The following is a 56,596-nucleotide window of genomic DNA, read 5'->3' on the forward strand; positions in this document are numbered from 1 at the left end:
CCTCGGAGGGGGTAGCGCAAAATGCGGAAACTGCGGAAAATCCAATTCCGCTGACTGCAGTGCCTGCACTAGGCCCGCGCATCGGCGGCGATGTTGGCCGCCAGCGAGCGCAGCAGCGGGCCGAAGCGCGCGCCGGCCTGGGTCTCGGTCATCGTCGAGCGCGTGAAGCGCATGGTGACGCAGCCCAACACGCGCCCGCGCTTGCGGATCGGCACCGCGATGCCCTGAAGTTTTGCAGAAGGCGGCAGCACGGTGAAGGCGTGGCCATCACGGCGGATGCGGGCGAGGGCGGCGGCGAAGGCTGCGTCGTTGCGCACGCCGAGCTCGTGCAGCATTGCCCGGCGTTCCTCGTCCGAGCAGAAGGCGAGCCAGGCGCGGCCAAGCGCGCCGGTCAGGATCGGGCTGCGCCGCTGCAGGGCGATGCGCTCGAAGGACAAGGGACTCTCCGGCGCCGTGGAATAACGGATGGTGATGGCGCGCAGGCGGATCGCCCCGAGATAGAGCGGCCAGCCGTGCTGACGCGTGAAGCGCCGCATGTGCGGCGCTGCAGCGTCGACCAGGTGGTCGATGAAACGGATGCCTTGGGCCAGATCGAGCACGCGATCGGTCAGGCGATAGCCGATCTCGCGCGAGATGCGGGTCGCATAGCCCAGCTCGATCAGGGTCTGCAGCAGGCGTACGACGGTCGGCCGCGGCAGCCCCGTCTCGGCCGTCAGCTCGGAGAGCGTGCCGTGCGGGCGTCGGCTCAACGCCTCGAGGATGGTGAAACTGCGTCGGACAGGTTCGATGACCGTGGGCATGCCTGTAAGCATAGTCCGCATTACGGACTTCTGTGAGTTTCCGTGGGATAGTCGATGGCCATTAGGGCTAGCTTCGGTTCAATGATCAGAAGACGTCAGCTTCCCGCGTTGCTCGGCGCTGCCGCAGTATCGCGGAGCGCATTCGCTCAGCCAGCCAAATTCCCGTCGGGTCGGGTCACCATCGTTGTTCCGTTTCCGGCTGGTGCGGCGACCGACATCAGTGCGCGCATCTACGCCGAACGCCTGTCTGCGCTGTGGGGCCAGCCGGTGGTGGTCGACAACAAGGGCGGCGGCAATGGCATCCCTGCCGCCGAGTCGGTCGCGCGCGCCAAGCCCGACGGGCTCACCCTCTTCGCCACCTCGACGATGACCCAGGCGGTCAATCCGGCGATCTACGACAAGCTGCCGTACGATCCGATCCAGAGCTTCGAGGCGATCACGCGCATGGGCACCTCGCCGTTCGTGCTGCTGGTCGACAAGAACAGCCCGATCAACACGGCCGCGGAGCTGACGGCCAAGCTCAAGGCCGAGCCCGGCAAGCACAATTACGGCGCCGGTGCGCTGCCGGCGCGCGTCGCCTCCGAGCTCTACAAGCTCGCCGCCGGCGTCGATGTCACCTACGTCGGCTACAAGAGCAACCCGCAGGCGATCCCCGACGTGCAGAGCGGGCTCCTGACCTTCATGATGATCGACACGGTCAACGCCAAGGTCGCCATGGACCGCGGCGCACTGAAGGGCCTGTTCGTGACCGACGGCGAGCGCTATGCCGCCGTGCCCGACATGCCGACGGCGGCGGAGGCGGGCTATCCCGACGTGCTGCTCACGACCTGGACCGGCTACTACGCGCCCAAGGGGACGCCGCGGGAGATCGTCGACGGCATCAACGCCGACATCGCCAAGGTCGCCGCGATGCCCGAGGTCCTCGAGCGCCTGGCGGCCATCGGCGGGGTCCCCAAGCTGATGAGCCCCGCCGAGTTCGCCGCCTTCACCGCTTCCGAGAAAGAGCGCTGGGGCAAGATCATTCATCGTGCCAATATCAAAGTGGAGTAGGAGAGAGCCATGCAAGGATCGCTGCGAGGCAACGCCGGTCCCCGCTACCGGCACACGGCCGACGAAAGTGCGCCGTACGAGACCATCACCATCGACAAGCTGACGCCGATCATCGGTGCGGAGATCAGCGGCATCGACCTCAGCCAGCCGCTTTCGAATCGCCAGCACGACGAAGTGCACCGCGCGCTCGCCGAGAACCTGGTGATCTTCTTTCGCGACCAGCACATCACGCCCGACCAGCACCTGGCCTTCGGCCGGCTGTTCGGCGACCTGCACGTCCACCCCGCCGCGCCGCACGAGCCGGGCAAGCCCGACCTGATGATCATCCACGCCGACAAGGATTCTCCGCGCGCGAATGGTGAAGGTTGGCACACCGATGTGAGCTGCGACCTCGAGCCGCCGATGGGCAGCATCCTCTACATCAAGACCTGCCCGCCCAAGGGCGGCGACACGCTGTTCGCCTCGATGTACGCCGCCTACGAGGCGCTGTCGGACCGCATGAAGACGTACCTCGAGGGCATGACCGCCATCCATGACGGCGAGCAGGTCTATCGCGGCCTCTACAAGAACTTCGGCGTCGCCGACAAGCCGCAGTATCCGCGGGCCGAGCATCCCGTCATCCGCACCCATCCGGTGACGGGCAAGAAGGCGCTGTACGTCAATCGCGGCTTCACTCGCGCCCTGGTCGGCGTGCCGCGCGACGAGGGCGACGGCATCCTGCGCTATCTCTACGAGCACATGGAGAACCCGCTGTTCCAGTGCCGCTTCCGCTGGCGTGAGAACTCGATCGCCTTCTGGGACAACCGCTGCGTCCAGCACCGCGCCATGTGGGACTACTGGCCGCATACGCGCAGCGGAAACCGGGTTACAGTGGCGGGCGACAAACCCTACTGACGCCGGCTCCCTTCGGGGGCCGACCATCCGAGGCCGTTCTTGTTAGTGATCTTCGATTGCGACGGCGTGCTGGTCGACAGCGAGCCGCTCGCCAATGCGAGTTTTTCCCGGGCGCTCAAGGCGCAAGGCCTCGACTGGTCGGTCGAGGAGACGATGCGCCGCCTGATGGGACGGTCGCTGAAATCGTGCGTGGAGATCTGCGAGGTCGAGATCGGCCGCAAGCTGCCCGACGACTTCGTCGAGAAGATGCAGGCGGTGACCTATCAGAGCTTCCGCGACGCGCCGCTGCAGCCGGTCGCCGGCGTGAAGGATGCCGTCGAGGCGCTGCAGAAGGCGGGCTTCGACACCTGCGTCGCAAGCTCCGGCTCGCCCGACAAGATGCGCTTCACGCTCGGCCTCACCGGCCTGTGGGACCTGTTCGACGGCCGCATCTTCAGTTCCAGCCAGGTGCCGCGCGGAAAGCCGTTCCCCGATCTCTTCCTCCACGCCGCGATCAGCATGAACGTGCAGCCGTTCGACTGCGTCGTCGTCGAGGATTCGGTGCCCGGCATCCAGGCGGCGCGGTCCGCCGGCATGCGGCCGCTGGCCTATGCCGGCGCGCCCTACGCCGATCGTTCGGCCTTGATGGCGGCGGGCGGCGAGCCGTTCGACGACATGAAGCAGTTGCCGGCGCTGGTGCAGCCGTGACCGGCTCATGGTCCATGGGCAACGCCAGGCCGGAGCGCGTCGTCGTGGTCGGTGCCGGCATGTCGGGCCTGGTGGCGGCGCGGCTGCTGCATGACTCGGGCTTTGCCGTCACCGTGCTCGAGGCGCGCAAGCGCATCGGCGGACGGACCTGGACCGACGATTCGCTGGGCGCGCCGCTCGATCTCGGCGGCTCGTGGGTGCACGGCGTCGACGGCAATCCGCTGGCGCTGTGGTGCGGCAAGCTCGGCATCGCGCTCGTCGAATCGCAGGGCGATCGGTTGTTGATCGACGATCGCGCGACCGCGCCGACGCGCGAGGGCCAGCGCAGGCGGGCGATCGCGGGCCGCATGGCCTTCAAGGCCGCCATCGAATGGGCGAGCTGGCGCAGCAAGGCGATGGCGCGCGTGCGCGGGCCGCGGTCGATCTCGGTCAAGCAGGCGGTCGATCCGCTGCTGCACGCGTCGTGGCTGCCCGAGGTCGACAAGCTGGTGATCGGCACCTTCATCGAGATGTGCGAAGGCGTGCAGGGCGCGCCCTACGATGCCGTCTCGGCCGAGGAGTGGTTCCCGACCGAAGGGCTGGAGCGCAACGCCCAGCCGAAAGGCGGCTTTCGCACGCTGCTCGAGGACGCCGCCCAGAACATGGCAGTCCGCTTCGACGCCGCGGTGCAGCGCATCATCTGGAGCGACGCCGGCGTGACGGCGATCCTGGCAACCGGCGAGAAGATCGAAGCCGACCGGGCATTGATCACCGTGCCGCTGGGTCTGTTGCGCGCCGGCATGCCTGCCCTCGATCCGCTGCCGCCCGAGGAGCAGCAACGGGCGATCGGCCGCCTGGGCTACGGCGCCGGCATCCTGGGCAAGATCTACCTGCGATTCCCGAAACGCTTCTGGCCCGAGCACCCGAAATGGTTCGGCCGGCTGCCCGACTCGCCCGATCGGCGCGGCACCTTCAATACGTGGGTCAGCCATGAGCAGGAGACGGGGCAGCCGATCCTGCTCAGCTTCTGCAACGGCGCCACCGCCGCACGCCTTGACCGGACGGCAAGCGATGCCGAAGTGAAGGAGGTGGCGATGGCCTCGCTGCGCAAGATGTTCGGCGCGGCCGTTGTCGAGCCGGAGGCGATGGTCTATCCGCGCTGGCTGAGCGATCCCTGGTCGCGCGGCGGCTATTCCTACCCGGGCGTCGGCAGCGCGCCCGAGGATCGCGAGGCGCATGCAAGGCCGCTCGGCCGGCGGGTGTTCTTTGCCGGCGAGGCGACCGAGCCGGTCGAGTACGGCACGGTGCACGCGGCCCTGTGGTCGGGCGAGCAGGCGGCGGAAGCGATCTTCAGGGTCGCGACCGGGACGGATGCGAAGACAGATGCACGGCCGTGGTCGGGCGCACGCACAGGCGCCGGGCGGCACAACGAAGGACTTTGAACCATGACCCTCGCCAACATCCTGTTCGTCCTGGTGATCATCTCGGGCCTGGCTACGCTCGGCATGCTGTTCGTCGGCCTGTTCAGCATGGCGCGCAACACCGAGCAGACGGTCGAGGGCGGCAGGCGCAGCAACCGCTTCATGTGGTGGCGCGTGCGCCTGCAGTTCCTGACCATCGTCCTGATCGTTCTTTGGTATCTTGCCAGCCGGAGCTGAACCGATGGTGACGTTGACCCGCATCTACACGCGCGGCGGCGACAGCGGCGAGACCTCGCTGGGCCGCGGCGAGCGCGTCGCCAAGCACGATCCGCGCGTCGAAGCCTACGGCACCGTCGACGAGGCCAACTCCGTCATCGGCCTCGCCCGTCATGCCATTGCCGGCACGGCGCTGGGTGGCGAGCCCTATCATCAGGCCCACGCCATGCTGGGCCGCATCCAGAACGACCTGTTCGATCTCGGCGCCGATCTCTGTACGCCCGAGGGCGAGGCCAAGCGCGGCGAGCAGGCGCTGCGCATCGTGCCCTCGCAGGTCGAGCGTCTGGAGCGCGAGATCGACGCCATGAACGGCGAGCTCGAGCCGCTGAAGTCCTTCATCCTGCCCGGCGGCAGCGAGGCCGCGGCGTGGCTGCATCTCGCCCGCACCGTCGCCCGCCGCGCCGAGCGGCGCATGACCCAGCTCGCCGCCGAGCAGGCGGTCAATCCCGAGGCGATCAAGTACATCAACCGCCTGTCCGATCATCTCTTCGTGCTGGCTCGACGGCTGAACGACAACGGCGCCAACGACGTGCTGTGGGTGCCGGGCGGCGGCCGTTGACCGGTGCCGAGGTTCGCGACGTCGAGGCGGCTGATCATCCAGAATGGCATCGGATGTGGCTCGCCTATTGCGCTCTCTACGGTGTTTCGCAGCCGGCTGAGGATGACCGCGAACTGTGGCGCCGCATCATTGAGCCGGACTATCCGATGGGCACATTAGTATGCGGTGCACCGCTCGTCGGCTTTGCGAACTACGTGCTTCGCCCGCACACGTTCAGCAGCCGGATGGTCTGCTATCTCGAAGATCTCTGGGTCGAACCGTCCGCGCGCGGCGCCCGATGGGGCCAAAAGCTCATCGAGGCACTGGTCGCCCGCGGCCGCGACCGGGGGTGGCGCCGGATCTACTGGCACACGGAAGCCGACAACCCAGCGCGCCGGCTGTACGACCGCGCCGCCCGGCTGACCGACTATGTCCGCTACGACATCTCCCTGCCCTAGCACCGATCCGTTCGGTCCAATTTAGCGGCAATAATCGGGGAACCATCCAAATCGGATGGAATTGACCGTGACGGCTTGCGGCCTGCGGAATTACGACGGGCCGTGGGGTAGTGGTCATGAGTCCAAATCGTACGATCATCGTGGCGGCGCTCGTCGCGGCGCTGGCTGCGTCGGCTGGGCCGGGACACGCGCAGACGAGCGGCGGCGTGTTCAAAATCTATCATCGCGACAGCCCGCCCAGCGCGTCGATCCTGGAGGAGGCGACCAATTCGACGGTCGTTCCCTTTATGCCCGTGTTCAACAACCTGGTCGTCTTCGATCCGCAGGTGCCGCAGAACAGCGACCGCTCGATCGTCCCCGACCTCGCCACGTCGTGGCGCTGGAACAGCGAGCAGACGGAGCTCACCTTCAAGTTGCGGGAGGGCGTGACCTGGCACGACGGCGTGCCTTTCACCGCGAGGGACGTGGCCTGCACCTTCGACCTGCTGGCCGGCAAGGGCCGCGAGAAGCTGCGCCGCAACCCGCGCCGGGAATGGTATCGCAACATCGATTTCGTCGACGCTCGCGACACGCACGAGGTGACCCTCTACCTCACCCGGCCGCAGCCCTCGCTCCTCAGCATGCTGGCTTCGGGGTTCTCGCCGATCTATCCCTGCCACGTTTCGCCGTCGCAGATGCGCAGCCGCCCGATCGGTACCGGTCCGTTCAAGCTTGCGTCGTTCCGCGAATTCCAATCGATCAGCCTGGTCCGCAATCCCGACTACTGGAAGAAGGGCAGGCCCTATCTCGACGGCATCGAGTTCACGGTCAGCAACAGCCCGTCGACCGCCATCCTGAGCTTCGCCACCGGCCGTTTCGACATGACGTTTCCCTGGGAAGTGACGGCCGAGGAGCTGAAGATCATCCGCCAGCGCGCGCCCGCCGCGATGTGCGAGACGACGGCGATGAACCTCAATATCAACCTGCTGATCAATCGCACGACGCCGCCGTTCGACAATGCCGACCTGCGCCGGGCGCTGATGCTCGCGATCGATCGCGAGGCCTTCGTCGCCGCCCTCGGCCGCGAGGTCGCCGAGATCGGCGGCACGATGCAACCTCCCCGCGACGGGTTCTGGGGCCTGCCGGCCGCCGATCTCGCCGCGGCGCCGGGCTATGGCGGCGACGTCGCGCAAAACCGCGCCGAGGCGCGCGCTCTCATGGAAGGGCTGGGTTACGGGCCCGGCAAGCGGCTCGATCTCAAGGTCATCACCCGCGGTATCGGCACCTACACCGAGGCGGCGCCGACCTTGTTGAGCCAGCTGCGGGAGATCCAGATCGACGCCCAGCTCGAGATCGTCGAGACCTCGCGCTGGTTCGCCCGGCTTTCCCGCAAGGACTACGCCGTCGCGCTGAACGCAACCGGTAACGGCATCGACGATCCCTACCAGACGTTCTACGAGAACTTCGCCTGCGGCTCGTCCCGCAACTACACCGGCTACTGCAATCGCGAGCTCGAGGGCATGGTCGACGCGCAGTCGGCCGAGATCGATCCACACAAGCGCCAAGCCCTTGTTCACGACATCGACGCCCGGCTGCTGGCCGACGGCGCCCGCCCGCCGATCTACTGGAAGGGCGGCACGACCTGCCTGCAGCCGCAGGTGCGGGGCTACGTCAGCATGGTGAACAGCGTCTACAATGGCTTTCGCTTCGAGGACGTCTGGCTTGAGAGGGCGTCGCCGCGAAAAGGCCAGGGCGCGACGCGCAGCGGGTTCGCGGTGCGGGCGGAAGCTGCCCACCAGGCTGTCGCGGCTCCGTAACCTGTTGATTATCAGCCGGAATCCCGGTCAGGCGGCGATTTTGTGCAGTGCGCCATAGCCTTGACATGATCGGCTGAACACCCCTACACGAAAACCCCTTCGCCGGACGGAAGGTCTGGCGGCAACTCACCTATAGGCGCAACGCGATGAAAGTGCTGGTCGCGGTCAAGCGGGTCATCGACTACAACGTCAAGATCCGCGTCAAGGCCGACAACACGGGCGTCGAGACGGCGAACGTCAAGATGTCCATGAACCCCTTCGATGAGATCGCCGTGGAAGAGGCGATCCGGATGAAAGAGAAGGGCCAAGCGACCGAGATCATCGCCTTTTCCGCCGGTCCTGCGCAGTGCCAGGAGACGATCCGCACCGCCCTCGCCATGGGCGCCGACCGCGGCGTGCTGGTGCAGACCGATGCCGAGCTGCAGCCGCTCGCCGTCGCCAAGCTGATGAAGGCGGTGGTCGACAAGGAGCAGCCCGGCCTGGTGATCGTCGGCAAGCAGGCGATCGACGATGACTCCAACCAGACCGGCCAGATGCTGGCCGCGCTGCTGGGCTGGTCGCAGGGCACCTTCGCCAACAAGCTGAACGTCGCCGACGGCTCGGCCGAGCTGAAGCGCGAGGTCGACGGTGGCCTCGAGAACATCAAGATCAAGCTGCCGGCGGTGATCACCACCGACCTGCGCCTCAACGAGCCGCGCTACGCCTCGCTGCCCAACATCATGAAGGCCAAGAAGAAGCCGATCGAGGTCCTGGCGCCGGATACGCTGGGCGTCGACATCGCGCCGCGCCTCAAGGTGCTCAAGGTCGAGGAGCCGCCCAAGCGCAAGTCCGGCATCAAGGTGAAGACCGTCGCCGAACTGGTCGACAAGCTGAAGAACGAAGCGGGAGTGATCTGACATGGCCGTTCTGGTTGTCGCCGCCCATGACGGCAAGACCGTTCGCAGCAACGTCGCGAACGCCGTGACTGCGGCCTCTCAGATGGGTCCCGAGGTCCATGTGCTGGTCGCCGGCTCCAATGCCGGCGAGGCCGCCAAGTCGGCCGCCGCCATCCAGGGCGTGGCCAAGGTGCTCGACGCCGAGGACACGGCCTACGCCAACTGGCTCGCCGAGGATGTCGCCCCGCTGGTGGTCAAGCTCGCGCCGAACTACAGCCACATCGTGATGGCAGCCGATTCGGTCGGCAAGAACATCGCCCCGCGCGTCGCGGCTTTGCTCGACGTCGCCCAGGTCTCCGAGGCCATCCAGGTCGTATCGCCCGACACCTTCGTGCGCCCGATCTATGCCGGCAACGCCATGGCGACCGTGCAGACGGCCGACAAGATCAAGGTCGTCACCGTCCGCCCGACCAACTTCAAGGCGGCCGCCACCGGCGGCTCCGCCCCGATCGAGCAGATCGGCGGCACCGGCGCGGGCGGGCTCGCCTCTTACGTCGGCGCCGAGCTCTCCAAGAGCGAACGGCCCGAGCTCACCTCGGCCAAGATCGTGGTGTCGGGCGGCCGTGGCCTGGCCAGCGGCGAGAACTTCAAGATGCTCGAGGCATTGGCCGACAAACTTGGTGCCGGTCTCGGCGCCAGCCGTGCCGCGGTCGATGCAGGCTACGTGCCCAACGACTACCAGGTCGGCCAGACCGGCAAGGTGGTGGCGCCCGACCTCTACATCGCCATCGGCATCTCCGGCGCGATCCAGCATCTCGCCGGCATGAAGGACAGCAAGACCATCGTTGCGATCAACAAGGACGAGGAAGCCCCGATCTTCCAGGTTGCCGACTACGGCATCGTGGGCGATCTCTTCCAGATCGTGCCCGAGCTGACTGCCGCGGTGGAAAAGAAGTAACGCGGAGTATCGCGTCATGATCAAACGCATCGGCGTCATCGGTGCCGGCCAGATGGGCAGCGGCATCGCCCATGTTTGCGCGCTCAAGGGCTACGACATCCGCATCGCGGACGTCGACCAGGCGCATCTCGACAAGGGCATCGATGCGATCGGCCGCAACATGGACCGCCAGATCGGTCGCGGCATGATCCGGCCCGAGGACAAGGACTCGGCGCTGAAGCGCATTTCCACCAGCACCGACTTCAAGCAGTTCGCCGACTGTGACCTGATCGTCGAGGCGGCGACCGAGAACGAGGCGGTCAAGCGCGAGATCTTCAAGAAGGTTTGTGTCGACCTGCCGGCCAATGTGCTGCTGGCGACCAACACCTCGTCGATCTCCGTGACGCGTCTGGCTTCGGTGACCGACCGGCCAGGCAAGTTCATGGGCATGCACTTCATGAACCCCGTGCCGATGATGGGCCTGGTCGAGCTGATCCGCGGCATCGCCACGGAGGAAGAGACCTTCCGCACCGTGCGCGACGTCGTGGTCAAGCTCGACAAGAAGCCGGTCAACGCCGAGGACTTCCCGGCCTTTATCGTCAACCGCATCCTGCTACCGATGATCAACGAGGCGGTCTATGCCCTCTACGAGGGCGTCGGCAACGTCGAGGCGATCGACACCGGCATGAAGCTCGGCGCCAACCATCCGATGGGCCCGCTTGAGCTCGCCGACTTCATCGGCCTCGATACCTGCCTGTCGGTGATGCAGGTGCTGCACGAGGGCCTGGCCGATTCCAAGTACCGCCCGTGCCCCTTGCTGGTGAAGTACGTCGAGGCCGGCTGGGTCGGCCGCAAGGTCAAGCGCGGCTTCTACGACTACTCGGGCGAGCGCCCGGTCCCGACCCGGTAGGAATCTGAGCACGCGGGCATAGCCCAGCCTGCTCGCCCTGCGAGGAAAGCATTGTTCATCGGGCGTCGCGTTGCGACGCCGAATGCGAGCACGCGCCGCGGCGTGGTCGGGTACAATGGTCGCCCCAACCTCGAAGGCGAAAACAATGAACTCGAAGGCAACGCGTCTGTCTGTCCTCTCGGCTGTCGCAGTCGGTTTCGCCGCAACGCTCTTGCCGGCCGCGCCGGCCGATGCGCAATGGGTGTTCGTCGCCCGCAAAGCTCTCGGTCGCATCGAGCAGATGAGAGAGGGCCAGCAGAGCGGCGGCCGGCCGGGTTACGACTTCGCCACCGTCCTCCTCGACGTGCTGGCCGACAAGGTCTACGCGACGGCGCTGGAGCTCGCGCGCAAGAACACCGCGGTGCGCGTCGTGATGCAGGATCCCGCTCAGCGCCGTTTCTAGATCGCCGAAGGCGACCGCACGGCCACCTTCAATGTCGTCCACTTCAACGACGAAGTCTCGCAGATCATGATCGCCGGCCACGCCGGGCCGGGCGAGGGCTCGACCACGTCACGCGTCGTGCAGGCCGTGCTGCGCGTCTGCAAGGAGATGGGCAAGCACTGCCAGGTCGGCGGCTGACCCTCGCTGACATCGAGCAACTTGGCTGCCGTGACTCTTTAGCCGTTTGTTTCCTTCGCGTGCCCTGCGAGACTTCGGGCAATCGCAGTCGCGCAAGGAGTAGAGTCCGATGGCCCGCCGGCCGATCCGCATTGCCGTCCTGTATTTCGTTCATGAGACGGTAACGTTCCTCAGGAACGACACCACCTTCGACGACTTCGTCTACGAAGGCTCGCCAGCCAAGGGCGAGGCACTGCTGGCGCACGAGCCGAAGTCCTACATGGGCGGCTTCGTGAAGGTGGCGCGCGAGTTCGACGGCGTCGAGCTGGTCGGCATCGAATCGCCGCTGTTTCCCAAGACCGGCACGGGCTCGGGCTGGATAACGCGCGAGGCCTACGAGACCTTCGTTGGCCGCATGATCGACGAGATCGCGGCGAGCGGCCCCTATGACGGCGTCTATCTCAGCCTGCACGGCGCCATGGGCGTGCGCGGCATCCCGCGGCCCGAGGCCGACATCGCGCGGCGGGTGCGCGCGGTGGTCGGCCGCAAGGCCTTCATCGTCGGCACCTTCGATCCGCACGGCAACGAGGACGAGGAATTCCTGCAGCAGGCCGACATGGCCTTCACGGTGAAATACTTCCCGCACTACGACAGCCATCTGCAGGGCGAGCGCGCGGCGCGCATGCTGGTGCGCGCCATCCGCGGCGACTACAAGCCCGCCACCGTCACGCAGCGCGTGCCGATCATCTCGCCGACGGTGCTGCAATGGACCGGCGCCTCGCCGTGGATGGACCTGGTGCAGCGCGCACTGACCTGGGAGGCGCGCGAGCCCGACGTCTATGTGAACTTCTTCTTCGGCTTTCCCTTCGCCGACGTGCCGGATGTCGGCATGACCTTCCAGGTCATGACCAACGGCGATCCCGGCCTGGCGCGCCGCGTCGCCGACGACATGGCGTCGGCGGCCTGGCGCCAACGCAAGGCTCTGATCGGCTCGACCAGGGTCTACACGATCCCCGAAGGCGTGACGCTCGCCAAGGAGGCGATGGCGCGGGGCGCCACGCCGGTGGTGCTGGCCGACCACAGCGACCGCTCGGGCTCGGCCACCTGGATCCTGAAGGAGGTCATCGAGCAGGATCTGTCGGACGTGCTGATCGCGACCATAGCCGACGCCAAGGCGATCGATGTGCTCAAGGCCAGGGACGTGAAGGCCGGAGAGCCGTTCGACATGGAGGTGGGCGGGCTGGTCGACGAATCCGCCGGCGCGCCGGTGCGTGTCCGGGGCACCGTGCTGGCTGCCGTCGAGGGCCGCGGCCAGCTCTGGGTCATCGTGAAGTTCGGCCGCGGCAACGTGCTGGTGCTGAGCCGCTACCTCGTTCAGATCATGGAGCCCGGCTCGCTGGGCGCGCTCGGCCTCGACCTCGCGGCCTTCAAGGCCTTCGCCATCAAGTCACGTGTCCATTTCCGCCGCGGCTTCGACGACAGCGGCTTCGCCAAGACGATCCTGCTGGTTGAGCCGGTCGAGCCGTTCCTGGGCACTGTTAGGCTCGAAGGCCTGCCGTATCAGAATGTCGACCTGAAGAAGTTCTATCCCTACGGCGATCCGAAGTTTCCGTAACGGTCAAAAAAGACCGCTGAGCTCCCGGCGGCCGTCTATGACAGCGATGAGGTCTACTTCGTCCTTCCTCGAATCATACTCGTACAAAAGCAGGTAGTTGCCTTCGACCAGCATGCGCATGCCACGGCGGATGTCGTTGCGCAAGGCGCCGATCTGCGGGAATTGGCGCAAGATTTGTAGCTTTGCATCGATGCGCAGAAGAACGCGATCCGCGGCCGTCGAGTTGTCTGACGCGATGTATCGCCAGATCTCGCGGAGATCGGCCTCCGCTCGTCGGCTGACGAAAAGCTCAGCCACGCCGACGGGTGCGGCCTTTGAAAGTGGCTTGCTCTTCCGCGAGCACCCGTTTCACGTCCAGACGACCGGCTCGGCCGCTTGTCTTGCCTTCGTCCCAGCGATGGCGCAAGACAGCAACATCGCGTTCGCGTAGATGCCGGCGCGCTTCCCAAAGTCTCAGAGCATCGCGAATGACTTCGCTTGTAGAGGCGTATTCGCCGTTTTCGACAGCCTCGCGAACGGACTTAGCCATCGGTGCGGGCAACGCCACGCTCAGCCGTTCGATTTCCGCCATCTCTACGACCTCCTGCGCGAAGATAGCGTCGATGCGGATGCTGAAGAAGTATTAATTGTTATGAAAGCGGGCGCTCAGGTCATCGCCGCCCGCATCAGCGCGAGCCCTTCCGGCGTGTCCCAGTCGGCGTCGCCTTCCAGGCGTCCCAGCTCGCGGCCCTCCGGATCGACCAGGATCGAGGTCGGCAGCAGGGTCACGCCCAGCGTCGACATCGCCTTGCGGCCCTTGTCGTAATAGATGCGCAGGCTGAGCAGATTCTGCTCCTTGTAGAATGGCGCGACCTTGGGCTTGGACGGGCCGTCGAGCGAGATCGGGATCACCAGGAACCTGTCTCGTGGCATCTCGGCCTGCAGCCGGTCGAGGCTGGGCATTTCCTTCACGCACGGCGCACACCAGGTGGCCCACAGGTTGATCAATCGCGCCTGACCGTTGAGTTCGGACAAGCGTACCGGCTGGTCGTTGACGTCGAGGAATTCGAGATCCGGAACGGGCTTGGGCGGCCTGGTGAGCTTGAAGCGCTTCATCGCCCCCTTGATCAGGCTTGAGGAAATCTCGGCCCGGGCGGTTGCTGCGCTAATGAGTGTGGCCGCGCCGCCCATCACGACGGCCCTTCGACTGGGGAGGAAATCTTGAATGGGATATGCCATAAGCCGCGTTCCTAAAGCACCACTGGCTCATATTCATGGCACGGAAGAACACGACTGCGCGAGCGCCGAAGCGGCAATCCAACACGATGTGGGGCGGGCGCTACAAGCTCGGTCCGGCGGAAATCATGGAGAAGATCAACGCCTCCATCGGCTTCGACCGACGTCTCTACGCGCAGGACATCGCGGGCTCGATCGCCCACTGCGACATGTTGGTCGCCCAGGGCATCGTCTCGGCCAAGGACGGCCGCGCCATCAAGCGTGGGCTCGTGAAGATCCGTGAGGAGATCGAATCCGGTCGCTTCAAGTTCTCGACCAAGCTCGAGGACATCCATTTCAACGTCGAGGGCCGGCTGACCGAGCTCATCGGCCCGGCCGGCGGGCGGGTGCACACGGCGCGCTCGCGCAACGACCAGATCGCACTCGACGTGCGGCTGTGGGTGCGCGACACGATCGATCGCCTGGAGCCGATGCTGCGCGACCTGCAGGCGGCGCTGATCGATCGCGCCGACGAATATGCCGCGACCATCATGCCGGGCTTCACCCATCTGCAGACGGCCCAGCCCATCACCTTCGGCCATCATCTGATGGCCTATGTCGAGATGTTCGGCCGCGACCGCAGCCGCATGACCGACTGCCGCGCGCGCATGAACGAATCGCCGCTGGGCGCGGCGGCGCTCGCCGGCTCGCCGCATCCCATCGATCCGCGCAAGACCGCCAAGGCGCTGGGCTTCGACGGGCCGATGGCCAACTCGCTCGATGCCGTGTCCGACCGCGATTACGTCGTGGAGTTCATCGCCGCGGCCTCGCTCGCGGCGGTGCACCTGTCGCGCCTCTCGGAAGAGATCGTGCTCTGGTGCTCCGCACCGTTCCGCTTCATCGCGCTGTCCGACGCCTTCACGACCGGCAGCTCGATCATGCCGCAGAAGCGCAATCCTGACGCCGCCGAGCTGACGCGCGCCAAGGTCGGCCGCATCGTCGGCGCCTTCACCGCGCTCTGCATCATCCTGAAGGGCCTGCCGCTGACCTACGGCAAGGACATGCAGGAGGACAAGGAGCCGCTGTTCGACGCCGCCGATTCGCTGGAGCTCGGCATCGCGGCGATGACCGGCATGGTGCGCGATCTCAAGGCCAATCCCGAGCGCATGCGCGCGGTCGCCGCGGCCGACTACTCGGTGGCGACCGATCTCGCCGACTGGCTGGTGCGCAAGGTCGGCCTGCCGTTCCGCCAGGCCCATCACGTCACCGGCCGGCTGGTCGGCATCGCCGCCGACAAGGGCGTCGATCTCGACAAGCTCACCCTGGCCGAGATGCAGGCCGTCGAACCCAAGATCGATCGCAGCGTCTATCGTGTCCTGACCGTCGAGGCGTCAGTCAACGCCCGCAAGAACATTGGCGGCACCGCGCCTGCCAACGTCGTGCGCGCCGTGGCCGAGGCCCGGCGCCGCTTCCTGGGACGCGACAAGAGGGCAGGGCGATGACCTTCTTCTCCTACAAGAACGGCGAGATGCACGCCGAAGGCGTGGCGCTCGCCACCATCGCGGCCCAGGTCGGCACGCCGTTCTACTGCTACTCGGCCGGCGCCCTGCGCGCGGCCTGGAAGGAGTTCGCCGACCACCTCAAGGGCATGAACGCCGAGGTCTGCTACGCCATGAAGGCGAACAGCAGTCTCGCCGTGGTCCGCCTGTTCGGCGAGCTGGGCGCGGGATCCGACATCGTGTCGATCGGCGAGATGCGTCGCGCGCTCGCGGCCGGCATACCGGCCCGGCGCATCATCTATTCCGGCGTCGGCAAGAAGCCCTCGGAACTGATGGCGGCGCTGGAGGCCGGCGTCGGCCAGATCAACGTCGAGAGCTCGTACGAGCTCGAGACCCTGAATGCCGTGGCCGGCCAGCTCGGCGTCAAGGCCGACATCACCATCCGGGTGAATCCCGACGTCGACGCCAAGACCCACGCCAAGATCACGACCGGTCGCAAGGGCAACAAGTTCGGCGTCGACATCGACCTTGCCCGCGAGGCCTATGCGCTCGCCGGCAAGCTGCCGAACCTCAACGTGGTCGGCGTGGCCATGCATATCGGCTCGCAGCTCACCTCGCTCGATCCCTACCGCGACGCCATCGTGCGGGTGCGCGAGCTGGTCACCCAGCTGCGGGCCGACGGTCACAAGATCGACCGCTTCGACATCGGCGGCGGCCTGGGGATCGTTTACGCGCAGGAGAAGCCCCCGGCGATCGCCGACTTCCTGGCAATGGTCGCCCGCGAAACTGCAGGGCTGGGTTGCGCGTTGACCTTCGAGCCCGGGCGTCGGCTGGTCGGCGAGGCGGGTGTGCTCGTGAGCGAGGTGATCCTCGTGAAGCCCGGTGCTGCAAAGACTTTCGTCATCGTCGACGCGGCCATGAACGACCTGATCCGGCCCACTCTCTATGAGGCGTGGCACGATATCCTCCCGGTGCGTGAACGCCCCCAAGCCGCCACGATCCGCTGTGACATTGTCGGGCCGATCTGCGAATCCGGGGACTACCTGGCACAAGACCGTGATATGGCGCCGCTGGCTGCCGGAGACTTGATCATGATACGCTCGGCGGGCGCCTATGGGGCCGTCATGGCCTCGACCTACAATACCCGGCCCCTGGCGCCGGAGGTCATGGTCGATGGCACGCGATTTGCGGTCACCCGGCCGAGGCCTTCGATCGACGAGTTGCTCTCTGCCGAGCGGTTTGTGCCCTGGCAAGAGCCGGTAAAGTCTTAAGCGTAAGCGAAAGGACGGCGATGGACGCCAGCCAGACCACCACCTTCCAAGCCCCCGGCCTCAGCCGCAAGATCGGCTTGGCGTGGCTGGCACTGGCCTGGGAAGGGCTGTGGCCCCGGCTGGTGCCGGTCCTGTCGTTCGTGGCGCTGTTCATTGCCGCCGCCCATCTCGACCTGTTCGCCGGCCTCGACCCCTGGGTCCATACCGGCATCCTGGCTGCCCTGGCGCTGGCCCTGATCGGCCTCTGCTGGTGGCGCCTGCGCGATTTTTCGCTGCCCACGCAGGAAGCGGCCATCCGCCGCCTGGAACGCGACAGCGGCGTGCCGCACCGGCCGCTGGTGGCCGTGCAGGACCGCCTGGCAGCCGGCGAATCCGATCCGATGTCGGCCGCCCTGTGGGAGGCCCATCGCCGCCGCGAGGCCGAGCGTCTGGCTGGCCTCAGCAACAAGCCCGCTCACCCGGGCTTGGCCGTACTCGACACCTGGGCGCTGCGCTTCGTGCCGCTGCTGGCCTTGATCGTGGCCATCGCCGTCGCCGGCGGCTGGCGCAGCGATCGCATGGCTGCCGCCTTCACGCCGGCCTTCCCGCCGCCGCCGCCGGTCGTCGCCAACCTGTGGATCGCGCCGCCGGCCTATACCGGCAAGCCACCGATTTATCTGGACATGGCGGACAAGGACAAGGTGCTGCGCGTTCCCGTCGGCAGCAAGCTCGCGGGCTTCGTCGACGACGTGCGCGGCCGCAAACCGCCTCAGCTCAAGATCGACGGCAACGGCACCGAGTTCGCCACTGTCGGCAAGGGCAAGTACCAGGTTGAGCAGGTCATCACCGAGGGCAAGCAGATCACGCTCATGGCGCGCGGCGACGAGCAGGCGCGCTGGAAGCTGCATGTCATCCCCGACCTCGCGCCGACCATCGAGTTCGCCAAGCCGATTGGCGTCGACAAGTGGTCGACCAAGATCGAGTACATCGCCGGCGACGATTTCGGCGTGACCGGTGTCCAATTGCAGATCCGGCTCCATGGCAGCGTGCTGGGCGACGACATGCTGAGCGCGGACGAGGAGCCCGAGGTCATCCGCCTCGACCTGCCGGTCGCGGGTAACACCAAGAAGGTCGCCGACACCTTCGTGCGCGACCTCACCAGCCATCCGTGGGCCGGCCTCAAGGTCACGGTGATGCTGTTCGCCACCGATGCGCTCGGTCAGAAGGGCCGCAGTTCCGTCGAGACCTTCCTGCTGCCCGAGCGGGTGTTCAACGATCCGACCGCGCGGGCGCTAATCGTCCTGCGTAAGGCGCTGACGCGCGATCCGAAGGCCTTCCGCCCCGACGTCGCCGACGGCATGCGCCTGGTCCAGGCCAAGCCGGAGAGCTATCGCAACGACGCCGTGGTCCAGCTCGGCCTGCGCATCGGCGCGGCGCGGCTCGCCCAGAACGGCGATAAGGAGAACATCACCGAGACCCAGAAGCTCCTGTGGGATCTCGCGATGCGCCTGGAGAACGGTTCGATGACCGACGCCGAGCGTGCACTCGAGCAGGCGCGCCAGGAGTTGCGCGACGCCATGCAGCGCAACGCCGGCGACGAGGAGATCGAGCGCCTGATCCAGCAGCTCTACGACGCCATGGCGAAGTGGCAGAAGGAGCTCGCCGAGAAGATGCAGGATCCCGAGGAACGCCGCCGCATGATGGAGCAGGCGGAGAAGATGGATCCGAACAACACGATCACCGGCGACGACCTGCAGAAGATGCTGGATAAGATCCGCGAGATGGCCAAGAACGGCCAGCGAGAGGAAGCCAAGCGCCTGCTCGAAGAGCTGCGCAAGATGATGGAGAACGCGACCCCGATGATGGCCCAGCCCGGCCAGCAGCGTCAGCAGGGCCAGCGCGGCCAGCAGGGCCAGGGCAATCAGCAGGGCCGCGAGATGATGAACCAGCTCGACCGCCTGTCGCGCCGGCAGAACCAGCTTCTCGGCGAGAGCGAGCGCGAGGGCCGTCAGCAGCAGGGGCGCCAGGGCCAGCAGGGTCAGCGCCAGCAAGGGCAACAAGGTCAGCAGGGCCAGCAAGGTCAACAGGGTCAGCAAGGCCAACAGGGTCAGCAGGGCCAGCGCGGCCAGGGCCAGCAGCCCGGCGACGGACAGTGGGGCGAACAGCAGCGCGGCCAGCAGGAAGGCCTGCGCGGCCAACTCGGCGACTTCATGAAGAAGCTCGACGAGAACGGCATGGGCATGCCGGAATCGCTGGGTCGCGCCGAGCGCAACATGCGCGAGGCTGAGGATGCACTGCGCCGCGGCGATCCGCGCGAGGCTTCCCGCTCCCAGCGCCGGGCGCTCGACAACCTGCAGCAGGGCATGACCGACATGGCCGAGCAGATGCGCCAGCGCGGTCCCGGCAACAACCAGGACATCGCCGAGATCGAGGAGCGCGAGCGCCGCAGCGAGGACCGCGATCCGCTGGGCCGTTCCGACGGCAACTACGGCGACGCGGTCGACACCGGCGTCGACAAGGTGCCGCTGGAACTCGAGCGTCAGCGCAGCCGCGAGATCCTCGATGAGCTGCGCCGCCGTGCCGGCGAGCAGCGGCCGAAGGACGAGCTCGACTACATCGACCGTCTGCTCAAGACGTACTGACCCCATGCGATTTGCCGTCGCTTGTGCTGCCGCGACCATGGTTGTCGCGGCCGGCGCCGCTGTGGCCCAGAGCCAGATGGAGCTGAACGCCCAGGCCGGCAACGACCTGCGCAAGTCGGACCAGCAGTTGAACACCGTCTACAACAAGCTGCGGGCCAAGATCTCCGACGCTGGCAAGGCGAAGCTGCAGACGGCCCAGCAGTCGTGGCTGCGCTTTCGCGACCAGGAGTGTGAGTTCGAGACCATGGGAACCGTCGGCGGCACCATCCACTCGATGATCGTCGCCATCTGCCTGACCCGGCTGACCGACCAGCGGATCAAGGACCTCGAGGCCCAGCTGAACTGCAAGGAGGGCGACCTCTCCTGCGGTGGGCAGTAGTCTTTGTGGGAGCGCGGGCCTCCGGCCCGCATCATGATCATGAGCGGGCCGGAGGCCCGCGCTCCCAAAAGCGATGACGCGCCCCCGACCTATGACGTCTTCTCGACGACACCGATGTAGGGCAGCCCGCGGAAGCGGTGCGCCCAGTCGAGGCCGTAGCCGACTAAAAACTCGTCGCCGCACTGGAAGCCGACGAAGTCCGCGTCGAGCTGGGCGATTCGCTTGCCCGGCTTTTCGAGCAGGGTGCAGATCGACACGTGCTTGGCACCACGCTCGAGGAGGAGCTTCTTGGCGAAGCTGAGAGTCAGGCCGGATTCCAGGATGTCGTCGACCAGCAGAACCTCGCGCTGGCGCACGTCGTCGACGATGTCGCGCACCACCTTCACGCGCCCGCTGCTCTCGGTCTTGGTGCCATAGCTCGACAGGGTCAAGAAATCCATTGACCAGTCGGCGCCGGCGCGGCTCAGCGCGCGGATCAGGTCGGCCGCGAAGACGAAGCTGCCTTTCAGCACCGAGACCACCAGCGTGTCGGCCGGCAGCTTGACGGCAAGCTCGCCTGCCATGACATCGACGCGCGCGGCGATCTCGGCAGCAGAGAAACGGACAGTGACGGTGGGACGGCCGGGCATGGAGCGCTCGCTGGTCGATAGTTTAGGACGACGCCATTATTGCCTGAAAAGGCTGCGCAAGGTGTCGATATGAAGGGCGTCGCGCCACTCGGATGGCAGGACGGCCAGGATCTCGCCGCGGAAGGCGTAGGCGGCGATGACCAGCACCACCACGGCCAGGCCGGCAATCGACAGCCACTGGCCCCACTGCGTTTTGGGCGGTGGCGTGGCGAGTGCGGGCAGTCCGGAATTGTAGGTCGGCGGCCTGATCACGAAGTCGGGGACCGGGCGGGGCGGAGGCGGCGCCACCGCAGCGAGTGGCGCGGGCCGTTCATACCAGCGATGGCTGCAGCGGGCGCATTGGACGGTGCGGCCGGTCGGGCCAATCGCCAGCGGATCGACAGCATAGCGCGCGCCGCAATTGGGACAGGTGACCTGCATGGCTTGGCGAGGAGTTCCGCACTAGAGGTGCTTGCGGCCGGACATTAGGCCACTAAAAGTGGGGTTACAATGCTCGGCCTCCGGCTGCGTTCGCTCCTCTTCAACGTCGGCTGGTACGTCGGGTCGACGATCATCGCCATCGTCGGCATGCCGATCCTGCTGCTGTCGCGGGCAGCCAACATCGCCTGGGCCGATGTCTGGATCGACTTCTGCCTGTGGTGGGTCAAGGTCACTTGTCGCATCACCCATCGCGTGACAGGCCTGGAGAACCGGCCGGCTGGGCCCGTGATCCTCGCCTGCAAGCATCAATCGTCGTGGGAGACGCTCGCCTTCCATCGCCTGTTCCCCAATGCCGCGACGGTGCTGAAGCGTGAATTGCTTTTCATTCCTGTCGTCGGCTGGGCAATGGCGCGCGCCGGCAACATCGCGGTCGAGCGCGGCGACGGGCCCAAGGCCTTGCGCAGCCTGTTGCGCCAGGCCAAGGCGGCGGTGGAGGAAGGCCGCTCGATCTTGATCTATCCCGAAGGCACGCGTACGCCGGTCGGCTCGTCGCTGCCCTATCACGCGGGCACCGCGGCGCTCTATCGCCAGCTCGGCGTGCCGGTCGTCCCGGTGGCGCTCAATTCGGGCGTGTTCTGGGGTCGCCGCAAGTTCATCAAGTGGCCCGGCATCATCGAGGTCGAAATCCTCGATCCGATCCCGCCCGGCCTCGATCGCGAGACCTTCATGACGACCCTGCGCGAGCGCATCGAAGGGGCTACCGAACGGCTGGTGGTGGACGCCAAGCGCCTGTCCTAGGCCTTCCAGTTCTCTGTATGTTCTGATATGATCTTCGGCCGTCTTTGGGAGAGATGCAGCCCCTGGCCCTTTTGCCTTGAGAGGGCGGTGTCGACAGCCCAAGTTTGGTGGCCGTCCCCTAAGAACCTTGGGGCCGAGGGGGCCGGCTTACCACCAGGCTGGCGGGCGGAGAGCGTCGCTAACTTGGGCTGTGAACGATGGATTGGGCTCCGGTCTCCCAGCGTATCTGGGACATGAAATACCGTTTCCGTGACGCCTCTGGTGCCGCGGACGCCGATCTCGACGCGACCTGGTGGCGGGTCGCGCGCGCGCTCGCAGCACCCGAGCGCGATCCCGAGCTATGGGCCGGCCGTTTCCACGAGGCGCTGCAGGGCTTCAAGTTCCTGCCGGCCGGCCGGGTGATCGCCGGCGCCGGCACCGGCCGCACCGTCACGCTGTTTAACTGCTTCGTCATGGGCGCGATCCCCGACGACATGTCGGGCATCTTCGAGAACCTGCGTGAGGCCGCCCTCACCATGCAGCAGGGCGGCGGCATCGGGCACGATTTCTCGACCCTGCGACCGCGCGGCGCGCCGGTGAAGGGCGTCGGCGCCGATGCCTCGGGCCCGCTCTCCTTCATGGATGTCTGGGATTCGATGTGCCGCACCATCATGAGCGCGGGCAGCCGCCGCGGCGCCATGATGGCGACCCTGCGCTGCGACCATCCTGACATCGAAGACTTCGTCGACGCCAAGCGCGATCCCAAGCGGCTGCGCATGTTCAACGTCTCGGTGCTGGTCACCGACGCCTTCATGAAGGCGGTGAAGGAGGATGCCGACTGGGATCTCGTGTTCGGCGGCAAGGTCTTCCGCACGGTTAAGGCGCGCACTTTGTGGGAGCGCATCATGCGCGCGACCTATGAGGTCGCGGAGCCGGGCGTGATCTTCATCGATCGCGTCAATCGGCGGAACAACCTGCACTACTGCGAGAGCATCCAAGCGACCAATCCGTGCGTCACCGCCGATAGTTGGATCCATACCTCGGCTGGACCTCGGCAGGTCAGCGATCTGGTCGGCCGGCCGTTCGTCGCCCGTGTCGACGGCAAGGACTTCGACAGCGGCGCGGCCGGCTTCTTCGCGACCGGCGTCAAGCCGGTGCGCCGGCTGCGGACCAAGGCCGGTCACAGCCTGCGCTTGACGGACGATCATCTGGTGCTGAAGGTCGATCGCCTCACGCGCTGGTCGCGAGACACCCAATGGGTTGCCGCCTCGACGCTGAAGCCGGGCGATCAGGTCGTCTTGCACGACCATCGCACGGCGCCGCAGTGGCCGGGCGCTCACAGCGAAGCGGAAGGCTATCTGCTCGGCCTGTTGTTGGGTGACGGAACTCTGAAGCAGGACAAGGCCGTCATCAGCGTGTGGCGACCGGCCCAAGTCGCCAACGGCGTGGAGACGCGGGCTGGCGTGGACGGCGTGATGGAGGCCGCTCTCGCTGCCGCGCGGACCTTGCCGCATCGTTCCGATTTCGCCGGCTGGGTCGAGGTGAAGGATCGCAACGAGTGCCGGCTTTCACTGGGCGCGGTCAAGGCGTTGGCTGCTGCCTTTGGCATGGCGCCGGGCAACAAGACGCTTACTGCAGCGATGGAAAGGACCTCGTCCGATTTCCATAGCGGCCTGTTGCGCGGCCTGTTCGACAGCGATGGGTCGGTACAGGGCACGCAGTTGAAGGGTGTCAGTGTACGGCTGAGCCAGAGCAACGTGGCAACTCTGGAAACCGTCCAGCGCATGTTGCTGCGATTGGGGATTGCCTCCTCGATCTATCGAGAGCGGCGTCCGGCGGGCCAGCGGCTGATGCCCGACGGAAAGGGCGGCCAGCGCCTTTATGATTGTGCCGCGCAGCATGAGCTGGTGATTGCGGGCGACAGCGTCGGTGTGTTCGCCGAGCAAGTCGGCTTCGCCGACAGCGACAAGTCGTTGCGGTTGAAGGGTCTGCTGTCGGCTTACCGGCGGATGCCCAATCGCGAGCGCTTCGTCGTCGAGATCGACAGCGTCGAGCCCGACGGAACGGCGGAGGTCTACGACGCCCAAATTCCCGGCATCAACGCCTTCGATGCCAACGGCTTGTACGTGCACAATTGCGGTGAGCAGCCGCTGCCGCCATACGGCGCGTGCCTGCTGGGCTCGATCAATCTCGGCGCGCTGGTCAAGGAGCCGTTCACGCCGCGTGCACGGCTTGACGATGAGGCGCTGGAGCGACTGGTGCCGCTCGCCGTACGTATGCTCGACAACGTGGTCGACGTGTCGCGCTTCCCGCTGTCGCAGCAGGAGCGCGAAGCCAAGGCCAAGCGTCGCATTGGACTCGGCGTGACCGGCCTCGCCGATGCGCTGATCTTCTGCGGCGTGCGTTACGGCTCCCCCGAAGCGGTGAAGCTGACGCGTGAATGGCTGGGCGCCGTGCAGCGCCTGTCCTACTTGGCGTCGGCCGACATCGCGGCAGAGAAGGGCAGCTTCCCGCTCTACGATCGCGCGCGTTATCTCGCCGGCGAGACGGTGAAGGCGTTGCCTGACGACGTGCGCTCGGCGATCGGCCGCTACGGCATCCGCAATGCGCTGCTGAACTCGATCGCGCCCACCGGCACCATCTCGCTGCTGGCCGACAACGTCTCTTCGGGTATCGAGCCGGTCTTCGCCTTCTCTTTCGTGCGCCACGTGCTGCAGCCCGACGGCAGCAAGCGCGAGGAGAGCGTCGAGGATCATGCGATGCGCGTGTGGCGTTCGCTTAAAGGCGCCGAGCCGCCGCCGGCCGACATCTTCGTCGATGCCCAGACGCTCACGCCAGCCGATCACCTGGCGATGCAGGCCGCCGCGCAGGACTACGTCGACAGCTCGATCTCAAAGACCATCAACCTGCCGCGCGACATCTCCTTCGAGGCGTTCAAGGGGGTCTACGAAGAGGCCTATGCGACGGGCTGCAAGGGCTGCACGACGTATCGGCCCAACGACGTGACCGGCGCGGTGCTGGAGGTCAAGTCCGCTGAGGCCAAGCCCGCGGCCGCGCTTGTCCCGGCCGCACTTGTCCCGGCGGCGCGTGAGAGCGGCGTGGTCTACATCGCCCAGCCGCTCGACCGGCCCGAGGATCTGCCAGGCCGCACCTACAAGATCAAATGGCCGGGCAGCGATCATGCGATCTACATCACCATCAACGACGTGATGCAGGACGGGCGTCGCCGGCCGTTCGAGATCTTCATCAACTCCAAGAACATGGAGCACTACGCCTGGACCGTGGCGCTGACCCGCATGATCTCGGCGGTGTTCCGCCGCGGCGGCGACGTGTCGTTCGTGGTCGAGGAGCTGAAGGCGGTGTTCGACCCGCGCGGCGGGCAGTGGATGGAAGGCCGCTACGTGCCCTCGCTGCTGGCGGCGATCGGCGGCGTGATCGAGCGCCATCTGATCGAGATCGGCTTTTTGGCGCCGGCCGACCAGCCGCGCATCGCCGAGGCGGCCGAGCAGCGCCTGCGTCTCGCCGCCGGTGCGCGTGAGCCGGGAGAGGGCGGAGCACCCGCCGCCGCCCTCGGCCAATGCCCCAACTGTGGCGCCGCCGCGTTGACGCATCAGGAAGGCTGCGACGTCTGCCTGAACTGTGGCTACTCGCGCTCCCGTTAACCCAGCTCGAGTTGGACGCCTGCGGCCTTGCTGACGCCGGCCCACAGGATGGCGAACTCGCCGATGAAATTGGTGTACTCGGCCGGCGTCATCGCCTTGTCGCCGGGCAGCAGCACGACCTCCTTGAAGCGTTCGACGACCTCGGGCGCCTTGTAGGCCTTCTGCAACTCCTCGTAGAGCTTGGCGGTGACCTCGGGCGCCATGCCCTTGGGACCGGAGACGCCGACCCAGGTCGAGGTCGTGAGCTTGGGGAAGCCCTGCTCGGCGAAGGTCGGCGCATTGGGATAGAGGTCGATGCGCTTCTCCGAGCTCACCGCCACGAGCTTCACCTTGCCCGAGTTGATGTGCGGCACGTTGGTGGTGATGGGATCGAACATCGACGGGATGACGCCCGCCAGCATGTCCTGTAGCGACGGCGCCGACCCCTTGTAGGGGATGTGCTTCAGCTTGATGTTCGCTTCGCTCGACAGCAGCTCGCCCATCAGATGGGTGTTCGAGCCGATGCCCGAGCTGCCGAAGGCGATCTGGTCGGGCTTGGCCTTGGCGTCGGCGATGTAGTCGGCCAGCGTCTTGTAGGGCGAGTCGGCTGGCACGATCAGGACGTTGGGCGTGTGGCCGATCAGCGTGACGTGGGTGAAGTCGGTGACGACGTTGTACGGCAGCTTCGGATAGATGCCGGGGGCGATGCCAAGCGGCGAGGCATGCGAGATCACCAGCGTATAGCCGTCGGGAGCAGCCTTGGCGGCGAGGTCCGAGCCGATCGTGCCGCCGGCGCCGGGCTTGTTCTCCACCACCACCTGCTGGCCAAGGGCGGCGCTCAGCTTGGGCGCCAGGATGCGGGAAATCGTGTCGGCCGTACCGCCGGGCGGGAAGGTGGCTATAAGCTTGATCGGCTGCTTGGTCGGCCAGCCGGGGCTCGCTTTCACGGCGGGTGCTGCCAAAGTGGCGACCGAGGCGGCCAGGAGGGTACGGCGGGTGAGTTTCATTGGGCGCTCCTGTTTGTGCGCCAGACGCTGCAATGGATGTGCCAGCACAGGTGATTCGGCCCTTGATTTGACATAAGAGTGACCGCAAATCCGGACCAGATGTTGGAGGTTGAATGAATCGGCGGACGATTCTGACAGCGATGGTGTTGATGGCGGGCGCCCTGGCGGCCGGCCAGGCTGCCAGGGCGCAGCCTTTGCCGACCGATCGCAGCGATCTCGCCTATTCCTACGCCCCGCTGGTCAAGCGGGTGTCGCCGGCCGTGGTCAACATCTACACGACCACCACGGCGCGCGCGCAGCGCCGCCTGCCGTTCCCGTTCCCCGGCATGCCGCTGCCGCCGCAGGCCGGCGAGCGGGTGCAGAACTCGCTGGGCTCGGGCGTGATCGTACGGCCCGACGGGTTGATCGTGACCAACGCCCACGTCGTGAAGGGCGCCGACGAGATCCGCGTGGTGCTGGCCGACCGGCGCGAGCTCGAGGCCAAGCTGCTCACCCAGGATGAGCGCTACGACCTCGCCCTGCTGCGCATCGACGCCGACAGCGAGAAGTTCCCGTTCCTGGAGATGCGCGATTCCGATTCGGTCGAGGTCGGCGACATCGTGCTGGCGATCGGCAATCCCTTCGGCCTGAACCAGACCGTCACCAGCGGCATCATCTCGGCAGTGGCGCGCTCGGCAGGCGGCGTCAACGATTCCAACTTCTTCATCCAGACAGACGCCGCCATCAACCCGGGCAATTCCGGCGGCGCGCTGGTCAGCCTCGACGGGCGGCTGATCGGCATCAACACCGCGATCTATTCGCAGACCGGCGGCTCGGTCGGCATCGGCTTCGCCACGCCGTCCAACATCGTGACCCGCATGGTATCGCTCGGTGAGAGCGGCGGGCGCATTGTGCGGCCGTGGCTCGGCATCAACATGCAGCGCGTGACGCCCGACCTCGCCGCCGGCTTTGGCCTGACACGGCCGGCCGGCCTCGTCGTCAAGGAAGTCCATCCCGGCGGTCCCGGCTACAAGGCCGGGCTGAAGCGCAACGACGTCATCGTGGCCCTGCGCGACCTGCCGATCGACGACGAGGCGAGCCTGCGCTTCCGTCTTGCCACCCTCTCCGTTGACACCGTCGTGCCGGTGAAGGTCATCCGCGGCGGCAAGGAAGTCGTGGTCGATCTCAAGCTTGCCGCACCGCCCGAGGATCCGCCGCGCGATCGCTCGATGCTGGAGGGCCGTCAGCCGTTGACCGGCGCCGGCGTCGTCAACATGTCGCCCGCCGTCGCCGACGAGCTCGGCCTGGTCGAGTACCGCCCCGGCGTGATCGTCATCGAGGTCAAGCCCGGCGCCTATGCCGGCCGCTTCGTCCGACCGGGCGACATGATCGTCGCGGTCAACGGCCAGGACGTGAAGAACGTCGCCGACCTCAAGAAGAAGATCACGGGCGGCGTGTCGAGCGTCACCATCAGCCGCGAAGGCATGGTGAATACCGTCCAGTTCCGTTGACGCAGTGCCCGCCGAGCTCTTCGCCTCGCTCGCCCCGACACCGCTTGCCGAACGCCTGCGGCCCAAGACGCTGGGCGACATCCTGGGCCAGGATCATCTGCTCGGGCCCGAGGGACCGCTCGGCCGCATGCTGGCGGCGCGCAAGCTCAGCTCGCTGATCCTGTGGGGACCGCCGGGCTGCGGCAAGACGACGATCGCCCGCCTGCTGGCCGAGCAGACCGACCTGCATTTCGAGCCTCTGTCGGCGGTGTTCTCCGGCGTCGCCGACCTGCGCCGCATCTTCGAGGCCGCACGGCAGCGCCGCCGCGACGGCAAGGGCACGCTGCTGTTCGTCGACGAGATCCATCGCTTCAACCGCGCCCAGCAGGACGGCTTCCTGCCATACGTCGAGGATGGCACGGTGACCTTGGTCGGCGCCACGACCGAGAACCCGTCGTTCGAGCTCAACGCCGCGCTGCTGTCGCGCTGCCAGGTGCTGGTGTTGAAGCGGCTCGATGACGCGGCGCTTGCTGCGGTTCTGGATCGTGCTGAGACGGCACTGGGCCGGAAGCTGCCGATCGACGAGGAGGGAAGGCAGGCGATCTTCGCCATGGCTGACGGCGATGGCCGCTACCTGATCACGCTGGCCGAGCAGCTGGCCGGGCTCAAGGAGAAGGGGCCGGTGCCGCCGGCGCGTCTGGCGACGCTGCTGCAGAAGCGCGCGCCGCTCTACGACAAGGCGCAGGAAGCGCACTACAACCTGATCAGCGCCCTGCACAAATCCCTGCGCGGCTCTGACGTCGATGCCGCGCTCTACTGGTTCGCGCGCATGCTCGATGGCGGCGAGGATCCGAAATACATCGCCCGCCGCCTGGTGCGCTTCGCCGTCGAGGATATCGGCATGGCCGACCCCAACGCGCTCACCCAGACCCTGGCGGCGTGGGATACCTACGATCGGTTGGGCTCACCCGAAGGCGAGCTCGCGATCGCCCAGGCGGTGATCTATCTCGGCACTGCGCCAAAATCTAACTCGGGCTACACGGCCTTCAGCGCCGCCAAGCGGGCGGCCAAGGAGCACGGCTCGCTGACGCCGCCCATGCATATCCTGAATGCACCGACGCGGCTCATGAAGGACATCGGCTACGGCAAGGGCTACGAGTATGACCACAACGCCGAGGACGGCTTCTCCGGCCAGAACTACTTCCCCGACGGCATGGCGCGCGAGGAGTTCTATCAGCCCGTCGAACGCGGCTTCGAACGCGAGATTTTGAAGCGCCTGGAATACTGGAAAAAGCTGCGCGCCAAGAAGCGCTAAGGGAGCGCGGGCCTCCGGCCCGCCTCATGCTCTTCGCTGGGGGCGCGCCACTCCAGTGGCGCGATCATCTCTTGCCTCGACGAAGACGCGCGACTGGAGTCGCGCGCCCCCAGCAATGAGCGGGCCGGAGGCCCGCGCTCCCTTAAGGCTTCGCCATCGCGCGCACGACTCTGCGGTCGCGGCCGTAGACGTCGTCGCGGAAGGTCGGGACGCCCTGAGCGTCCGCGGTTACGGTCCGATACGTCACGTAGAGCGTGATCGGCTCGGGAAACGTGTAGTGCGCCTGCTGACCGGCATCGATCACCTGGCGCACGCGCTCCTTGTTGAAACCGTTCCTGCCGCCGAACGCCTTCTCGGTGAAGTCGAGCGGGTTCTGCAGGCGGATGCAGCCGTGGCTGAAGTTGCGGCTGCCCTCGGTGAACAGCCAGCGGCTGGCCGTGTCGTGCATGTAGATCCCGTACCTGTTGGGGAACGGGAAGAAGATATAGCCCAGCGCATTGCCGGCCCCGGGATTCTGCCGGATGCGATAGGGGAACGCCTTGGGATGGATCGAGCTCCAGTCGATCGAGGCAGGATCGACCTCGGTGTCGTCGCTCCAGTTCTCGAAGATCTTGAAGCCCGCGGCCTGCAGCGCGTTGGGATCGCGGCGCAGCATCGGCAGGTATTCCTCGCCCGAGATCGACTGCGGCACCGTCCAATAGGGATTGGTCTGGAAGCCGCGCATGGTCGACTGGATCTCGGGCGTCGGGTCCTTGGGTGTGCCGACGATCACCAGGCTCTGGAAAGCGACCTTGCCCTCGTCGACGAACAGCATCGAATAGTCGCCGGCATTGACGAAGACATAGCGATTGCCGAGATCAGCCGGCAGCCAGCGCCGCCGCTCGAGGTTGGCGATGATCTGTTCGATGCGCTCGTCGATCGTGGTGTTGAGCGACTGCGTGGTCTTGGCCCCGATGATGCCGTCGACCGTCAGCCCCTTGGTCTCCTGGTAGGATTTGACGACGGCGGCCAGCGGCTCGTCGTAGAGCTCAGGCGCCGCGCCGGCCGCCAGCTCGGGAACAGTGAGATCGAGCTCGGCCAACCGCTTGCGCAGGATCGGCACGCGCGGATCGGTCATGCCGGGCTTTAAAAGATTGCCATCGGGCAGTTGGGTGAAGACCGCCTTGGCGCGCTTGTCGCGCCATGTCGCCAGCGCCTTCTGCAAGGCCGGGTAGTCGCCTTTGGGCGCGAGGTCGGCGAGCCAGGCGGCGAAGTCGCCGGCGTCGGCCGCTGCCTTCAGCAAGTCGGCGCGCTCGACCTTGCGCTGGATGATATCGATGTCCTTGCCGACGCGGTTGGCGCGCACGCGCCCCGTCGACAGGTCGCTGGCATAGGCGACGAAGGCCGCCGTCAGCAGGGTTTCGGTGGCGGGATCGGCGCCCGCCTCGATCGCCTTCTCGACTTCGGCAAGCCCGTACCACTTGGGATCGAGTCCATGGTCTGCTGCCCCGCGAATCGCCTTGAGCAGCGCGCCGGCGCGGGCGCGACTGGCGCTCGAGCCGGTCCACAGAGTCTCGTTGGCAAGGGAGGGAAGGGATCCCGTGAGAGGGATCAAGAACGCCAGCAACGCGGCGACAAAGCGGAACCGATTCACGCAGCGTGTATAGCAGGAAGCGGCCGATTCGTCCATTGAGAGGCGAAGCCATGGGCCTGCAGGAAAGCCAGCAAATCCGCCGTCGCACGCTGTTTCAGCTCGAGTGTGCCGCCGCCGGCGCGGGCGCCCTTGGTGACGCAGTACTGGCGCGCCCAGGCCTGGTATTCCGGCTCGCTCATCGCCCGGCCGGCGGCCACCACGAAGTGGCGGCCGTCATCCTCGATGAAGTTGGTGCAACACGACCAGTTCTCGGCGTCCTTGATGTCGAATACAGGGCCGATCGATTCCCAGCCGTGATGGGCACTGCCGTAGACCTTGACCTTGATGCGGCCGTTGCCGGCTTTCCGCATACGCTCGGCATACTCGACGGCAAGCGGCGCCGGCGTGTAGTCGTCGCGCGCCGCCAGCATGAAGAACATCGGCTTGCCGTGGGTCCTGGGATCGCGGTGCTGGGCGGTGGCGCCCGGGCAGATCGCGACATGCAGGTCGAACAGGTGCGGGAAGCCGCCGCGCCAGCGCTGGCGCACGGCGACGGCGGCATTGAGCGCGGCGCCGCCGCCCTTGGAGACGCCCATGATGCCGATTCGCTCGGGATCGATGCGCGGGTCGGTCCGCAGCAGGGCCAGGGTGGCGAAGGCGTCGCCCTCCATCTGGGCGGCCGACACCAGGGTCTGGTCAGCCACGGTGCGGCGCACGCCGCGGCCGGTGAAGCTGTCGACGATCAGGGCGGCGACGCCGGCCTCGTTCAGCGCCTGGGCATAAAAGTGCTCGCGATGGCGCTGGACGCCGGCGCTCGAAGTCAGGAGCACCATGCAGGGCACGGGACTGCCGGCTTCGGGCAGGTGCAGGCTCGCCGTCAGCCGCGCCGGCCGGCAGGCGGCGGGGTGGTCGAAGGTCAGTGTGTCGAATGCCAGCGATTCCATGGACCCTGTTTACACACCCCTTCCTCCCCCGTCATACGGGGGAGGCCATGAACGCCAGCCCCAAGGTCCAAACCCGAGCCGTCGCCGACGACGAGGCCGGCCTGCGGCTCGACCGCTGGTTCCAGCGTCATTTTCCCGAGTTGGGCCATGGTGCGCTGCAGAAGCTTTTGCGCACGGGCCAGGTCCGCATCGATGGCAAGCGTGCCGAGGGCAAGGACCGGGTCGAGCCCGGCCAGACCATCCGCCTGCCGCCGGGCGTCACCGCCGCGCCGCCGCCCAAGCCGCGCGAGATTCCGACCGTGTCGGACCGCGACGCCCAGGAGATCCGCGGCCTGGTCATTCACAAGGATGACCAGGTGATCGTGCTGAACAAGCCGCCGGGGCTGGCCGTACAGGGCGGCACGGGCACCGAGCGCCATGTCGACGGCATGCTCGACGCCCTGCGGTTCGGCTACGAGGAGCGGCCAAGGCTGGTCCATCGCTTGGACAAGGACACGTCGGGCCTGCTGCTGATCGCGCGCACCGGCCTCGCCGCCCGGCGCCTCGGTGACTCCTTTCGCGATCGGGAGACCGAGAAGCTCTACTGGGCGGTCGTCGTCGGCATGCCGCCGCGGCCGGAAGGGGCCATCGACCTGCCCCTGGCCAAGCGGCCGGGTGCACGCGATCGCGAGCTGATGCAGGTCGACGAGGAGAACGGCCAGAAGGCGCTGACCCATTTCAGGGTGCTCGACCATGCCGGCAAGCGCGCCGCCCTGCTGGCGCTGTGGCCGCGCACCGGCCGGACGCACCAATTGCGCGTGCATTGCGCAGAGATCGGCTGCCCTATCCTGGGCGATGGCAAGTACGGCGGCGAGGAAGCCCTGTTGTCGGCCGTCGCCGATGCCCGCCGTCTGCATCTTCATGCCCGGCGCCTGGTGCTGCCGCATCCGTCGGGCAAGGGCGAGCTGGCAATCGATGCACAGCCGCCGCCTCACTTCCGCCGTACCGTTGAAGCATTCGGCTTCTCGTTCGACGCGGTTTGAGCGAGAATCGGCGGGTAATGCGCGTTCCCTGGAAGCGGTTGACCTGGATTCTCGCGGTGGCTGTGCCCGTCGCCGCGGTGGCCGGGATCATTTGGGTCGGCACGCGCGATCTCTCCCGGTTCCAGGGCCGTATGACCGAGCAGGTGCGCAAAGTGACCGGCCGCGAGCTTGCCGCCCGCGTGCCGCTCAGCATCAGGCTTGGCACCGAGCCCGCCATGGTGGCGGAAGGCGTGACGCTCACCAATGCGAGCTGGGCGTCGCGCCCGGAGCTCGCCCGGGTGCGCAAGCTCACCCTGTTCCTCGATCCGGCGTCGCTGTTCCTGGGCGAGGTCAAGATCGGCCGCGTCCTGCTCGAGGGCGCCGACATCCTGGTCGAGCGCAACGACGTGGGCGACACCAACCTCGACATGCTGCCGCCGCCCGACGGCTCGGGTCCGCATCCCGGCGAGAACCGCTCGCTCCGGCTGCGCACGGCGCCGGCCTTCCCCTGGATCAACACGATCGAGGTGCGCGATTCGGTCCTCACCATCGCCGAGCAAGGCCGCCCACCGGTGGCGCTGGAAATCTCGGCAGCGACCTTCAAGTCGCAGGCGCCTAACCAGCCGCTGCAGCTCGAGGGCAAGTTCGCAGCGCCTCAGGCCACGCCGCTGGAGCTCACCGGCACGGCGGGCACCTTCGACGGCTGGATGCGGGGACTGCCCGGCAACCTCGATGTGCAGGGCGGCTTCGGCGGCGGCAAGATCGCGATCAAGGGCAGCGTCAACGCCAAGGGCACCAACCTCGCCATCACGTCGGAAGGTCCGGACGTCTCGGTGTTCGGTCCCTACATACGCCTGCCGGTGCCGGCCGGTGGTCCGTATTCGCTCAACGCCAAGGCCGGCACCCTGCGCAGCAGCTTCAAGGTCGAGGTCACGACACTGAAGGTCGGCTCGAGCGAGCTCACCGGCGAGGCGCTGTTTCGCGTCGACCGCAAGGGCACACCGACCGTCGCCGTCAATGCCGACGTGAGCCGCCTCGACATCGGTGATCTCAAGGCCGCTCCGTCGACCGCGCCTGCCGCAAACACGCCGCAGGGACCGCCGGCGCGCCTGGTGCCGACCATGCCGTTCCAGGCGAGCTGGCTCGGCCGCTCGGCCATGTCGGTGACGGTGCGGCTGGGCGAAATCGTCGGGCTGGGCAGCAAGGTGCAGAACGCCTCGGTTACGCTGACCTCGGGCGAGACCCGTTTCGCCTTCCGCGCCGCCGCCACTGTCGGCGGCGGATCGGCGGGCTTCGACCTTGTCTATGATGCAACGGGCCGCATCGGCCAGGCGACGCTGACGGCGACGGCCAGTCGCGTATCGCTCGCCGATCTCACCACACTGCTGGGCTTCGATGTTGGCCTGCGGGACGCCGTAGGCGACATCGACCTGCGCCTGCGCGGCGGCGGTCGTAACACGCGCGACGCGCTCAACTCGGCCAGCGGCTCGGTCGAGGTCGCGGTCACCAAGGGCCTGTGGCCGCGCGGTCAGTTCACCAACTGGCCGGGCGAGACGCAGCGCCTGCTGGGCGGCGGCGACACGGGTGTGCCGTTCAACTGCGTCGCCGGCCGCTTCGAGGTGAGCGGTGGCATTGCCTACTTGCGACGACTGGTGGTCGACACGCCGCGCACAACCATGGTTGGCGGGGGCTATCTCAGTCTCAGGACCGAGGGCTTCGAGTTCGTCGTGGCACCCGAAGCCCGTGACAACCAGAACGTCGCGCTCGCCGTGCCCTTGCGCGTCAAGGGTGGCAGCGGTCGCGAGACCGCCAGTGCGCTCGAGCCCAATCTTGCCCGCCTGCTCGTCGGCGCCGGCGTCGTGCCGAGTCTCAGCGGCCAGGTGAACCAGGCGGCGAAGCAGCCCAACGCCAATCCCTGTGCGATCATGGCGCCTCGTGTCGAGGGCCTGCGGCCGGGTCTCAGGGCGCAGATGCCGGTGCCGTCGGTCGCTGATACACGTCATCGCGGCGGCCGCCCGCAGGCGCAGACGGCAGGACCGCAGCGCAGCCAGCGGTGACGTGGCTCGAGGACACTAATGATCGAGCCGGCCATGGAGACCCACGCCTACGGCTTCAAGAAATGGCGGCTGGCCGGCCTCATGATCTTCGGCATCCTTGTCACTCTCCTTGCCGTCCTGTTCTGTCTCGCCGCCCCGGCTTTTCAGCATGCGTGGCTCATCGGGATCGGTGGTGGTCTCGCGATTCTGCTGTTCGGTGGGACAACGGTCTTCACCGCCCGCCGACTGTTCAGCCGCAGGCCCGGACTTGTCCTCGACCACGAAGGGATCATCGACGATTCGAGCTACTCGAGCGTCGGCCGGATTCCGTGGTCCGCGATTATCAGTGTGCGGGTGGTACGACCCCCCGGGTTCCGCGGCAGCCTGTACGGCCCCACCATCCGGGTGCCCGCATTCCTGGTGCTCGATGTCCGTGACCCGCAACGCTTCATCGATGGCAGCGCTCTGGTGAAGCGCTGGCTCCTCCGCGGCAATCTCGCGTCGTTCGGCAGCCCGGTGGCGATCTCGCCGGCGAGTGTCCACATCGATGCCGACGAACTCGCCCAGTACATCCGCCGGATTGTCGGACCATCATGAAGCCGCTCTTGGCTCGCCGATGGTGGGCGTGTAAGCCCTCGGCTCGATGAAACGTTTCTACAAGGAGACGGCCGTCGACCTGGGCGACGGCGGCCATCGCATCCTGCTCGACGGCAAGCCCATGCGCACGCCGGCCAAGACGGTCCTGGCGGTGCCGACGCGCGCCCTGGCCGAGGCCATCGCGGCCGAGTGGGGCGAGGTGCCGGACAAGGCCGACATCAACGTCTCGCATCTGCCGCTGACCAGGCTTGCGGCGACCGGGCACGACCGTGTGACGACGCAGCGCACGCGGGTGATCGAGGACACCGCCAAGTACGCCGGCTCCGACATGCTGTGCTATCGCGCCAGCGAGCCCGAGACCCTGGTGAAGCGCCAGCGGGAGACATGGCAGCCCTTGCTCGACTGGGCGGCCGGGCGCTATGGCGCGCGGCTGGTCGTGGTCGAGGGCCTGGCCTTCGTCGACCAGCCGGCCGACGCCGTCGCTCGATTGCATGAGGCGGTCGCAGCGCACAGCGACCTCGGCCTGTCGGCGCTCTACAATCTCACGCACATTTCGGGCTCGCTGGTCGTGGCGCTGGCCGTCGCCGAGGGGCATCTTTCGGCGGCCGATGCGTTTGCCGCGGCCCAGCTCGACGAGATCTATCAGATCGAGCGCTGGGGCGAGGATCCGATCGCTGCCAAGCGCCATGCAGGCATCAGGCACGACATCGACGCCAGCGCGCGTTTCCTCGCGCTGCTGGCCGAGCAACGGTTGAAAGGATGACCATGACGGCGGGCGCAAAATTCCGGGACGTGCTGGCGAAGAGGGGCCTCGTCGAGGCGATGGCGGCGCACAGCCCGTTGTCGGCGATGCTGGTGGCCGAGGCGGGCTTCGACGCCATCTGGGCGTCGGGCTTCGAATTGTCGGCGATGTACGGCGTGCCCGATGTCAGCGTGGTGTCGATGACCCAGCACCTCGACATGACGCGCGCCATGGTCGACCGCTCGGGCCTGCCGGTCGTGGCCGACATCGACACCGGCTTCGGCAACGCCATCAACGTGCTCTACGTCATCGAGCAGTACGAGCGCGCGGGCGTCGCCGCCATCGTCATGGAGGACAAGAGCTTTCCCAAGGTCACCAGCCTGATCGCTGGCGGCCGCCAGGAGATGGTCCGCATCGAGGAGTTCCAGGGCAAGATCGATGCGGCGCGGGCGGCGCGCAAGGACAAGGACCTCGTGCTCGTCGCGCGCACCGAAGCGCTGATCGCGGGGCTGGGCCAGGACGAGGCGCTGAAGCGGGCACGCGCCTACGAGGCGGCCGGCGCCGACATGATCCTGGTCCATTCCAAGCAGAAGACGCCCGATGAGATCGAGGCCTTCGTCAAGGCATGGGACGGCAAGGCGCCGATCGCTCTGGTGCCGACGGCCTATCCGCAGATGACCGTGGCGCGGGTGCGCGAGCTCAGGAAGATCGGGCTGTTGATCTGGGGCAACCACGCCGTCCGCGCGTCGGTCGGCGCCATGCGCAAGACCTTCGCCCAGATCCGCAAGGATGGTGGCATCCATGGCGTCGAGGCGAGCATCGCCACCGTCGAGGATGTGTTCGACCTGCAGGGCATGGGCAAGGTCAGGGACGACGAGAAGCGGTTCCTGCGCTAGAGGCGGTTGTGAAGCGGCAGATTTGCGCTCTCGCGATCTCGCTCGCGGCCCTCGCGATGGAGGCCGCGCCGTCGGTTGCGCAGGATCTCAGCGGCGAGTGGCAGTTCAAGCGGCGCGCGCGTGAGGGCTGGCACACGGGCACGCTCGTCATCGACAAGGACGGCCAGGTCAGGCAGAGGGGTCGCAATCCGACCCAGGACTACTCGCAATGCGGTCACGTCGTCGCGGCAGGCGGCAAGGTCGAGATCGTCTTCACGTCGGTCAAGAGCAAGCACGGCTACAGCATCGATCACTTCTACTGCACCGTGCAGAGCGAAAGTGCCCTCAGCTGCTTCAATATCGACGGTATCGGCAAGGAAGACGATCTGTTCCGCATCGAGCGCGTCGGCGGCATGCCGGCCTCGCCCGAGGGCCGAACGGACGATGCCTGCCCCGCCCGGGAGAAGCCCCAGGTCTAGACCTCGCTGCCATTTTGGCCGACAACAGACGTAATGAGCCGGAGTTCGTGAATGCAACAGATGTTGGAAGAGCTTGAGCGTCGCCGTGCGGCGGCGCGCCAGGGCGGCGGCCAGCGCCGTGTCGAGGCGCAGCACGCCAAGGGCAAGCTGACGGCGCGCGAGCGCATCGACGCGCTGCTCGATCCAGGCTCGTTCGAGGAATACGACATGTTCGTCGAGCATCGCTCGATCGATTTCGGCATGGAGAACCAGAAGATCCCGGGCGACGGCGTGGTGACCGGCCACGGCACGATCAACGGCCGCCTGGTCTATGTCTTCAGCCAGGACTTCACCGTGTTCGGCGGTGCGCTGTCGGGCATGCACGCCGCCAAGATCTGCAAGGTCATGGACATGGCCATGAAGGTCGGCGCGCCGGTGCTGGGCCTGAACGACTCGGGTGGTGCGCGCATCCAGGAAGGCGTCGACTCGCTGGCAGGCTACGCCGACGTCTTCCAGCGGAACGTGCTGGCCTCGGGCGTGATCCCGCAGATCTCCATGGTCATGGGCCCGTGCGCCGGCGGTGCGGTCTATTCGCCGGCCATGACCGACTTCATCTTCATGGTGAAGGACAGCTCCTACATGTTCGTCACCGGTCCCGACGTGGTGAAGACCGTGACGCACGAGACGGTGACCCAGGAGGAGCTGGGCGGCGCGCTTACGCATACGCAGAAGTCTGGCGTCTCCGATCTCGCCTTCGAGAACGACGTCGAGGCGTTGCTGCAGCTCCGCCGCTTCGTCGACTTCCTGCCGTCCAACAACCGCGAGAAGCCGCCGCTTCGGCCAACGCACGATCCGGTCAACCGCGACGACTATTCGCTCGACACGCTGGTGCCGGACAATCCCAACAAGCCGTACGACATCAAGGAGCTGATCCTGAAGGTCGTCGACGAGGGCGACTTTTTCGAGCTCTCGCCGGAATGGGCGGCCAACATGGTGGTCGGCTTCGGGCGCATGGCCGGCCGCACCGTGGGCTTCGTCGCCAACCAGCCGATGGTGCTGGCGGGCTGCCTCGACATCGACAGCTCGCGCAAGGCCGCCCGCTTCGTGCGCTTCTGCGATGCCTTCAACATCCCGATCGTCACCTTCGTCGACGTGCCGGGTTTCCTGCCGGGCACGACCCAGGAGTTCGGCGGCATCATCAAGCACGGCGCCAAGCTTCTCTATGCCTACGCCGAAGCGACCGTGCCCAAGGTCACGGTGATCACCCGCAAGGCCTATGGTGGGGCCTACGACGTCATGGCGTCCAAGCACCTGCGCGGTGACGTGAACTATGCCTGGCCGGGCGCGGAGATCGCCGTGATGGGCGCCAAGGGCGCGGTGGAGATCATCTTCCGCTCCGACATTGGCGATGCCGCCAAGATCGCCAAGCGCACCGACGAATACCGCGAGAAGTTCGCCAATCCGTTCGTGGCGGCCAATCGCGGCTTCATCGACGACGTGATCATGCCGCACGGCACGCGCCGGCGCGTCTGCAAGGCCCTGGCGACGCTCGAGAACAAGAAACTCGAGAACCCGTGGCGCAAGCACGGCAATATTCCCCTATGAATGGGCTTCTGTGATCTCGATGGCCGTGCATCTCACGCCGGAGGAGCGCATGCGACGGGGGCGCAAGGTGCGCCTGCACCTCATCGTCGCGCTGCTCACCCTCCTGGTGCTGATCGCCGTCAACGCCCTGTTCACCAGCCGCTATCCGTGGTGGCTGTGGGTGCTGACGGCCTGGCTGCCGCTGATCGCCGGCCATACCGCCTGGGCCATGGGCCTGTTCGACCGCGCTAGAAAGGAACCGTGAGAATGGCCGCCAAGAAGAAGGCCGCGAAGAAGAAAGTCGCGATCAAGAAGGCCGCTGCGAAAGCGCCTGCGAAGAGCCATCCGCTGTTCGACAAGATCCTGATCGCCAACCGCGGCGAGATCGCTTGCCGCGTCATCCGCACCTGCAAGCGGCTCGGCATCAAGACCGTGGCCGTCTATTCCGAGGCCGACGCCGACGCGCTGCATGTGCGCGAGGCCGACGAGAAGGTGCTGATCGGTCCGCCGCCCTCGACGCAGTCCTACCTGCTGGTCGACAAGATCGTCGAAGCTTGCAAGAAGACCGGCGCGCAAGCCGTGCATCCCGGCTACGGCTTTTTGTCGGAGAAGCAGGAGTTCCAGAAGGCGCTGGCCAAGGCCGGCATCGTCTTCATCGGCCCCGAGGCGCACGCCATCCACGCCATGGGCGACAAGATCGAGAGCAAGAAGCTCGCCCAGAAGGCCGGCGTCAGCACGGTGCCCGGCTGGCTGCATGCGCTGAAGGACGCCAATGAGGCGGTGAAGATCGCCAACGAGGTCGGCTATCCGGTGATGATCAAGGCCTCGGCCGGCGGCGGCGGCAAGGGCATGCGCATCGCCTACAACGACGCCGAGGCGCGCGAGGGCTTCAGCTCGGCGACCAACGAGGCCAAGTCCTCGTTCGCCGACGACCGCGTGTTCATCGAGAAATACGTCGAGGAGCCGCGCCACATCGAGATCCAGCTGATCGCCGACGGCAAGGGCAACTGCCTCTACCTGTGGGAGCGCGAGTGCTCGATCCAGCGCCGCCATCAGAAGGTGATCGAGGAGGCGCCGAGCCCGTTCCTCGACGCCAAGACGCGCAAGGCGATGGGCGAGCAGGCGGTCGCGCTCGCCAAGGCGGTCAAGTACAAGAGCGCCGGCACCGTCGAGTTCATCGTCGACAAGAACCGCAAGTTCTACTTCCTCGAGATGAACACCCGCCTGCAGGTCGAGCATCCCGTCACCGAGCTCATCACCGGCCTCGACCTGGTCGAGCTGATGATCCGCGTTGCCGCCGGCGAGAAGCTGCCGCTCGAGCAGAAGGACGTGAAACTGAACGGTTGGGCCGTCGAGGCGCGCCTCTATGCCGAGGACCCGTTCCGCAACTTCCTGCCCTCGACCGGCCGCCTGGTGAAGTACCGCGAGCCCGCGGCCGGTCCCGACGTGCGCGTCGATACCGGCGTGTACGAGGGTGGCGAGATCTCGATGTTCTACGATCCGATGATCGCCAAGCTCTGCAGCTATGGAAAGACGCGCATCGACGCCATCGAGCGCATGCGGCGCGCGCTCGACGAGTTCTATGTCCGCGGCGTGTCGCACAACGTGCCGTTCCTGGCGGCGCTGATGGCCCACCCGCGCTTCCGCGCCGGCAAGCTCACCACCAACTTCATCGCCGAGGAGTTCAAGGGCGGTTTTACCGCGGCGCACCTGCCGCCTAAGGACCCAGCGGTGCTGGCCGCCGTCGCTGCCGTAGTCGAACGCGCAAGCGGCGAGAGCGAGCGCAGGGCGCGCAGCGAAGTCCTACCTCTACGGTATCGCTCCTATTCGGAGTTGATACCGCCGGATGACAGCAAAGTCGTCATGCTCAACCGCGAGCCGGTCGCGTTGACTGTGGCCGGGGAACATGGCCGCTTCACGGTCACTGCCGGCGACCGGAAGATCGCCATCGAGACCGGTTGGTTGCCGGGCGAGCCGCTGCTCCACACGATGATCGACGGCGAGCACGTCGTCGTGCAGATCGATGCTGTGGGCTCGGGCTGGCGGCTCTTCAACGAGGGTGGCCAGGCGGAGGCTTTGGTGCTGACGCCGCGCCAGGCCGAGCTCTACGCCAAGATGCCGGTCAAGGCCGCGCCCGACACGTCCAAGTTCCTGCTGTCGCCCATGCCGGGCCTGCTCGCCTCCGTGGCGGTGAGCGAGGGCCAGGAGGTCAAGGCGGGCGAGGCGCTGGCCGTGGTCGAGGCGATGAAGATGGAGAACGTGCTGCGCGCGGTGCGCGACGGCACGGTCAAGACCCTGCACGCCAAGGCCGGCGACAGCCTGCGCGTCGACCAGAAGATCATCGAGTTCGCCTGAACCGATGGCGCTGCAGGCCCACCTCACCATCAGCGGCCGGGTGCAGGGTGTGGGCTATCGTGACTGGACGATCACGACAGCGCAGCGGCTCGGTCTGACCGGCTGGGTGCGCAATCGGATGGATGGCGCGGTCGAAGCCTTGATCGTCGGTGACGACACGGCCGTTGGCGAAATGATAGACGCCTGCCGCCGCGGCCCACGTGCGGCGCGGGTCGACAACGTCGACATCGAGCCGGTCGACCTCGACGTCCTGCCGCAGGGTTTTACGCAGCTTCCGACGGTCTGACGCTGCCTTCGCCGAACACCTCGTCGAAGGTCTCGGCCAGCGCCGTATCCAGGTCGGCGAGCGTCACCGGCAGGCCGAGGTCGACCAGCGATGTCACCCCATGCTCCGCGATGCCGCAGGGGACGATTCCCGCATAGTGCGACAAGTCGGGCTCGACGTTGATCGAGATGCCGTGGAACGACACCCAGTGGCGGATGCGCACGCCGATGGCGGCGATCTTGTCCTCGCGCGGGCTGCCGTCGGGCAGGGCAGGCTTGTCGGGCCGCACCACCCAGACGCCCACGCGCCCGGCGCGGCGCTCTGCGGTCACGCTGAAGCGGGCGAGGGTGCGGATCGTCCATTCCTCGAGGTCGGACACGAACCGCCGCACGTCCTGGCGGCGGGTGCGCAGGTCGAGCATGGCGTAGACCACGCGTTGGCCGGGCCCGTGATAGGTGTACTGCCCGCCACGCCCCGCGGCATGGACGGGAAAGCGCATGGGCTGCAGCAGGTCCTGCGGCTTGGCGCTGGTGCCCGATGTATAGAGCGGCGGATGTTCGAGCAGCCAGACCAGCTCGCGCGCGTGGCCGGCCCGGATATCGGCGACGCGCTCCTCCATGACGGCAAGCGCCTCCGCGTAGGGCACCGGGCCGTCGGAAATGCGCCATTCCAGCTTGTCCATTGTGGCAAAATCGGTGCTCCGGCGGCCAAGCGCAATAGGGCGCATTCGCCCACGTATTGGCCCCACCGAGTTGCCTTGCCACTGCGGGGTCTATTTGGTATCCCCCGCCGCATCGACCGGCGCGGCCATGGCGGAATTGGTAGACGCGCTAGCTTGAGGTGCTAGTGCCGCGAGGCGTGGAAGTTCGAGTCTTCTTGGCCGCACCAAACTCGCCGGTTCGATCGAAAAGGTGATATGCCGCCCATTGGGGACCCCCCAATTGGCGGCCCTTTTTGTTAGGGATGACTGAGGAGGCGAGCTTGGCGGACGAACTTACCGAAAGCGCGCTTCGCTACCATCGCATCCCACGACCCGGCAAAATCGAGGTCGTCCCGACCAAGCCGCTGGCCACCCAGCGCGACCTGTCGCTCGCCTATTCGCCGGGCGTCGCCGCCGCCAGCAACGAGATCGTGCGCGATCCCGCCACTGCAGCCGAGCTGACGGGCCGCGCCAACCTGGTGGCCGTCGTGACCAACGGCACCGCCGTGCTGGGCCTGGGCGACATCGGACCGCTGGCCGCCAAGCCGGTCATGGAAGGCAAGGGCGTCCTGTTCAAGAAATTCGCCGGCATCGACGTCTTCGACATCGAGCTGGCCGAGAACGACCAGGACAAGCTGGTGGACATCGTGTCGGCGCTCGAGCCGACCTTCGGGGGCATCAACCTCGAGGACATCAAGGCGCCGGAGTGCTTCTACGTCGAGCAGAAGCTGCGCGAGCGGATGTCGATCCCGGTGTTTCACGACGACCAGCACGGTACCGCGATCATCGTCGGCGCCGCGGTCCGCAACGGCCTGGCCCTGGTCGGCAAGGACATCGCCAAGGTGAAGCTGGTGGTCTCGGGTGCCGGCGCGGCGGCGCTGTCGTGCATCGGCCTGCTCGAGAAGCTCGGTCTCCCCAAGGAAAACATGTGGGTCACCGACATCAAGGGCGTGGTCTGGAAGGGCCGCAACGAGCTGATGGACCCGTGGAAGGAGCGCTACGCCCGCGACACGCCGGCCCGCACCCTGGGCGAGGTGATCGGAGGCGCCGACATCTTCCTCGGCCTGTCGGCGGGCGGCGTGCTGAAGAAGGAGATGGTCGCCAAGATGGCGGCCAAGCCGCTGATCCTGGCGCTCGCCAACCCCAATCCGGAGATCACGCCGGAGGACGTCGCCGCCGTCCGTGACGACGCCATCGTCGCCACCGGCCGCAGCGACTATCCCAACCAGGTGAACAACGTCCTCTGCTTCCCCTATATCTTCCGCGGCGCGCTCGATGTCGGGGCGCGGACGGTCAACGACGACATGAAGATCGCCTGCGTGCACGCGCTGGCATCGCTGGCCCAGAAGGAGCCGTCCGAGGTCGTGGCGCGCGCCTTCGGCGAGCAGGCAGGCGGCGGCTTCGGCCCCAACCAGATCATCCCCAAGCCGTTCGATCCGCGCCTGATCGTCGAGCTGGCGCCGGCCGTCGCGCGGGCCGCCATGGACTCGGGCGTCGCCACCCGGCCGATCACCGACTTCGAGGCCTACCGCCAGCAGCTCAACCAGTTCGTCTTCAAGTCCGGCCTGGTCATGCGGCCGGTGTTCGAGCAGGCGCGAGCCAACCCCAAGCGCGTGATCTTCAGCGCCGGCGAGGACGATCGCGTGCTGCGCGCCGCCCAGATCATCCTCGACGAGGGCGTCGCCCAGCCGATCCTGATCGGCCGGCCTGAGATCGTGCGCCGGCGGGCGGAGCGGCTCGGCCTGCGCTTCCGCCCGGGCGTCGACGCCGAGCTGATCGATCCATCGAACGACCCGCGCTATGACCGCTACTGGGGCGCCTATCACCAGCTCATGGAGCGACGCGGCGTCACCGAGCCCACGGCGCGCAACCTGGTGCGCACCAGCCCGACCCTGATCGCCGCCCTGGCGGTGCGCCTGGGCGACGCCGACGCCATGATCGCCGGCACCTACGGCCGCTTCCGCACCCATTTCGCCCATGTCCGCGACGTCATCGGCACGCGCGAGGGCGTGCACCAGATGGCGGCGCTCAGCCTCGTGGTCATGCCGACCCGTTCGCTGTTCATCGCCGACACCTACGTCAACGACGATCCCGACGCCGACGCCCTGGTCGACATCACCCTGCTGGCGGCCGACGCCGTGCTGCGCTTCGGCATCCAGCCCAAGGTGGCGCTGATCTCGCATTCGAGCTTCGGTAGTTCTGATCACCATTCGGCGCGCAAGATGGCGGCGGCTGTGAAGATGCTGCAGCAGCGTGCGCCGGCGCTCGAGGTCGACGGCGAGATGCACGGCGATGCGGCGCTCGATCCCGAGATCCGCAGCAACGCCTTCCCGCGCTCGCGGCTGAAGGATTCGGCCAACCTGGTGATCTGCCCGTCACTCGATTCGGCCAACATCGCCTTCAATCTCTTGAAGAACGCGGTCGACGGCCTGCATGTCGGGCCGATGCTGCTCGGCACCGCCCTGCCGGCGCACGTGCTGACCTCCTCGGTCACCGCCCGCGGCATCCTCAACATGACGGCGCTGGCCGTCGTCGAAGCGCAGCGCCTGGCCGAGGCGCGCGGATGAGTGAGCCCGACGTCCTCGACGAAGTGACGCCGGAGCTGGTCCGGCGTGTCGAGGCGGCGCTCGCCGACGATCAGGCGGAAGATGTCAGGAGCCTGTTGGCTGGCCTCAGCGCCACCGGCCAGGCCGAGATCCTGGAGCAGGTTGCCGAACCCGAGCGCGACAAGCTGGTCGCCATCCTCAAGAAGGACCTCGATCCCGAGACCCTGATCGAGCTCGACGAGGAGATCCTCGAGGACGTTCTCGACCAGCTCGACAGCAAGGACATCGCCGCCGCCGCCCGCGAGCTCGAGACCGACGATGCGGCGGCCATCATCGAGGAGCTGCCGGAGCAGGAGCGCCAGGAGGTCCTGGCCGAGCTGCCGGCCGCGGAGCGCGCCGAGATCGAAAGCGCGCTCGCCTATCCCGAGGGCACGGCCGGGCGCCTCATGCAGCGCTCGCTGGTCAAGATCCCCGACGGCTGGACGGTGGGCGAGGTGATCGACCATTGCCGCGAGGCGACCGACCTGCCCGACGACGTCTATGACATCTTCGTCGTCGATCCGGAAGGCCGGCTGCGCGGCTCGGTGCCCCTGGGGCGCATGCTGCGCACCAAGCGGCCGGTGCCGATCGCCGACATCGTCGACCCCGACATCCCCTCGGTGCCGGCCAGCGCCGATCAGGTCGAGGTGGCGCATCTGTTCCGCGACAAGAACCTGGTGTCTTGTCCCGTGGTCGACGTGCGCGGGCGGCTGGAAGGCGTGATCATGGTCGACGACGTGGTCGACGTGATCGACGAGGAGGCCGAGGAGGACATCCTGAGGATGGGCGGCGTCGGCATCGACGACATGCATGCCCCGCCGGTGCGCACCGCGCGCCTGCGCGCCGTCTGGCTGACGGTCAATCTCGCGACGGCGATCCTGGCCTCGCTGGTGATCGGCCAGTTCGAGGGCGCGATCGAGAAGATCGTGGCCTTGGCCGTGCTGATGCCGATCGTGGCCTCGATGGGCGGCAATGCCGGCACGCAGACCGTGACGGTGGCGGTGCGCGCCCTTGCCACCGGCCAGCTCACCGCCGCCAATGCGTTGCGCTTCATCGCCAAGGAGGCGGCGGTGGGCGGCCTCAATGGCATGATATTCGCCCTGCTGATGGGCGCCGCGGTCGTCGGCTGGTACGGCGACTGGCGACTCGGCGCCGTGATCGCCGCCGCCATGATCTGCAACCTGATCGCCGCCGCGCTGGCGGGCACGCTGATCCCGCTCAGTCTGCAGAAGTTCGGCGTCGATCCGGCGGTGTCGTCGACGGTGTTCCTGACGACCGTGACCGACGTGATCGGCTTTTTGGCTTTCCTGGGATTGGCGACCGTCTTCCTGCTTTAGGCATCACCGCGCGAACTCGAGCCGCATGTCGCGGACGCCGCTGCGGCCGGGCCAGGGATGCGACGCGGCGGTGTCGCGCAGGGCTGTCAGCAGCTCGCCATCCAGCTCCTCGCGCCATCCCAGCATCACGCGCCGTTCCAGCGCGACCTCGCGGATCTCGGCCGACGCCATGCCCGGCCGCAGCAGCGAGCGCGGCATCAGGCTGACTCCGAGGCCCACCAACACCGCCGCGGCGCAGCGTTCCTCGTCGGCCGAGCGCAGCACGGCGCGCGGACGCACGCCTTCGGCCGCGACCAGCCGCGTCGCCTCGTCGTGCGCCTCGCAGGCGGCGCGCAGGATGAACGGCGTGTCGGCGAGGTCCTTGATCGACCAGCGATCGCGCGTGGCGACGAGGTGGTTCGATGCGGCGGCGAGCAGGTAGGGTTCGCGCCACAGCGAGGCCGCGTTGGCCGCCGTCACGGCCACGCGCGCGGGGAAGAGGGCGACGTCGCAGCGGCTGCGGCGCCAGCGCTCGGCCACCGCCTCGGCCGTGCCTTCGGAGATTTCGAGATCGAATGCGACCTGCCCCTGCGCCAGGGCGAGCCACTGAATGGCCGATGCCACCGGCACGGTCGAAGCGAGCGCGATCCGCACCAGGCGCGTCCGCCGGCTCGATCGCTGCTCGGCGCGCGCCAGCCGCCAGGCTTCGACCATGGCGCGGGCGTGCGGGAGCAGGCGCTGCCCCGCCGCCGACAACGCCGTGCGGCGGCCGCGGTCGAACAGGCGGCTGCCGATCTCCTCCTCGAGGCGGGCGACGCCGGCCGACAGAGTCGGTTGGGTGACGTGGCAGCGCTCGGCCGCCTCGGTGAAGTTGCCGGTGTCGGCGACGGCCAGGAAATAGCGGATGAAGGCCAGATTCACGTTATAGAGGATGACAATAATTCATAAAGAAACAATCGATTTCATCTATTCACCGTCCCGGCCTAGGGTCGGCGCATGTCGACCCTGAAACTCGCCGTCGCCAAGGACGGCATCGCTGTCGTCACCCTCGCCAACCCGCCCATGAACGCCATGGATGCGGCGTTACTGGAGGAGATGGCCAACCTGTTCGAAGGCCTGGCCGTCGATCGTGCCGTCCGCGCCGCCGTGATCACGGCCGACGGGCCGGCCTTTTCCGCCGGTCTCAATCTCAAGACGACGCCCGGTCTCGACCGGTTGGGACAGCGCCGGCTGGTCGACGCGCTGAACAACGGCTTCGGCACGCTCTACGCCTGGCCCAAGCCGCTGGTCGCCGCCGTCAACGGTCACGCCATCGCTGGCGGGTTGATCCTTGCGCTGTGCGCGGACTGGCGCATCGTGGCCGACACGCCCATGCACATCAGCCTGGCCGAAGTGCGCGTCGGCGTGACCTATCCCGTGGCGCCGCTGCAGATCGCGCGCGCCGAGCTCGCGCCGTCGGCGGCGCGTCGCCTGATCCTGCTCGGCGAGACCATCGACGCCGCCAGTGCCGAGGCGCTCGCCATCGTCGACGAGCGCGTGCCGCCCAAGATCCTGCTGGCCCGTGCTGTGGCCCAAGCCCAGCGCCACGCCGGCCTGCCGCCGCAAGCCTTCGCCACAACCAAGCGCGAACTGCGCGCGGCCGAGCTCGAGCGCATCGGCGCAGCGCGCGCCGGCCAGGGCGAGCCGCGGCTTGCCGCCTGGCTGGGCGAGGAGATGCGGCGCGCATCGGCCGCCGTGCTGCGCGCCTCGTCGGCGGTTTTACGCGGGGCAGCGTCAGGGCTATCGTGACGTCGGGGAGGAGGCCCGATGACGACGATCGTGCGCATGCTGGCGGTGATGGCGCTGATGCTGGCAGCCTCGCTTGCGCAGGCGCAGAACAAGGTGCCGACGGAACGCGCGCTCGAAGCGCTGGTCAAGACCACGCTGCTCACCTTCAACGACGCCAACGTCACCGGCAACTACGAGGTGTTCCACGCCAAGCTCTCCAAGCCGTTCCGCGAGCAGTTTTCGGTCGAGCGGTTGGCGCGGCGGTTCCAGGAGTTCAGCAAGAAGCACGTCGACTTCGACATCATCGCCGCCCTGAAGCCGAGCTACGATCCGGCACCCAAGGTCGACGACGACGGCAAGCTGCTGGTGAAAGGCCACTTCCCGACCGAGCCGAAGCAGGTCTATTTCGATCTGGAGTTCATCCCGTCCGATGGCGAATGGAAGCTGATCGGCATCAACGTCAAGATCGGCGACCCGAGCTGACGACAACCCCCTGACAGGCAAGAAATCATGATCCCCAACGCAATGCCGCCGTTCGATTTCGGTCTGGGCGAGACCGCCGACGCCCTGCGAGAGCAGGTCCAGCGCTTCTCCGCCGACCAGGTGGCGCCGATCGCCGCCGAGCTCGACAAGACCGACCGCTTCCCGCGCGAGCTGTGGCCCAAGATGGGCGACCTCGGCCTGCACGGCATCACCGTCGAGGAGGAGTATGGCGGCTCGGGGCTGGGCTACCTTGAGCACGTCATTGCCGTCGAGGAGGTGAGCCGCGCCTCGGCCGCCGTCGGCCTCAGCTACGGCGCCCATTCCAACCTTTGCGTCAACCAGATCCGCCGCAACGGCAACGACGAGCAGAAGAAGCGCTTTCTCCCGAAGCTGATCTCCGGCGAGCATGTCGGCAGCCTGGCGATGAGCGAGTCGGGCGCGGGCTCCGACGTCGTTTCCATGAAGCTGCGCGCCGACAAGAAGGGCGACCGCTACGTGCTGAACGGCACCAAGATGTGGATCACCAACAGTCCGGACGCGCAGGTGATCGTGGTCTACGCCAAGACCGATCCCGCCGCGGGCTCGCGCGGCATCACTGCCTTCATCGTCGAGACCGACCGCAAGGGCTTCAAGGTCGCCCAGAAGCTCGACAAGATGGGCATGCGCGGCTCCTCGACCGGCGAGCTGGTGTTCGAGGATTGCGAGATCCCGGCCGAGAACGTGCTTGGCCAGATCGGCAAGGGCGTCAACGTGCTGATGAGCGGGCTCGACTACGAGCGCGCCGTGCTGGCGGCGGGACCGATCGGCATCATGCAGGCGGCCATGGACGTCGTCGTGCCCTACGTCCACGAGCGCAAGCAGTTCGGCCAGGCGATCGGCGAGTTCCAGCTCGTGCAGGGCAAGCTCGCCGACATGTACACCACCATGAACGCCTGCAAGGCCTATGTGTACGCCGTCGCCAAGGCCTGCGACCGCGGCCAGACCACGCGCAAGGATTCGGCCGGCGCCATCCTCTACGCCGCCGAGAAGGCGACGTTGATCGCACTCGACGCCATCCAGCTGCTGGGCGGCAACGGCTACATTAACGATTATCCGACGGGCCGCCTGCTGCGCGACGCCAAGCTCTACGAGATCGGCGCCGGCACCAGCGAGATCCGCCGCATGTTGATCGGGCGGGAGTTGTTTGCCGAGACGGCATGACGCAGGCGTCGAAAAAGAAGGGCAAGCCGGCGCTCCATCGCGACGCCTATCCTGTCGGACGTGTGTCGACTGAGTTCTTTCTGCGCAGTTTCGAGCTCATCGGCCAACTGCACGACGACATCGTGAGCTGTCTGGTCATCGTGACACTGTGGCACGACTCACTTGCCGAGACGGGCAGGCGCAAGCCGATGGGCGTCCGCGAGCTCTCGCGCCGGCTCGACCTTCCGTTCGAGACGGTGCGCCGGCACGTCCGCAAGCTCGTTCGCAGCGCTGCCTGCGTCGTCGAGGGTGACGGAATTGCCCTTGCGGCGACGATGCGGCGGAGTGCGCGCATGACCGACGCGCTGCGCAAGATCTATCTCCATGCGGTCCGCATGCTCGGCGACCTCAGGCGAATCGAAATCGTGAACTACAGGCCGCGCCGATCGCCGTCGCCCGGTTCGCGGCAACTGGACAAGGAGCAGACCATCATCGCGGTAGCGGCGCTCGGCGTGCTGCTTGCCGCCATGAAGGTGTTGCGTGACCACTTCGGCGGCGACCTTGTGAACGGGTTGGTGTTCACGGCGATCCGCGCGGCCAACGTCAAGCACGTCACGAACACCGCGCCGGCGGCCAATCGCGACGTATTGCCGGATTCCGATCGGCTGCCGGTCAGCGTCATGGCGATCTCGGACTCGATGCGTCTGGCTTACGAGACGGTGCGGCGCCATGCCAGAAAGCTGGTGAGGGACGGCAAGTGCGTACGTGTCGGCCGTCAAGGCCTGGTGGCGCCCGAGCGCGCATTTCGGGAGATGACGGTCGAGGCCGAGGCTGTCCTTCAGCTCGTACGGGACTTTCTTGCCGAGCTGCGGGCTGCGGGCGTGAAGGTCTGACACCCCAGTTCAATCTACTGCGTGCGGGCGGACAAGAACAGAGCGGCTGACCCAATTTGGGGAACGCGGCGCTTGAGCGCCGAGCAGGCGCGATAGCAAATGAGCGCAGCTCTCGCACTGGTCGCGCATGCCGAATTTTGGTCCGTACGAATCCGAGGTCGCCTTCATTTCGGGCATCACCGATGCCAACACGGCCGCCGCCGTCAGCTACTACACGATGGAGTCCCTTCAGGGACCCGACGGCAAGTGGTTGGTCACGGTACCGACCGCCTACACATCGATGTCCGGCGCCATCAAATGGGGAGGCAGCGCGCAGCCGGGGACACCGGGCGGCACGGTCACCTATTGGTTCGATGCGGCCGCGAGCTGGACGCCTGCCGAGCAGGCGGTCTGGACGGGCGCCTTCGGCCTGTGGTCCGGCTTGGCCGACATCGACTTCGCGCTGGCGAGCAGCGCCGGCGCGGCCAATATCACGGTGAAGCGGCTGGCCAACCAACAGGCCTACGCTTCCTTCGGCGTCGACTGGCAGGTGCCGGTGGGCAGCGCCGTGATCAACGGCGCTCCCCAGACAGGCGCCTACGTCACGATCGACACCAGCCACGACACGTACGGGCCGCTCGACGGCGATCCCAACACCAAGGGCGGCTATCCCTACTCGACGGTCATCCACGAGATCGGCCACATCCTGGGGCTGGGACATGCCGGGCCCTACGACACCACGGTCGACTACCAGCAGCAGCAGTTCGGTCCGTACGACACCGAGCAATGGTCGATCATGTCGTACATCCATCCGAGCCGGACCGACACGCGCTACTTCGGCGACTATCCCGTCGGCGGCACCTACTGGGACACGACGACCGGTTCGGACGGCAAGGTCTACGACAACGAGCCGCTGACGCCGCAGATGCTCGATATCCTGGCGATTCAGCGACTCTACGGCGAGGCGACAGCAGGGCCGTTCTCGGGCAACCAGGCCTACGGCTTCAACGCGAACTTCGCCGATCCCTTCCTGCAGAGCATCTACGATTTCGGAAGCAACCCATCCGCTATCGTGACGATATGGAATTCCGGAACAGGCAACGCGCTCGACCTGTCCGGCTTCTCGCAGGATGCCAACGTCAACCTCGCGCCGGGAACCTTTTCCAGCGCCGGCGGGCTGGCGAACAACATCGCCATCGCCTTGGGCACCCGGATCGAGACGGCGTTCGGCGGCGGCGGCAACGACACCATCACGGCGAACAGCGCGGTCGCTTCGACCCTTCAGGGCAACGACGGAAACGACACGCTGACGGGCTGCAACCTCGACGACCAGCTCTTCGGCAACACCGGCAACGACGTCCTGCAGGGCGGCGGCGGCGCCGACCAGCTCTCGGGAGGCGACGGCGACGACTTCCTCGTCGGCGGCGACGGCTCGGACCGGCTGAATGGCGGCGGCGGCAATGACATCCTCCAGTCCGGAGCCGGCGGCGACGTCATGTCGGGCGATGGCGGTACCGACATCTTCCAGTTCGTCATCGGCCAGGCGCAGGGTGACACGATCACCGACTTCGCCAGCGGCGACGTCCTGCAGTTCTTCGGCTACGGCTCGGGCACTGTCACCAACGTCGCGGGCACCAACAATTGGCTGGTCACATCCCAGGACGGCTCCGTCACGGAAACGATCACGCTCGGCAACGGCGCGACGCTCACCTCGGCAGACTACGCCTTCTATTCGCCCTACACGCAGCTCGATAATTCGACGTTCCTCGACTTTGCGAGCTGGCGCTCCAACACGACCACGCCCCCGACCGGCGGAACGGCCGTCGGCAGCGGCGAGACGCTGGCCGTGGCCCTGGTGTTCGATCGCGCCAACGATCCGTCGAGCCTGCTCAGCTCGAGCTGGGCGTCGCGCCAGCAGCAGCTCGAGGCCCTGCAGCACACCAACTCGCTGTGGTCGACCTACGGCGCGGATCTGACCGACTACGAAGCCGCGAAGACGGTGCTGGACGGGCTGGGCATCCAGAGGATGGACGTGGTCGATCCCGGCAATTCGTACATCTCGTCGGCGCAGTCTCGCACGATCTGGGTGGAAATCACCGGCGACAGCTTCTCGACGCTGTTCGGGCCTTCGACGAAGCTGATGGACAGCGGCGGCAACTGGTACTGGACGGGCAGCCTGTCTCTGCCCACGGAGCTCACCGACCTCGGCGTATCCGGCCTGTGGTTCGACACGCAGAAGTTCCAGCCTCCGTACGGGAATACTTCCGTTCCGGCGGCCGTCCTTCCGCAGGGCTCGCAAAGCCCCGGCAACAATTCGACCCAGGGCTCGCTGGTCTACCCGCAGGTCGCCGTCCAGAACTACTACAACATGCCGCTTTCCGCCGACATGGCGACGGGCACGATCGGGCTGGTCGAACCCGTCATCGGCACGGCGTTGCCGGGCGACAATGGCGGCAGCGGCTTCCAGGCGGCCGTCGACGCCTACCGCGCCGGTGCGGGAGTGGCCACGGGTGCGCCGGTGATCACCGTCGGCAACCAGAACTGGGGCACCGCGCCCAACGGATCGGGCGAGCGCTCGCTCGACACCGGCATGGTCGCCGCCATCGCCCCGCAAAGTCCGCTCGTGTTCTATTCCGGCTCCGGCCTCACGCTCGCCGACGCCTTCACGGCTTACCAGTCGGCCTTCTGGGACGACGTAAACAACCCGCAGGTGATCACGTCGTCCTTCCGCTATACGCCGATGGTCGCCCCGGGTTCGCCGTTCTTCAAGGCCTCCGCCGAGCTCTTCGTCGACGCCGCGCTGCGCAACATCACGGTGTTCAACTCCAATGGCGACGGCGGCTCGGGATACGAGCTCCCCAACGGCCTCACCAACATCAACACCAGCCGCTCCAGCCCTTTCTCGGTGACCGTCGGCGGCACCTCGATCAGCTCGACTCTTGCCGCGCTCAACGACGACACGCTGCAGGGGATCGTCGACAAGGCGGCCAGCGGCGACCTCGCGACGATCTGGGACCTGGTTGCCGGCGGCATGACGCAGTCGCCTGTCGGCATGAGCGGCGGCAGCGCGGCCCTCATCGAGACGGCGTGGAACGTCTACTATCTCAACGGCACGACCTTCTCGAACCGTGTCGGCACGGGCTACCGGGAGAACAACACCGGCAGCGGCGGCGCCGATCCCACCTTCGGCATCCCGAGCTATCAGGCGGACTACGGCCTGGTGCCGTTCACCGCCGACCCTTACCACCTGGTCGGGCGCGGCACGCCCGACGTCTCGGCCAATGCCGGCGGCAACCTGTACTACATCGTCCCCACGGGCGACATGACGGGCACCGAGTCCAACGGCGGCACCAGCGCGGCGACTCCGCTGTGGGCTGCCCTCGGCGCACAGTTGAACGCGATCTTCGAGGACCAGAACCTGCCGCATCTGGGCTATGCCAATGATCTGCTCTACATCGCCTCGGCGATCGCGCCGGCCTCGTTCAACGACATCCGGACCGGCAACAACACATCGTCCTACGTCCTGGGCGGTGACTACACGAGCGACGGAGTCGCCATCACGCCGACCGGCTACGGCTATACGGCGGGCCCGGGCTACGACCTGACCAGCGGTCTCGGCACGCCCAACGGCGTGCTTCTGGCGCGCGCCCTGACCGGCATCGCCCATCACCAGATGTCGTTCGCCGACAATCCCGACCTCATCGACCTCGACGCCGCGGGCAACTGGATCACCGGCGACGTCCGGCAGAGCCTGCTGATCCAGGCCACGTCCACGAAGGGGACCGATACGGAGATCAAGGTGGAGATCGGCGGCTTCGATGACAGCTTCACCAATCACCGGTCGGGCGACTTCGCCTGGACGGCACGGTTCGCCCAGCAGTCGCTGCAGGCCGATTTCGATCCCAACCTGGTGCGCCTGTACGACAAGTACGCGCACGGGTCTCTGCTGCACACCGTGGCGGAGTCGAATGCCGACGTCTCGATGGCGATCGGCCGGGGCCTAGGTTTCGCCGACCAGGCGCAGCTGACGAGCCCCTACGGCATCGCGGACTTCGCGACCAGCTTCGGCACCGTCCATCTCGCGCGTGCCGTCGCCGTCGCCGAAACGGTCGGCGGCGCCAACGACCAGGTCGCCGTGGTCCGCATGCGCCAGAACGGCGAGGACACCCTCTCGGTCTCCCTGTACAAGGTCGACGACTACACCGGATCGATCGGCGGCCTGAAGCCGGGACAGGCCGGTTATGCCGAAGCGGCCGAGTCCCGGGCCTATCTGACCGGCACCGGCGGCACGTCCCTGCAGGGCGGCGGCTACGGCAACTACGCGCAGGGCCAGATCGTGGGTGTCGATGCCGGCGACCTGATCGCCATGAAGCTTACCAACCAGTCCACCGGCAAGACGTCCTGGGCGTTCGCCGAGGCCAATGAGAAGGTCGATGGCAAGGGCGTCGGCCATCTCTGGAACTACGACTACAACACCTGGGGCTGGGAGGATCAGCATGGCGGCGGCGATCGCGACTTCAACGATCTCGTCGTGATGCTCGATTTCACCAGCGCCTACGGCAACCAGTGGCTGATGTGAGGCGAAAGCGCCTGGAGGGGCCGGCAATTTCGCTCATCACGGCGCACTCATTGACGGGTTTTGATTTTTGATACACGCTGTGTATCGAAATGCCGCGTTATCTCACCGACCAGGACATCGCCGACTTCCGCGCCGAGCTGTGCAAAGTCGCGACCGAACGCTTCGCCCGCTTCGGCTATGAGGGCGTCACCATGCGCCAGCTTGCCGAGGCGCTGGGCTGCAGCCCCAAGACGCCCTACCGCTACTTCAAGGACAAGGCTGACATCCTGGCGACAGTGCGGGCCCAGGCCTTTGCCAAGTTTTCCGACGCCCTCGAAAAGGCGAGAGCAGGGGCCAGCGACCCCGCCGATCGTGGACGGCTGACCGGCGAGGCCTATCTCGCCTTCGCGCTCAAGAACCCGCACGCCTATCGCATCATGTTCGAGATCGATGCGCCGGTTGACGAGAAGCATCCCGAACTCGGGCCAGCCGCCGAGCGGGCGGCGCGCTACATCACGCGCGGCGCCGAGGAGATGGCGGCGTCGGGCGTCATCGAAGCCGATTCCAAGCTGTTCGGCTGGTCGATGTGGGCGGCACTCCATGGCATCGTCATGCTGCACCAGTCGGGTATGCTGGCGCACGGACCGGACTACAAATCGCTGTCCTATTTCCTCGGCTTGACCATGCTGAAAGGGGCCGGCGCCAAGTTCGGGCCGGGAGGCGTTGTGCAAGGCGGAAAGGGCAAGAAGAAATGACAGTGGGCGTGACGGCAGGCGAGCGCTTCCGGAGCTGGGCAGACATCCAGGCCAACGCTGCGCGCGGTGCCGGCGGCCTGGCCGCGCTCGGCCTTGGCGAGGACGACAGCGTTGCCCTGATGTTGCGCAACGACTTCGCGACCTTCGAGGTCAACTTCGCGGCGGGCCAGCTCGGCGTCTATGGCGTGCCGATCAACTGGCACTTCACGGCGGAGGAGGCGGGCTACATCCTGGCCGACTGCGGCGCCAAGGTGCTCGTGGTCCACAGCGACCTTCTGGCCCAGATCGCGAGCGGCGTGCCCGAGAGCGTGAAGGTGCTGGTCGTGCCCACGCCGGCGGAAATCGCCGCTGCCTACAACGTACCGGCGGAGAAGCAGGTGGCCCCGCCCGGCGTCGAGACCTGGGACGCCTTCGTGGCCCGCAGCACGCCCAACACCCAGCCGCCGAAGGCCGCACGCGGCAGCATGATCTACACCTCGGGCACCACCGGCCGGCCCAAGGGCGTGCGCCGTCGCCCGTCCTCGCCCGAGCTGCAGGCGCTGGCGGCGGGCGAGGCCGCCAAGTACTGGGGCGTCAAGGCCGATCCCTCGACGGTCGTGATGATGAACGGCCCGATGTACCACTCCGCGCCGGCCGCCTACGGCATGGGCAGCGCGCGGCATGGCCTGCACATGGTGCTGCAGCCGCGCTTCGAGGCCGAGGACATGCTGCGGCTGATCGACAAGCACAAGGTCAGCCATATGCACATCGTGCCCACCATGTTCGTGCGCCTGCTGCGCCTGCCCGACGAGGTCAAACGGCGCTACGACGTCTCGTCGCTGCGCTGGGTCACCCATGGCGCCGCGCCCTGCGCGCC

At 67.0% G+C, this 56,596-nt stretch carries 51 protein-coding genes and 1 tRNA gene (1 of these 52 cut by a window edge); 41 read left to right on the forward strand and 11 right to left on the reverse strand.

Features of this window, described 5'->3' with window-relative positions; genetic code table 11:
* Window positions 1–68: 68 nt before the first annotated feature.
* A complete protein-coding gene (locus tag RSO01_RS11425; RefSeq protein ID WP_170302994.1) occupies window positions 69–800 on the reverse strand; it encodes a helix-turn-helix domain-containing protein in 732 nt (243 codons plus the stop codon).
* An 81-nt stretch (window positions 801–881) separates the two neighbouring features.
* Here RSO01_RS11425 and RSO01_RS11430 point away from each other — a divergent pair, with 81 nt between their 5' ends.
* From RSO01_RS11430 to RSO01_RS11490, 13 genes are all read left to right on the forward strand, one after another.
* Window positions 882–1,850 (forward strand): Bug family tripartite tricarboxylate transporter substrate binding protein, encoded by a 969-nt coding sequence (locus RSO01_RS11430; protein WP_170302995.1) that lies wholly within the window; start codon window positions 882–884, stop codon window positions 1,848–1,850.
* A 9-nt stretch (window positions 1,851–1,859) separates the two neighbouring features.
* A complete protein-coding gene (locus tag RSO01_RS11435) occupies window positions 1,860–2,744 on the forward strand; it encodes a TauD/TfdA dioxygenase family protein (protein WP_147149225.1) in 885 nt (294 codons plus the stop codon).
* A 39-nt stretch (window positions 2,745–2,783) separates the two neighbouring features.
* Window positions 2,784–3,431 (forward strand): HAD family hydrolase, encoded by a 648-nt coding sequence (locus tag RSO01_RS11440; RefSeq protein ID WP_147149226.1) that lies wholly within the window; start codon window positions 2,784–2,786, stop codon window positions 3,429–3,431.
* Entirely contained in the window at window positions 3,428–4,852 is a 1,425-nt protein-coding gene (locus RSO01_RS11445; protein WP_147149227.1) for a flavin monoamine oxidase family protein, read from the forward strand. Before RSO01_RS11440 ends, RSO01_RS11445 begins: the two co-directional genes overlap by 4 nt.
* A 3-nt stretch (window positions 4,853–4,855) precedes the next feature.
* Window positions 4,856–5,068 carry a twin transmembrane helix small protein gene (locus RSO01_RS11450; protein ID WP_147149228.1) on the forward strand — a complete coding sequence of 71 codons (213 nt, stop codon included), beginning with the start codon at window positions 4,856–4,858 and terminating at the stop codon, window positions 5,066–5,068.
* Window positions 5,069–5,072: 4 nt separating this feature from the next.
* Window positions 5,073–5,666: a cob(I)yrinic acid a,c-diamide adenosyltransferase gene (locus RSO01_RS11455; protein ID WP_147149229.1), complete on the forward strand. Its 594-nt coding sequence runs from the start codon at window positions 5,073–5,075 to the stop codon at window positions 5,664–5,666.
* Complete coding sequence (locus RSO01_RS11460) at window positions 5,663–6,103, forward strand: GNAT family N-acetyltransferase (RefSeq protein ID WP_246158313.1); 441 nt, start codon at window positions 5,663–5,665, stop codon at window positions 6,101–6,103. Before RSO01_RS11455 ends, RSO01_RS11460 begins: the two co-directional genes overlap by 4 nt.
* A gap of 116 nt (window positions 6,104–6,219) precedes the next feature.
* Window positions 6,220–7,899, forward strand: a complete 1,680-nt coding sequence (locus tag RSO01_RS11465) for an ABC transporter substrate-binding protein (protein WP_147149230.1) — start codon at window positions 6,220–6,222, stop codon at window positions 7,897–7,899.
* Between the two features lie 146 nt (window positions 7,900–8,045).
* Entirely contained in the window at window positions 8,046–8,795 is a 750-nt protein-coding gene (locus RSO01_RS11470) for an electron transfer flavoprotein subunit beta/FixA family protein (RefSeq protein ID WP_147149231.1), read from the forward strand.
* A 1-nt stretch (window position 8,796) separates the two neighbouring features.
* Window positions 8,797–9,732: an electron transfer flavoprotein subunit alpha/FixB family protein gene (locus tag RSO01_RS11475; RefSeq protein ID WP_147149232.1), complete on the forward strand. Its 936-nt coding sequence runs from the start codon at window positions 8,797–8,799 to the stop codon at window positions 9,730–9,732.
* A gap of 16 nt (window positions 9,733–9,748) precedes the next feature.
* Complete coding sequence (locus RSO01_RS11480; protein ID WP_147149233.1) at window positions 9,749–10,621, forward strand: 3-hydroxybutyryl-CoA dehydrogenase; 873 nt, start codon at window positions 9,749–9,751, stop codon at window positions 10,619–10,621.
* 145 nt (window positions 10,622–10,766) lie between these two features.
* Window positions 10,767–11,063, forward strand: a complete 297-nt coding sequence (locus tag RSO01_RS11485; protein WP_147149234.1) for a hypothetical protein — start codon at window positions 10,767–10,769, stop codon at window positions 11,061–11,063.
* 286 nt (window positions 11,064–11,349) lie between these two features.
* On the forward strand, window positions 11,350–12,834 hold the full coding sequence (locus tag RSO01_RS11490; protein WP_147149235.1) for a M81 family metallopeptidase: 1,485 nt from the start codon (window positions 11,350–11,352) through the stop codon (window positions 12,832–12,834).
* A 3-nt stretch (window positions 12,835–12,837) separates the two neighbouring features.
* On the opposite strand, the gene RSO01_RS11495 is transcribed toward RSO01_RS11490, so the two are convergent.
* The 3 genes from RSO01_RS11495 to RSO01_RS11505 form a co-directional block, all read right to left on the reverse strand.
* A complete protein-coding gene (locus RSO01_RS11495; protein WP_147149236.1) occupies window positions 12,838–13,131 on the reverse strand; it encodes a type II toxin-antitoxin system RelE/ParE family toxin in 294 nt (97 codons plus the stop codon).
* A complete protein-coding gene (locus RSO01_RS11500) occupies window positions 13,124–13,405 on the reverse strand; it encodes a type II toxin-antitoxin system ParD family antitoxin (protein ID WP_147149237.1) in 282 nt (93 codons plus the stop codon). Before RSO01_RS11500 ends, RSO01_RS11495 begins: the two co-directional genes overlap by 8 nt.
* 74 nt (window positions 13,406–13,479) lie before the next feature.
* Entirely contained in the window at window positions 13,480–13,929 is a 450-nt protein-coding gene (locus RSO01_RS11505; RefSeq protein ID WP_170302996.1) for a TlpA family protein disulfide reductase, read from the reverse strand.
* 158 nt (window positions 13,930–14,087) lie between these two features.
* On the opposite strand from RSO01_RS11505, the gene argH reads away from it, so the two are divergent.
* Genes argH through RSO01_RS11525 form a run of 4 tightly spaced genes read left to right on the forward strand, consistent with a single transcriptional unit; the run spans window position 14,088 to window position 19,798 of the window.
* A complete protein-coding gene (gene argH / locus RSO01_RS11510; RefSeq protein ID WP_218037312.1) occupies window positions 14,088–15,530 on the forward strand; it encodes an argininosuccinate lyase in 1,443 nt (480 codons plus the stop codon).
* Window positions 15,527–16,798: a diaminopimelate decarboxylase gene (gene lysA / locus RSO01_RS11515; protein ID WP_147149239.1), complete on the forward strand. Its 1,272-nt coding sequence runs from the start codon at window positions 15,527–15,529 to the stop codon at window positions 16,796–16,798. Before argH ends, lysA begins: the two co-directional genes overlap by 4 nt.
* Window positions 16,799–16,818: 20 nt before the next feature.
* Entirely contained in the window at window positions 16,819–19,419 is a 2,601-nt protein-coding gene (locus RSO01_RS11520) for a TIGR02302 family protein (protein WP_147149240.1), read from the forward strand.
* Between the two features lie 4 nt (window positions 19,420–19,423).
* Window positions 19,424–19,798 carry a lysozyme inhibitor LprI family protein gene (locus tag RSO01_RS11525; RefSeq protein ID WP_170302997.1) on the forward strand — a complete coding sequence of 125 codons (375 nt, stop codon included), beginning with the start codon at window positions 19,424–19,426 and terminating at the stop codon, window positions 19,796–19,798.
* 89 nt (window positions 19,799–19,887) lie between these two features.
* On the opposite strand, the gene hpt is transcribed toward RSO01_RS11525, so the two are convergent.
* Both hpt and RSO01_RS11535 read right to left on the reverse strand, forming a co-directional pair.
* On the reverse strand, window positions 19,888–20,427 hold the full coding sequence (gene hpt, locus RSO01_RS11530; RefSeq protein ID WP_147149242.1) for a hypoxanthine phosphoribosyltransferase: 540 nt from the start codon (window positions 20,425–20,427) through the stop codon (window positions 19,888–19,890).
* Between the two features lie 36 nt (window positions 20,428–20,463).
* Window positions 20,464–20,847 carry a zinc-ribbon domain-containing protein gene (locus tag RSO01_RS11535; RefSeq protein WP_147149243.1) on the reverse strand — a complete coding sequence of 128 codons (384 nt, stop codon included), beginning with the start codon at window positions 20,845–20,847 and terminating at the stop codon, window positions 20,464–20,466.
* 69 nt (window positions 20,848–20,916) lie between these two features.
* Between RSO01_RS11535 and RSO01_RS11540 the strand changes: the two genes are divergently transcribed.
* Complete coding sequence (locus tag RSO01_RS11540) at window positions 20,917–21,645, forward strand: lysophospholipid acyltransferase family protein (RefSeq protein WP_147149244.1); 729 nt, start codon at window positions 20,917–20,919, stop codon at window positions 21,643–21,645.
* A 197-nt stretch (window positions 21,646–21,842) separates the two neighbouring features.
* Window positions 21,843–25,286: a ribonucleotide reductase barrel domain-containing protein gene (locus tag RSO01_RS11545; protein WP_147149245.1), complete on the forward strand. Its 3,444-nt coding sequence runs from the start codon at window positions 21,843–21,845 to the stop codon at window positions 25,284–25,286.
* Here RSO01_RS11545 and RSO01_RS11550 read toward each other — a convergent pair.
* On the reverse strand, window positions 25,283–26,272 hold the full coding sequence (locus RSO01_RS11550; RefSeq protein ID WP_147149246.1) for a Bug family tripartite tricarboxylate transporter substrate binding protein: 990 nt from the start codon (window positions 26,270–26,272) through the stop codon (window positions 25,283–25,285). The genes RSO01_RS11545 and RSO01_RS11550 overlap by 4 nt on opposite strands.
* 113 nt (window positions 26,273–26,385) lie before the next feature.
* On the opposite strand from RSO01_RS11550, the gene RSO01_RS11555 reads away from it, so the two are divergent.
* On the forward strand, window positions 26,386–27,762 hold the full coding sequence (locus tag RSO01_RS11555) for a Do family serine endopeptidase (protein WP_147149247.1): 1,377 nt from the start codon (window positions 26,386–26,388) through the stop codon (window positions 27,760–27,762).
* A gap of 4 nt (window positions 27,763–27,766) precedes the next feature.
* Window positions 27,767–29,056, forward strand: a complete 1,290-nt coding sequence (locus RSO01_RS11560) for a replication-associated recombination protein A (RefSeq protein WP_170302998.1) — start codon at window positions 27,767–27,769, stop codon at window positions 29,054–29,056.
* 142 nt (window positions 29,057–29,198) lie between these two features.
* On the opposite strand, the gene RSO01_RS11565 is transcribed toward RSO01_RS11560, so the two are convergent.
* Entirely contained in the window at window positions 29,199–30,689 is a 1,491-nt protein-coding gene (locus RSO01_RS11565; RefSeq protein WP_147149249.1) for a L,D-transpeptidase family protein, read from the reverse strand.
* On the reverse strand, window positions 30,686–31,612 hold the full coding sequence (locus RSO01_RS11570) for a dienelactone hydrolase family protein (RefSeq protein ID WP_147149250.1): 927 nt from the start codon (window positions 31,610–31,612) through the stop codon (window positions 30,686–30,688). Before RSO01_RS11570 ends, RSO01_RS11565 begins: the two co-directional genes overlap by 4 nt.
* Before the next feature lie 47 nt (window positions 31,613–31,659).
* Between RSO01_RS11570 and RSO01_RS11575 the strand changes: the two genes are divergently transcribed.
* From RSO01_RS11575 to RSO01_RS11620, 10 genes are all read left to right on the forward strand, one after another.
* Window positions 31,660–32,634, forward strand: coding sequence for an RluA family pseudouridine synthase (locus tag RSO01_RS11575; RefSeq protein WP_147149251.1), 975 nt, complete (start codon window positions 31,660–31,662; stop codon window positions 32,632–32,634).
* A 17-nt stretch (window positions 32,635–32,651) separates the two neighbouring features.
* Complete coding sequence (locus tag RSO01_RS11580) at window positions 32,652–34,670, forward strand: AsmA family protein (protein ID WP_147149252.1); 2,019 nt, start codon at window positions 32,652–32,654, stop codon at window positions 34,668–34,670.
* Window positions 34,671–34,688: 18 nt separating this feature from the next.
* Window positions 34,689–35,246 carry an STM3941 family protein gene (locus tag RSO01_RS11585; RefSeq protein WP_147149253.1) on the forward strand — a complete coding sequence of 186 codons (558 nt, stop codon included), beginning with the start codon at window positions 34,689–34,691 and terminating at the stop codon, window positions 35,244–35,246.
* 46 nt (window positions 35,247–35,292) lie between these two features.
* Window positions 35,293–36,009, forward strand: a complete 717-nt coding sequence (locus RSO01_RS11590) for an ATP12 family chaperone protein (protein WP_147149254.1) — start codon at window positions 35,293–35,295, stop codon at window positions 36,007–36,009.
* Complete coding sequence (locus RSO01_RS11595) at window positions 36,006–36,884, forward strand: phosphonopyruvate hydrolase (protein ID WP_246158315.1); 879 nt, start codon at window positions 36,006–36,008, stop codon at window positions 36,882–36,884. Before RSO01_RS11590 ends, RSO01_RS11595 begins: the two co-directional genes overlap by 4 nt.
* Before the next feature lie 8 nt (window positions 36,885–36,892).
* Window positions 36,893–37,342 (forward strand): hypothetical protein, encoded by a 450-nt coding sequence (locus tag RSO01_RS11600; protein WP_147149256.1) that lies wholly within the window; start codon window positions 36,893–36,895, stop codon window positions 37,340–37,342.
* A 51-nt stretch (window positions 37,343–37,393) separates the two neighbouring features.
* Window positions 37,394–38,926 carry an acyl-CoA carboxylase subunit beta gene (locus RSO01_RS11605; protein WP_147149257.1) on the forward strand — a complete coding sequence of 511 codons (1,533 nt, stop codon included), beginning with the start codon at window positions 37,394–37,396 and terminating at the stop codon, window positions 38,924–38,926.
* A gap of 19 nt (window positions 38,927–38,945) precedes the next feature.
* On the forward strand, window positions 38,946–39,170 hold the full coding sequence (locus tag RSO01_RS11610; protein ID WP_170302999.1) for a 2TM domain-containing protein: 225 nt from the start codon (window positions 38,946–38,948) through the stop codon (window positions 39,168–39,170).
* 83 nt (window positions 39,171–39,253) lie between these two features.
* Entirely contained in the window at window positions 39,254–41,260 is a 2,007-nt protein-coding gene (locus RSO01_RS11615) for an acetyl-CoA carboxylase biotin carboxylase subunit (protein ID WP_147149276.1), read from the forward strand.
* Between the two features lie 4 nt (window positions 41,261–41,264).
* On the forward strand, window positions 41,265–41,546 hold the full coding sequence (locus tag RSO01_RS11620; RefSeq protein WP_147149259.1) for an acylphosphatase: 282 nt from the start codon (window positions 41,265–41,267) through the stop codon (window positions 41,544–41,546).
* Here RSO01_RS11620 and lipB read toward each other — a convergent pair.
* Entirely contained in the window at window positions 41,524–42,252 is a 729-nt protein-coding gene (gene lipB, locus RSO01_RS11625) for a lipoyl(octanoyl) transferase LipB (RefSeq protein ID WP_218037314.1), read from the reverse strand. The two genes, RSO01_RS11620 and lipB, sit on opposite strands and share 23 nt — an antisense overlap.
* A gap of 76 nt (window positions 42,253–42,328) precedes the next feature.
* Here lipB and RSO01_RS11630 point away from each other — a divergent pair.
* The 3 genes from RSO01_RS11630 (at window position 42,329) to mgtE (ending at window position 46,147) form a co-directional block, all read left to right on the forward strand.
* A tRNA-Leu gene (locus tag RSO01_RS11630) sits at window positions 42,329–42,413 on the forward strand.
* A 75-nt stretch (window positions 42,414–42,488) separates the two neighbouring features.
* Entirely contained in the window at window positions 42,489–44,792 is a 2,304-nt protein-coding gene (locus RSO01_RS11635) for an NADP-dependent malic enzyme (protein WP_147149261.1), read from the forward strand.
* Window positions 44,789–46,147, forward strand: a complete 1,359-nt coding sequence (gene mgtE, locus RSO01_RS11640; RefSeq protein ID WP_147149262.1) for a magnesium transporter — start codon at window positions 44,789–44,791, stop codon at window positions 46,145–46,147. Before RSO01_RS11635 ends, mgtE begins: the two co-directional genes overlap by 4 nt.
* A gap of 3 nt (window positions 46,148–46,150) precedes the next feature.
* Here the strand turns inward: mgtE and RSO01_RS11645 are convergent, their stop codons facing one another.
* Window positions 46,151–47,047, reverse strand: coding sequence for a LysR family transcriptional regulator (locus RSO01_RS11645; protein ID WP_147149263.1), 897 nt, complete (start codon window positions 47,045–47,047; stop codon window positions 46,151–46,153).
* A gap of 75 nt (window positions 47,048–47,122) precedes the next feature.
* Between RSO01_RS11645 and RSO01_RS11650 the strand changes: the two genes are divergently transcribed.
* From RSO01_RS11650 to RSO01_RS11680, 7 genes are all read left to right on the forward strand, one after another.
* Window positions 47,123–47,914: an enoyl-CoA hydratase/isomerase family protein gene (locus RSO01_RS11650; protein WP_147149264.1), complete on the forward strand. Its 792-nt coding sequence runs from the start codon at window positions 47,123–47,125 to the stop codon at window positions 47,912–47,914.
* An 18-nt stretch (window positions 47,915–47,932) separates the two neighbouring features.
* Entirely contained in the window at window positions 47,933–48,376 is a 444-nt protein-coding gene (locus RSO01_RS11655) for a hypothetical protein (RefSeq protein ID WP_147149265.1), read from the forward strand.
* Window positions 48,377–48,403: 27 nt separating this feature from the next.
* A complete protein-coding gene (locus RSO01_RS11660) occupies window positions 48,404–49,576 on the forward strand; it encodes an isovaleryl-CoA dehydrogenase (protein WP_147149266.1) in 1,173 nt (390 codons plus the stop codon).
* Window positions 49,573–50,448: a hypothetical protein gene (locus RSO01_RS11665; RefSeq protein WP_147149267.1), complete on the forward strand. Its 876-nt coding sequence runs from the start codon at window positions 49,573–49,575 to the stop codon at window positions 50,446–50,448. Before RSO01_RS11660 ends, RSO01_RS11665 begins: the two co-directional genes overlap by 4 nt.
* A gap of 127 nt (window positions 50,449–50,575) precedes the next feature.
* Window positions 50,576–55,006: a M10 family metallopeptidase C-terminal domain-containing protein gene (locus tag RSO01_RS11670; RefSeq protein WP_147149268.1), complete on the forward strand. Its 4,431-nt coding sequence runs from the start codon at window positions 50,576–50,578 to the stop codon at window positions 55,004–55,006.
* Between the two features lie 89 nt (window positions 55,007–55,095).
* Window positions 55,096–55,740, forward strand: a complete 645-nt coding sequence (locus tag RSO01_RS11675; protein WP_147149269.1) for a TetR/AcrR family transcriptional regulator — start codon at window positions 55,096–55,098, stop codon at window positions 55,738–55,740.
* A protein-coding gene (locus RSO01_RS11680) for an acyl-CoA synthetase (RefSeq protein WP_147149270.1) crosses the window boundary here: on the forward strand, window positions 55,737–56,596 show its 5' portion. The gene runs 676 nt beyond the window's last position; only the first 860 of its 1,536 coding nucleotides appear in the window; the start codon lies at window positions 55,737–55,739; the stop codon falls past the right edge of the window. Before RSO01_RS11675 ends, RSO01_RS11680 begins: the two co-directional genes overlap by 4 nt.

Source organism: Reyranella soli (assembly GCF_007992495.1).
In the GTDB taxonomy this organism is placed as follows: domain Bacteria; phylum Pseudomonadota; class Alphaproteobacteria; order Reyranellales; family Reyranellaceae; genus Reyranella; species Reyranella soli.

What these genes read in the sequence shown, in the direction of transcription:
- RSO01_RS11480 (WP_147149233.1), top strand. Translation starts at nt 9,749, where the DNA reads ATGATCAAACGCATCGGCGTCATCGGTGCCGGCCAGATGGGCAGCGGC.
- RSO01_RS11430 (WP_170302995.1), top strand. Translation starts at nt 882, where the DNA reads ATGATCAGAAGACGTCAGCTTCCCGCGTTGCTCGGCGCTGCCGCAGTA.
- RSO01_RS11540 (WP_147149244.1), top strand. Translation starts at nt 20,917, where the DNA reads ATGCTCGGCCTCCGGCTGCGTTCGCTCCTCTTCAACGTCGGCTGGTAC.
- RSO01_RS11575 (WP_147149251.1), top strand. Translation starts at nt 31,660, where the DNA reads ATGAACGCCAGCCCCAAGGTCCAAACCCGAGCCGTCGCCGACGACGAG.
- RSO01_RS11525 (WP_170302997.1), top strand. Translation starts at nt 19,424, where the DNA reads ATGCGATTTGCCGTCGCTTGTGCTGCCGCGACCATGGTTGTCGCGGCC.
- RSO01_RS11425 (WP_170302994.1), bottom strand. Translation starts at nt 800, where the DNA reads ATGCCCACGGTCATCGAACCTGTCCGACGCAGTTTCACCATCCTCGAG.
- RSO01_RS11650 (WP_147149264.1), top strand. Translation starts at nt 47,123, where the DNA reads ATGTCGACCCTGAAACTCGCCGTCGCCAAGGACGGCATCGCTGTCGTC.
- RSO01_RS11470 (WP_147149231.1), top strand. Translation starts at nt 8,046, where the DNA reads ATGAAAGTGCTGGTCGCGGTCAAGCGGGTCATCGACTACAACGTCAAG.
- RSO01_RS11505 (WP_170302996.1), bottom strand. Translation starts at nt 13,929, where the DNA reads ATGAAGCGCTTCAAGCTCACCAGGCCGCCCAAGCCCGTTCCGGATCTC.
- RSO01_RS11520 (WP_147149240.1), top strand. Translation starts at nt 16,819, where the DNA reads ATGGACGCCAGCCAGACCACCACCTTCCAAGCCCCCGGCCTCAGCCGC.
- RSO01_RS11655 (WP_147149265.1), top strand. Translation starts at nt 47,933, where the DNA reads ATGACGACGATCGTGCGCATGCTGGCGGTGATGGCGCTGATGCTGGCA.
- RSO01_RS11435 (WP_147149225.1), top strand. Translation starts at nt 1,860, where the DNA reads ATGCAAGGATCGCTGCGAGGCAACGCCGGTCCCCGCTACCGGCACACG.
- lysA (WP_147149239.1), top strand. Translation starts at nt 15,527, where the DNA reads ATGACCTTCTTCTCCTACAAGAACGGCGAGATGCACGCCGAAGGCGTG.
- RSO01_RS11620 (WP_147149259.1), top strand. Translation starts at nt 41,265, where the DNA reads ATGGCGCTGCAGGCCCACCTCACCATCAGCGGCCGGGTGCAGGGTGTG.
- RSO01_RS11590 (WP_147149254.1), top strand. Translation starts at nt 35,293, where the DNA reads ATGAAACGTTTCTACAAGGAGACGGCCGTCGACCTGGGCGACGGCGGC.
- RSO01_RS11585 (WP_147149253.1), top strand. Translation starts at nt 34,689, where the DNA reads ATGATCGAGCCGGCCATGGAGACCCACGCCTACGGCTTCAAGAAATGG.
- RSO01_RS11635 (WP_147149261.1), top strand. Translation starts at nt 42,489, where the DNA reads ATGACTGAGGAGGCGAGCTTGGCGGACGAACTTACCGAAAGCGCGCTT.
- lipB (WP_218037314.1), bottom strand. Translation starts at nt 42,252, where the DNA reads ATGCGCCCTATTGCGCTTGGCCGCCGGAGCACCGATTTTGCCACAATG.
- RSO01_RS11675 (WP_147149269.1), top strand. Translation starts at nt 55,096, where the DNA reads ATGCCGCGTTATCTCACCGACCAGGACATCGCCGACTTCCGCGCCGAG.
- RSO01_RS11465 (WP_147149230.1), top strand. Translation starts at nt 6,220, where the DNA reads ATGAGTCCAAATCGTACGATCATCGTGGCGGCGCTCGTCGCGGCGCTG.
- hpt (WP_147149242.1), bottom strand. Translation starts at nt 20,427, where the DNA reads ATGCCCGGCCGTCCCACCGTCACTGTCCGTTTCTCTGCTGCCGAGATC.
- RSO01_RS11550 (WP_147149246.1), bottom strand. Translation starts at nt 26,272, where the DNA reads ATGAAACTCACCCGCCGTACCCTCCTGGCCGCCTCGGTCGCCACTTTG.
- RSO01_RS11580 (WP_147149252.1), top strand. Translation starts at nt 32,652, where the DNA reads ATGCGCGTTCCCTGGAAGCGGTTGACCTGGATTCTCGCGGTGGCTGTG.
- RSO01_RS11555 (WP_147149247.1), top strand. Translation starts at nt 26,386, where the DNA reads ATGAATCGGCGGACGATTCTGACAGCGATGGTGTTGATGGCGGGCGCC.
- RSO01_RS11660 (WP_147149266.1), top strand. Translation starts at nt 48,404, where the DNA reads ATGATCCCCAACGCAATGCCGCCGTTCGATTTCGGTCTGGGCGAGACC.
- RSO01_RS11455 (WP_147149229.1), top strand. Translation starts at nt 5,073, where the DNA reads ATGGTGACGTTGACCCGCATCTACACGCGCGGCGGCGACAGCGGCGAG.
- RSO01_RS11670 (WP_147149268.1), top strand. Translation starts at nt 50,576, where the DNA reads ATGCCGAATTTTGGTCCGTACGAATCCGAGGTCGCCTTCATTTCGGGC.
- RSO01_RS11450 (WP_147149228.1), top strand. Translation starts at nt 4,856, where the DNA reads ATGACCCTCGCCAACATCCTGTTCGTCCTGGTGATCATCTCGGGCCTG.
- RSO01_RS11535 (WP_147149243.1), bottom strand. Translation starts at nt 20,847, where the DNA reads ATGCAGGTCACCTGTCCCAATTGCGGCGCGCGCTATGCTGTCGATCCG.
- RSO01_RS11570 (WP_147149250.1), bottom strand. Translation starts at nt 31,612, where the DNA reads ATGGAATCGCTGGCATTCGACACACTGACCTTCGACCACCCCGCCGCC.
- RSO01_RS11610 (WP_170302999.1), top strand. Translation starts at nt 38,946, where the DNA reads ATGGCCGTGCATCTCACGCCGGAGGAGCGCATGCGACGGGGGCGCAAG.
- RSO01_RS11485 (WP_147149234.1), top strand. Translation starts at nt 10,767, where the DNA reads ATGAACTCGAAGGCAACGCGTCTGTCTGTCCTCTCGGCTGTCGCAGTC.
- RSO01_RS11545 (WP_147149245.1), top strand. Translation starts at nt 21,843, where the DNA reads ATGGATTGGGCTCCGGTCTCCCAGCGTATCTGGGACATGAAATACCGT.
- RSO01_RS11475 (WP_147149232.1), top strand. Translation starts at nt 8,797, where the DNA reads ATGGCCGTTCTGGTTGTCGCCGCCCATGACGGCAAGACCGTTCGCAGC.
- argH (WP_218037312.1), top strand. Translation starts at nt 14,088, where the DNA reads ATGGCACGGAAGAACACGACTGCGCGAGCGCCGAAGCGGCAATCCAAC.
- RSO01_RS11500 (WP_147149237.1), bottom strand. Translation starts at nt 13,405, where the DNA reads ATGGCGGAAATCGAACGGCTGAGCGTGGCGTTGCCCGCACCGATGGCT.
- RSO01_RS11605 (WP_147149257.1), top strand. Translation starts at nt 37,394, where the DNA reads ATGCAACAGATGTTGGAAGAGCTTGAGCGTCGCCGTGCGGCGGCGCGC.
- RSO01_RS11595 (WP_246158315.1), top strand. Translation starts at nt 36,006, where the DNA reads ATGACCATGACGGCGGGCGCAAAATTCCGGGACGTGCTGGCGAAGAGG.
- RSO01_RS11490 (WP_147149235.1), top strand. Translation starts at nt 11,350, where the DNA reads ATGGCCCGCCGGCCGATCCGCATTGCCGTCCTGTATTTCGTTCATGAG.
- mgtE (WP_147149262.1), top strand. Translation starts at nt 44,789, where the DNA reads ATGAGTGAGCCCGACGTCCTCGACGAAGTGACGCCGGAGCTGGTCCGG.
- RSO01_RS11665 (WP_147149267.1), top strand. Translation starts at nt 49,573, where the DNA reads ATGACGCAGGCGTCGAAAAAGAAGGGCAAGCCGGCGCTCCATCGCGAC.